This window comes from Promicromonospora vindobonensis (assembly GCF_042685865.1).
Classification (GTDB): domain Bacteria; phylum Actinomycetota; class Actinomycetes; order Actinomycetales; family Cellulomonadaceae; genus Promicromonospora; species Promicromonospora vindobonensis.
On the sequence record NZ_JBHUOG010000002.1, the window covers coordinates 1251726 to 1308578 of the forward strand.

Annotated in this window: 55 protein-coding genes (2 of these 55 running past the window's edge); 26 read left to right on the forward strand and 29 right to left on the reverse strand. The window is 71.0% G+C overall.

The genetic code is table 11. The features are described 5' to 3' along the window. On the reverse strand, window positions 1-1752 hold the 5' portion of the coding sequence (locus tag ACFS27_RS18835) for a hypothetical protein (protein ID WP_377185879.1). The gene continues 1005 nt to the left of window position 1, outside the view; only the first 1752 of its 2757 coding nucleotides appear in the window; it begins with the start codon at window positions 1750-1752; the stop codon falls past the left edge of the window. Window positions 1753-1872: 120 nt separating this feature from the next. Beyond that, on the reverse strand, window positions 1873-2364 hold the full coding sequence (locus ACFS27_RS18840) for a hypothetical protein (RefSeq protein ID WP_377185881.1): 492 nt from the start codon (window positions 2362-2364) through the stop codon (window positions 1873-1875). 185 nt (window positions 2365-2549) lie between these two features. Here ACFS27_RS18840 and ACFS27_RS18845 point away from each other — a divergent pair, with 185 nt between their 5' ends. The 3 genes from ACFS27_RS18845 to ACFS27_RS18855 all read left to right on the forward strand — a co-directional run bounded on the left by ACFS27_RS18845 (window position 2550) and on the right by ACFS27_RS18855 (window position 4778). Then, a complete protein-coding gene (locus ACFS27_RS18845; RefSeq protein ID WP_377185883.1) occupies window positions 2550-3746 on the forward strand; it encodes a sensor histidine kinase in 1197 nt (398 codons plus the stop codon). After that, window positions 3743-4354: a response regulator transcription factor gene (locus ACFS27_RS18850; RefSeq protein WP_377185885.1), complete on the forward strand. Its 612-nt coding sequence runs from the start codon at window positions 3743-3745 to the stop codon at window positions 4352-4354. The genes ACFS27_RS18845 and ACFS27_RS18850 overlap by 4 nt, the downstream gene beginning before the upstream one ends. Before the next feature lie 139 nt (window positions 4355-4493). After that, entirely contained in the window at window positions 4494-4778 is a 285-nt protein-coding gene (locus ACFS27_RS18855) for a hypothetical protein (protein ID WP_377185887.1), read from the forward strand. Here the strand turns inward: ACFS27_RS18855 and ACFS27_RS18860 are convergent. Further along, window positions 4742-5143 carry a YchJ family protein gene (locus tag ACFS27_RS18860; RefSeq protein WP_377185889.1) on the reverse strand — a complete coding sequence of 134 codons (402 nt, stop codon included), beginning with the start codon at window positions 5141-5143 and terminating at the stop codon, window positions 4742-4744. The two genes, ACFS27_RS18855 and ACFS27_RS18860, sit on opposite strands and share 37 nt — an antisense overlap. Before the next feature lie 52 nt (window positions 5144-5195). Next, entirely contained in the window at window positions 5196-6029 is an 834-nt protein-coding gene (locus tag ACFS27_RS18865) for a helix-turn-helix transcriptional regulator (protein ID WP_377185891.1), read from the reverse strand. Window positions 6030-6130: 101 nt separating this feature from the next. On the opposite strand from ACFS27_RS18865, the gene ACFS27_RS18870 reads away from it, so the two are divergent. Further along, the gene (locus ACFS27_RS18870) at window positions 6131-6901 is read left to right on the forward strand and encodes an SDR family oxidoreductase (protein ID WP_377185893.1); all 771 of its coding nucleotides are present in this window, start codon (window positions 6131-6133) and stop codon (window positions 6899-6901) included. A gap of 18 nt (window positions 6902-6919) precedes the next feature. Here the strand turns inward: ACFS27_RS18870 and ACFS27_RS18875 are convergent, their stop codons facing one another. The 9 genes from ACFS27_RS18875 to ACFS27_RS18915 form a co-directional block, all read right to left on the reverse strand. Next, a complete protein-coding gene (locus ACFS27_RS18875; RefSeq protein ID WP_377185895.1) occupies window positions 6920-8197 on the reverse strand; it encodes an endo-1,4-beta-xylanase in 1278 nt (425 codons plus the stop codon). A gap of 22 nt (window positions 8198-8219) precedes the next feature. Continuing rightward, on the reverse strand, window positions 8220-8447 hold the full coding sequence (locus tag ACFS27_RS18880; RefSeq protein WP_377185897.1) for a helix-turn-helix domain-containing protein: 228 nt from the start codon (window positions 8445-8447) through the stop codon (window positions 8220-8222). Next, on the reverse strand, window positions 8447-8752 hold the full coding sequence (locus tag ACFS27_RS18885; protein WP_377185899.1) for a hypothetical protein: 306 nt from the start codon (window positions 8750-8752) through the stop codon (window positions 8447-8449). Before ACFS27_RS18885 ends, ACFS27_RS18880 begins: the two co-directional genes overlap by 1 nt. A 101-nt stretch (window positions 8753-8853) precedes the next feature. Then, complete coding sequence (locus tag ACFS27_RS18890; protein ID WP_377185901.1) at window positions 8854-10908, reverse strand: ABC transporter ATP-binding protein; 2055 nt, start codon at window positions 10906-10908, stop codon at window positions 8854-8856. A gap of 73 nt (window positions 10909-10981) precedes the next feature. Further along, complete coding sequence (locus ACFS27_RS18895) at window positions 10982-12805, reverse strand: ABC transporter ATP-binding protein (protein ID WP_377185903.1); 1824 nt, start codon at window positions 12803-12805, stop codon at window positions 10982-10984. Then, window positions 12805-13620 carry a TetR/AcrR family transcriptional regulator gene (locus ACFS27_RS18900; protein ID WP_377185905.1) on the reverse strand — a complete coding sequence of 272 codons (816 nt, stop codon included), beginning with the start codon at window positions 13618-13620 and terminating at the stop codon, window positions 12805-12807. The genes ACFS27_RS18895 and ACFS27_RS18900 overlap by 1 nt, the downstream gene beginning before the upstream one ends. A gap of 159 nt (window positions 13621-13779) precedes the next feature. Next, window positions 13780-14934, reverse strand: a complete 1155-nt coding sequence (locus tag ACFS27_RS18905) for an SPFH domain-containing protein (protein WP_377185907.1) — start codon at window positions 14932-14934, stop codon at window positions 13780-13782. Window positions 14935-15051: 117 nt separating this feature from the next. Then, complete coding sequence (locus tag ACFS27_RS18910; RefSeq protein WP_377185909.1) at window positions 15052-15480, reverse strand: NfeD family protein; 429 nt, start codon at window positions 15478-15480, stop codon at window positions 15052-15054. 235 nt (window positions 15481-15715) lie between these two features. Beyond that, window positions 15716-16501, reverse strand: a complete 786-nt coding sequence (locus tag ACFS27_RS18915; RefSeq protein ID WP_377185911.1) for an ABC transporter ATP-binding protein — start codon at window positions 16499-16501, stop codon at window positions 15716-15718. A 311-nt stretch (window positions 16502-16812) separates the two neighbouring features. Between ACFS27_RS18915 and ACFS27_RS18920 the strand changes: the two genes are divergently transcribed. Further along, window positions 16813-17574 (forward strand): hypothetical protein, encoded by a 762-nt coding sequence (locus tag ACFS27_RS18920; RefSeq protein WP_377185913.1) that lies wholly within the window; start codon window positions 16813-16815, stop codon window positions 17572-17574. A gap of 98 nt (window positions 17575-17672) precedes the next feature. Further along, on the forward strand, window positions 17673-18191 hold the full coding sequence (locus ACFS27_RS18925) for a hypothetical protein (RefSeq protein ID WP_377185915.1): 519 nt from the start codon (window positions 17673-17675) through the stop codon (window positions 18189-18191). 29 nt (window positions 18192-18220) lie between these two features. Here ACFS27_RS18925 and ACFS27_RS18930 read toward each other — a convergent pair whose 3' ends face one another. Genes ACFS27_RS18930 through glgA form a run of 5 tightly spaced genes read right to left on the reverse strand, consistent with a single transcriptional unit; the run spans window position 18221 to window position 23074 of the window. Beyond that, complete coding sequence (locus tag ACFS27_RS18930) at window positions 18221-18877, reverse strand: response regulator (protein ID WP_377185917.1); 657 nt, start codon at window positions 18875-18877, stop codon at window positions 18221-18223. Further along, window positions 18874-20166, reverse strand: coding sequence for a sensor histidine kinase (locus tag ACFS27_RS18935; RefSeq protein ID WP_377185919.1), 1293 nt, complete (start codon window positions 20164-20166; stop codon window positions 18874-18876). Before ACFS27_RS18935 ends, ACFS27_RS18930 begins: the two co-directional genes overlap by 4 nt. A gap of 10 nt (window positions 20167-20176) precedes the next feature. Next, complete coding sequence (locus ACFS27_RS18940; protein ID WP_377185921.1) at window positions 20177-20923, reverse strand: hypothetical protein; 747 nt, start codon at window positions 20921-20923, stop codon at window positions 20177-20179. Beyond that, window positions 20913-21743, reverse strand: a complete 831-nt coding sequence (locus ACFS27_RS18945; RefSeq protein ID WP_377185923.1) for an ATP-binding cassette domain-containing protein — start codon at window positions 21741-21743, stop codon at window positions 20913-20915. Before ACFS27_RS18945 ends, ACFS27_RS18940 begins: the two co-directional genes overlap by 11 nt. A gap of 56 nt (window positions 21744-21799) precedes the next feature. Then, entirely contained in the window at window positions 21800-23074 is a 1275-nt protein-coding gene (gene glgA, locus ACFS27_RS18950) for a glycogen synthase (protein ID WP_377191088.1), read from the reverse strand. A 123-nt stretch (window positions 23075-23197) separates the two neighbouring features. Here glgA and ACFS27_RS18955 point away from each other — a divergent pair, with 123 nt between their 5' ends. The 3 genes from ACFS27_RS18955 to ACFS27_RS18965 all read left to right on the forward strand — a co-directional run bounded on the left by ACFS27_RS18955 (window position 23198) and on the right by ACFS27_RS18965 (window position 26233). After that, window positions 23198-24439: a glucose-1-phosphate adenylyltransferase gene (locus tag ACFS27_RS18955; protein ID WP_377185925.1), complete on the forward strand. Its 1242-nt coding sequence runs from the start codon at window positions 23198-23200 to the stop codon at window positions 24437-24439. A gap of 127 nt (window positions 24440-24566) precedes the next feature. Continuing rightward, window positions 24567-25187, forward strand: a complete 621-nt coding sequence (gene serB, locus ACFS27_RS18960) for a phosphoserine phosphatase SerB (protein ID WP_377185927.1) — start codon at window positions 24567-24569, stop codon at window positions 25185-25187. A gap of 143 nt (window positions 25188-25330) precedes the next feature. Next, window positions 25331-26233 carry a hypothetical protein gene (locus ACFS27_RS18965; RefSeq protein ID WP_377185929.1) on the forward strand — a complete coding sequence of 301 codons (903 nt, stop codon included), beginning with the start codon at window positions 25331-25333 and terminating at the stop codon, window positions 26231-26233. 83 nt (window positions 26234-26316) lie between these two features. Here the strand turns inward: ACFS27_RS18965 and ACFS27_RS18970 are convergent, their stop codons facing one another. The 3 genes from ACFS27_RS18970 to fabG form a co-directional block, all read right to left on the reverse strand. Then, window positions 26317-26856: a SixA phosphatase family protein gene (locus ACFS27_RS18970; RefSeq protein WP_377185931.1), complete on the reverse strand. Its 540-nt coding sequence runs from the start codon at window positions 26854-26856 to the stop codon at window positions 26317-26319. Window positions 26857-26873: 17 nt separating this feature from the next. Next, window positions 26874-27644, reverse strand: a complete 771-nt coding sequence (fabI, locus tag ACFS27_RS18975) for an enoyl-ACP reductase FabI (RefSeq protein WP_377185933.1) — start codon at window positions 27642-27644, stop codon at window positions 26874-26876. Between the two features lie 160 nt (window positions 27645-27804). Continuing rightward, window positions 27805-28542, reverse strand: coding sequence for a 3-oxoacyl-ACP reductase FabG (gene fabG / locus ACFS27_RS18980; protein ID WP_377185935.1), 738 nt, complete (start codon window positions 28540-28542; stop codon window positions 27805-27807). Between the two features lie 290 nt (window positions 28543-28832). Here fabG and ACFS27_RS18985 point away from each other — a divergent pair, with 290 nt between their 5' ends. Genes ACFS27_RS18985 through ACFS27_RS18995 form a run of 3 tightly spaced genes read left to right on the forward strand, consistent with a single transcriptional unit; the run spans window position 28833 to window position 30431 of the window. Continuing rightward, window positions 28833-29201, forward strand: coding sequence for a DUF3099 domain-containing protein (locus ACFS27_RS18985; protein ID WP_377185937.1), 369 nt, complete (start codon window positions 28833-28835; stop codon window positions 29199-29201). 10 nt (window positions 29202-29211) lie between these two features. Further along, complete coding sequence (locus ACFS27_RS18990; RefSeq protein ID WP_377185939.1) at window positions 29212-29463, forward strand: hypothetical protein; 252 nt, start codon at window positions 29212-29214, stop codon at window positions 29461-29463. Beyond that, complete coding sequence (locus tag ACFS27_RS18995; RefSeq protein WP_377185941.1) at window positions 29460-30431, forward strand: SURF1 family cytochrome oxidase biogenesis protein; 972 nt, start codon at window positions 29460-29462, stop codon at window positions 30429-30431. The genes ACFS27_RS18990 and ACFS27_RS18995 overlap by 4 nt, the downstream gene beginning before the upstream one ends. Before the next feature lie 187 nt (window positions 30432-30618). On the opposite strand, the gene ACFS27_RS19000 is transcribed toward ACFS27_RS18995, so the two are convergent. Beyond that, window positions 30619-32217, reverse strand: a complete 1599-nt coding sequence (locus tag ACFS27_RS19000) for an ABC-F family ATP-binding cassette domain-containing protein (protein WP_377185943.1) — start codon at window positions 32215-32217, stop codon at window positions 30619-30621. Between the two features lie 254 nt (window positions 32218-32471). Between ACFS27_RS19000 and ACFS27_RS19005 the strand changes: the two genes are divergently transcribed. The 7 genes from ACFS27_RS19005 (at window position 32472) to ACFS27_RS19035 (ending at window position 43124) form a co-directional block, all read left to right on the forward strand. After that, complete coding sequence (locus ACFS27_RS19005) at window positions 32472-34823, forward strand: family 43 glycosylhydrolase (RefSeq protein ID WP_377185945.1); 2352 nt, start codon at window positions 32472-32474, stop codon at window positions 34821-34823. Window positions 34824-34927: 104 nt separating this feature from the next. Continuing rightward, window positions 34928-36121: an MFS transporter gene (locus tag ACFS27_RS19010; RefSeq protein WP_377185947.1), complete on the forward strand. Its 1194-nt coding sequence runs from the start codon at window positions 34928-34930 to the stop codon at window positions 36119-36121. 170 nt (window positions 36122-36291) lie between these two features. Further along, on the forward strand, window positions 36292-36993 hold the full coding sequence (locus tag ACFS27_RS19015) for a hypothetical protein (RefSeq protein WP_377185949.1): 702 nt from the start codon (window positions 36292-36294) through the stop codon (window positions 36991-36993). Window positions 36994-37043: 50 nt separating this feature from the next. Continuing rightward, window positions 37044-37934, forward strand: coding sequence for a KPN_02809 family neutral zinc metallopeptidase (gene ypfJ, locus ACFS27_RS19020; RefSeq protein WP_253871583.1), 891 nt, complete (start codon window positions 37044-37046; stop codon window positions 37932-37934). 168 nt (window positions 37935-38102) lie between these two features. Then, on the forward strand, window positions 38103-39422 hold the full coding sequence (gene thrS / locus ACFS27_RS19025) for a threonine--tRNA ligase (RefSeq protein WP_377185951.1): 1320 nt from the start codon (window positions 38103-38105) through the stop codon (window positions 39420-39422). Between the two features lie 256 nt (window positions 39423-39678). Next, a complete protein-coding gene (locus ACFS27_RS19030) occupies window positions 39679-40515 on the forward strand; it encodes an ABC transporter ATP-binding protein (protein ID WP_377185953.1) in 837 nt (278 codons plus the stop codon). Next, window positions 40515-43124, forward strand: coding sequence for an FtsX-like permease family protein (locus ACFS27_RS19035; protein ID WP_377185955.1), 2610 nt, complete (start codon window positions 40515-40517; stop codon window positions 43122-43124). The genes ACFS27_RS19030 and ACFS27_RS19035 overlap by 1 nt, the downstream gene beginning before the upstream one ends. Before the next feature lie 109 nt (window positions 43125-43233). Here the strand turns inward: ACFS27_RS19035 and ACFS27_RS19040 are convergent, their stop codons facing one another. Continuing rightward, the gene (locus ACFS27_RS19040) at window positions 43234-44628 is read right to left on the reverse strand and encodes a serine hydrolase domain-containing protein (RefSeq protein ID WP_377185957.1); all 1395 of its coding nucleotides are present in this window, start codon (window positions 44626-44628) and stop codon (window positions 43234-43236) included. A 22-nt stretch (window positions 44629-44650) separates the two neighbouring features. Next, complete coding sequence (locus ACFS27_RS19045) at window positions 44651-45304, reverse strand: DedA family protein (protein ID WP_377185959.1); 654 nt, start codon at window positions 45302-45304, stop codon at window positions 44651-44653. A gap of 130 nt (window positions 45305-45434) precedes the next feature. Here ACFS27_RS19045 and ACFS27_RS19050 point away from each other — a divergent pair, with 130 nt between their 5' ends. Beyond that, on the forward strand, window positions 45435-46583 hold the full coding sequence (locus ACFS27_RS19050; RefSeq protein WP_377185961.1) for a sensor histidine kinase: 1149 nt from the start codon (window positions 45435-45437) through the stop codon (window positions 46581-46583). After that, window positions 46583-47212, forward strand: coding sequence for a response regulator (locus tag ACFS27_RS19055; RefSeq protein WP_449302010.1), 630 nt, complete (start codon window positions 46583-46585; stop codon window positions 47210-47212). The genes ACFS27_RS19050 and ACFS27_RS19055 overlap by 1 nt, the downstream gene beginning before the upstream one ends. 106 nt (window positions 47213-47318) lie before the next feature. On the opposite strand, the gene ACFS27_RS19060 is transcribed toward ACFS27_RS19055, so the two are convergent. Continuing rightward, entirely contained in the window at window positions 47319-47495 is a 177-nt protein-coding gene (locus ACFS27_RS19060; protein WP_377185965.1) for a hypothetical protein, read from the reverse strand. 2 nt (window positions 47496-47497) lie between these two features. Continuing rightward, window positions 47498-48046, reverse strand: coding sequence for a hypothetical protein (locus ACFS27_RS19065; protein WP_377185967.1), 549 nt, complete (start codon window positions 48044-48046; stop codon window positions 47498-47500). Window positions 48047-48141: 95 nt separating this feature from the next. On the opposite strand from ACFS27_RS19065, the gene ACFS27_RS19070 reads away from it, so the two are divergent. Both ACFS27_RS19070 and ACFS27_RS19075 read left to right on the forward strand, forming a co-directional pair. Further along, window positions 48142-48477 (forward strand): hypothetical protein, encoded by a 336-nt coding sequence (locus ACFS27_RS19070; protein WP_377185969.1) that lies wholly within the window; start codon window positions 48142-48144, stop codon window positions 48475-48477. Window positions 48478-48729: 252 nt separating this feature from the next. Then, window positions 48730-49029: a hypothetical protein gene (locus ACFS27_RS19075; RefSeq protein ID WP_377185971.1), complete on the forward strand. Its 300-nt coding sequence runs from the start codon at window positions 48730-48732 to the stop codon at window positions 49027-49029. On the opposite strand, the gene ACFS27_RS19080 is transcribed toward ACFS27_RS19075, so the two are convergent. Further along, window positions 48953-49177, reverse strand: coding sequence for an ADP-ribosylglycohydrolase family protein (locus tag ACFS27_RS19080; RefSeq protein WP_377185973.1), 225 nt, complete (start codon window positions 49175-49177; stop codon window positions 48953-48955). The two genes, ACFS27_RS19075 and ACFS27_RS19080, sit on opposite strands and share 77 nt — an antisense overlap. Before the next feature lie 211 nt (window positions 49178-49388). Continuing rightward, the gene (locus ACFS27_RS19085; RefSeq protein ID WP_377185975.1) at window positions 49389-51545 is read right to left on the reverse strand and encodes a GmrSD restriction endonuclease domain-containing protein; all 2157 of its coding nucleotides are present in this window, start codon (window positions 51543-51545) and stop codon (window positions 49389-49391) included. A 324-nt stretch (window positions 51546-51869) separates the two neighbouring features. Here ACFS27_RS19085 and ACFS27_RS19090 point away from each other — a divergent pair, with 324 nt between their 5' ends. Then, window positions 51870-53036 carry a TRAFAC clade GTPase domain-containing protein gene (locus ACFS27_RS19090; protein WP_377185977.1) on the forward strand — a complete coding sequence of 389 codons (1167 nt, stop codon included), beginning with the start codon at window positions 51870-51872 and terminating at the stop codon, window positions 53034-53036. Between the two features lie 149 nt (window positions 53037-53185). Beyond that, window positions 53186-53437: a hypothetical protein gene (locus ACFS27_RS19095; protein WP_377185979.1), complete on the forward strand. Its 252-nt coding sequence runs from the start codon at window positions 53186-53188 to the stop codon at window positions 53435-53437. A gap of 349 nt (window positions 53438-53786) precedes the next feature. On the opposite strand, the gene ACFS27_RS19100 is transcribed toward ACFS27_RS19095, so the two are convergent. Further along, window positions 53787-54074 carry a DUF1330 domain-containing protein gene (locus ACFS27_RS19100; RefSeq protein ID WP_377185981.1) on the reverse strand — a complete coding sequence of 96 codons (288 nt, stop codon included), beginning with the start codon at window positions 54072-54074 and terminating at the stop codon, window positions 53787-53789. 343 nt (window positions 54075-54417) lie between these two features. On the opposite strand from ACFS27_RS19100, the gene ACFS27_RS19105 reads away from it, so the two are divergent. Then, window positions 54418-56853: the 5' portion of a tetratricopeptide repeat protein gene (locus ACFS27_RS19105; RefSeq protein WP_377185983.1), read on the forward strand. Its footprint extends 468 nt past the window's final position; only the first 2436 of its 2904 coding nucleotides appear in the window; it begins with the start codon at window positions 54418-54420; the stop codon falls past the right edge of the window.

A 56853-nucleotide genomic window follows, 5' to 3' on the forward strand; every position in this document is an offset into this window, starting at 1 on the left:
CGGCTCGGGGGCGTCCGCCACGGCGCGCCAGGCCGGCACCGCCGGGCCGTACGGCGGCCCGAAGGTGCGTGGCGCGGCGGGGATCCACAGCCTCCGGGAGCGGATCACGTCCATGACGTAGGGCCCGGCCATCGCCACGCCCAGCAGCACCACGAAGACCAGCGCGATCACCACGGACGCCGTGCCGAACTCGGTGTAGACGGGCGGCACGCGCACGAGGTCGGGGTCTGGCACGCCCGGCGCGATGCCGACCAGGCCGTTCCCGAGCGGCGTCGGCGTGACGTCCTCCCCGCTGCGCAGGAACCACTGCACGCCGAGCACGAGCAGGCTCGAGTACACCGCGGCCGCCGCGGCGGACACCAGCAGGAACACGCCCGGCCCTGCGCCGTTCCAGCCCTCGTGGGCCCGGCGCCGCAGCAGCATCGCCGCCAGCACCACCACGGCGGGGCTCAGGACGGCGAGCACCGCCACCGCGACGAGCAGGAGCCGCAGCGGGGCGGCCGGCTCGGTCACCAGCACCACGGCGAGACAGACGGTGGCGACGACGGGCACAGCGGTCCAGGCCGCGACGGCGCGGGTGCTGCGCGCCGTGCGCCAGGCCAGGCCGGTCGCCGCGATGCCGAACAGGCCCACGCCGAGCAGCGCGGGCACGAGGTCGAGGCCGATCAGCGCAGGCATGTCCTGCGGCGGCGGCCCGGCAAGGCAGGCGTAGCAGGCGAGCAGCCAGACGAGCAGGCCGGCCGCGAACACGCCGAGGCCGGCGCGGGCCTTCCAGCGGGGAGCGACGGCCTGGACGCCGTCGTCGTCGGTGCGCAGGGCGACGAACGCGCACGCGCTGACGATCACGACCAGCCCGGCCACGGGGAGGCCCGGCATGGGGAGGCCGGGGTCGGCGTGGCGGGTCCAGGTGAGGAACTGCCCGGTCAGGCCGAGGGCGGCACCCAGGTGCGCCCACAGCAGGCCCGACCCGGACCGCTCCGACCAGAAGCCGGCCCGGTGCAGCGGCGGGCCCGACGGCGCCACCGTGCGCCCGGCGCGCATCACCGAGAACTTGGACTCGAACCGGACCTGGCCGCTGTGCGCCACCGCCACCAGGACGGCGACCAGCAGTACCGGCGCGAGGGACAGGAGGGCCAGCCGGTCCCCGACGTCCATCCGCGCGAGGCCGTACAGCATCTCGGGGATGCGCGCGCAGACGGGGACCACGGAGTCGGGACCTGCCGTGGCCAGGCCCATGCAGCGCGTGCCGATCACGGACAGCGAGACCGTCGCCACCGCCGACACGAACAGGAGCGTGAGACCCAGCGCGAACACCCGCGTCAGGGCGGCGGTCGCCTCTGGACGCAGGCTGCCCGACGCCGGCCGGTGGGCGGCCGGCTCCGGTGCAGGGACGCGGCGGGCCCAGTACGCGGCGTTCGCCAGGCCGAACGGCACCATCGCCGCCCACAGGAGGCGCACCGCGAACGTGCCGACGACGCCGAGCAGCCCGCCGAACGGGAGGCCGCCGACCCGCGCCATCGCCCCCCACGAGTACGCCTCGCGGCGCACGTCCGGCCGGATCGCGTGGACGTGCCCTGGCGGTAGGGCCTTGTCGCGTGCCTCGACGTGCGGTCTCGGGGTCCAGAAGCTGCCCAGTCCGTCGCCGTCGGACCGGGTCACCTCGCCGCGTGCCAGGTCGAGGGTGCCGTGCGGCGGGGTGTTCGCGATGCCGTGGATCCGCAGCTCGAGAATGCTGGGCTGGGCGCTGTCCATAGCGCCCAAAAGTAGAGCGAAGCAGGGGCGACACGCGCGCCGCCACGCGCGGGCCGGGCACATCCTGGGTGAATCCCTGACGCGGCAGCGGCGAGCGGGGCCCGACGGCCCCGCTCGTCGTCATCGACCGTGGGTGTGCTCCGTGTACTCCGCCCTGCGCAGGAGCATCGCTCCCGCCATCGCGGGCACCATCAGGACGTGCCCCCAGAGCATCATGTCGTCCGCGGTCACCGCGCCGAGCCAGAAGAGCACCAGCAGCACCGCGAAGGGTGCCGCCATGGCCGCGTTCATCTCCCAGACCGGCGCCCAGCCGTGCCGCCGGACCCGCATCCACGCGGTCATGGCGATCACCATGTCCAGGACCATCACCATCGCGGCGACGTCGGACCGTCCGAGCACCGCCTCGATGCCGAACGCCGCTCCCGACCAGTCCCACACCGGCGCCAGCAGCATCATGCCGAGCACCATCACGACGACCATCTCGGCCAGATGGGCGAGGAACCGCAACACTCTCCGCCTCCGCGTCGCCGGCCGGAACGGGTGGGCCCCTGGGTGGGCCGCCGGGTGGCCCGCTGGGTGGCCCGCTGTCGCGCCTGCCGTCGTCTCCGTCATGTCCCCGTCTCCTTCGTCCGGGCGGCGTTCCTCGCCGCGCTGGACTCCACGCTGTCCGACGGCGGCAGCGGTCAGTAGTGCCGGACCACACCCGAGCGCGAGCACATGTCACCACCCCGCATGACAGATGTCATCAAGGCCTCCAGGACCGCCCGGACCGGCGTCGGCGCTGGCAGGATGACGTCATGAGCACCGCACGAGCCGTCGCCGACGACGGCGGCAGCGGCCTCGCGAGCTTCCGCCGCAACGTCTGGTGGGGCCTCGCAGGCACCGTGGCCTGCGTGCTGGGCTTCGCCGTCGGCGACTGGGTGCTGGACCCCGCTGAGCCCGCTGGGCTGCGCGCCCTCACGGGCCTTGCGACGGCGACCACCATCGTGGCCTGCGGTGTCCTGCTGGGCCGCCTGATCCGCGACGAGGCGCCGTCGGCCGGCTGGCTGGTGACCGCCTGCTGCGCGGCCGCCGTCGCCGCGACGGTGCCGCTCGCCCTCGGTGACTTCGGGGTCTGGTCGCTCGCGCCCGCCGCCACCATCTCGGTGCTGGTCATGTTCCTGCCCGTCCGCCGGGCGTGGGCGGTGCTGGGCACCGCGCTGGTCGTCCTGCCTGCGGTGGGCCTGAGCACGGCACTGGCTACCGGAGAGCCCGACGTGGGGCACGCGGTGTGGATGCCCGCCCTGATGGTCCTGGCGTTCGGCCCCGCCATGCTCGGCATGCTCCGCGGCTGGCAGGTCGCGGCCCGCCTCGACGACGCGCGGCGGCTCGCCGGACAGCTCGCCGTGGCGGACGAGCGCCTCCGGTTCGCCGCCGACCTGCACGACATCCAGGGGCACCACCTCCAGGTGATCGCGCTGAAGAGCGAGCTCGCGGCGCGGCTGGCGGAGGCAGACCCCGCGCGAGCGGCCGAGCAGATGCGCGAGGTCCAGCAGCTCGCAGGGGACGCGCTGCGCGAGACCAGGGCCCTGGTGCAGGGCTACCGCCGCACAACCCTGGACGCGGAGATCGCCAACGCGTCCAAGGTCCTCGCCGCTGCGGGCGTCGAGGTCCGGGCCGACGTCGACGCCGACCGCGCGGCGTCCCTCCCCGAGGGGCCGCGCGCCCTGCTCGGCCTGGTGGTACGCGAGGCGACCACCAACCTGCTGCGGCACAGCCGTGCCACCCGCGCGGCGATAGTCCTGCTGCCCGACGGCGCAGGCGCCCGCCTCACGATCGACAACGACGGCGCCCGTCCGGCCCCGCCCGACGACGGTCGAGGTGGCGGGCCCGCCGCAGCCGACGACGGCACCGGGCTCGCGTCCCTCGCGGAGCGGCTCGACGCCGTCGGCGGGCGCCTGTCCTGGGACACGGACGACGACCGGTTCGTCGTCACGGCTACGGTGACCGGATGATCCGCCTGCTGCTGGCCGACGACGAGGAGCTGCTGCGCGGAGCCCTCTGCTCCCTGCTCGACCTCGAGGACGACCTGCGGGTCGTGGCCCAGGCCGCCACCACGACCGACGCCGTGCGCCTCGCCGGCCAGCACCGGCCCGACGTCGCGGTGCTCGACCTGGAGATGCCGCCGACCGACGGGCTGCACGCGGCCGCGCAGATCCTGGAGCGGACCGACGGTACGCCGCCCCGCATCATCATCGTCACGCGGCACGCCAGGCCCGCCGTCCTCCGCCGGGCCCTCGTCGCAGGGGTCAGCGGGTTCGTCCCCAAGTCGACGCCCGCTGCACGCCTGGCCCAGATCGTGCGCGACGTCGCCGTCGGGCACCGGTACGTCGACCCGGAGATCGCCGCGTCGGCGCTCACGGAGAACGAGTGCCCGCTGACGGACCGCGAGCTGGAGGTGCTGCGCGCGGCCCGTGCGGGCGCCCCCGTGTCGGACATCGCGGCCGACGTGCACCTCGCACCGGGGACGGTGCGCAACTACCTGTCGTCCGCGATGGCAAAGCTCGGGGTCGCCACCCGCCACGCGGCGGCGCACCGGGCCTGGGAAGAGGGCTGGATCTGATGAAGGTCGACCACTACGACGGCTTCGCCGACAGCTATGCGGCGGAGAACGCCTCGAGCCTGCTCAACACGTACTACGACAAGCCGGCCATGGTCCGGCTCGCCGGCGACGTGAGCGGGCGACGCATCCTCGACGCCGGGTGCGGGACCGGCCCGCTGCCGGCGGCAGGCTCATCCTCTCGGTCAACCACCCCACTGTCCGGAGGATCACCGATCCGGACGAGGACTACTTCGCCACCACGCAGTTCTCGGACGAGTTCGAGCTCGCCGGCGAACGAGCGGTGCTGACCTTCTGGCACCGGCCCCTGCACGCGATGTTCGACGCGTTCGCCGCCGCGGGGCGGTGCGGCAGGGGGCCGTGCGACAAGAACCGGCACAGAACGCCGGCTCAGTTGTCGAGCGCCTCACGGTCGCCGTCGACGTAGTACCAGCGGCCGTTCTCGCGGACGAAGCGGCTGGTCTCGTGCAGGCTGCCGCGCACGCCGGTGGCCGGGTAGCGGTAGAAGGCGGTGAACTCGACGACGCCGACGGTGTCGAACGGCCCGCCCCGCTCCGTGCGGTGGATGTCCAGGCGGCGCCACTGCTCGTCACCGGACTCGACCGCGGGCGGCCGGGTCTGCGGGGCCCACGTCGCGAGCAGGTAGCCGGCGTCCCCCGTCGCGAACGCGGAGTACCGCGAGCGCATCAGCGCCTCGGCGGTCGGGGCGGTCTCGGCACCGGAGTGGTAGCGCCCGCAGCAGGCGCCGTAGGTGTCGCCGGAGAGGCAGGGGCAGCGTTCGTCGTCGTGCACGGGACGATCCTCGCACCCGACCGGAGCCGCGGGCGCCCCTTCCGTCGCCGGGCTACGCGAACGTCTCGTGCCCGAGCACGGCCAGCAGGCGGATCTTCTCCTCCGCTTCTGACCCCGGCGCCGGGGTCAGCACCACCAGCGCCTGCGACTGGTCCTCGGTGAACAGCGCCTGGCAGTCCACGTCGATGCGGCCGAGCTCCGGGTGGACCAGCGTCTTGTGGTCCTCGAACCGGCGGGACACCTCGTGCAGCTCCCACACCCGGACGAACTCAGGGCTCTCGCGCAGCAGGACGCGGAGGATCTCGTCGGCGGCCGAGCCGGGTCCCGCCGCCGCGTGCGCGGCGCGCAGGGAGGCAACCTGGCTGCGGCCCTGTCGTTCGTGGTCCTCGGGCGGGTACACGGCGCGTGACCCCGGTTCCATGAACCACCGGTACACCGAGCTGCGGCCCGGGCCGGTGGCGGGCGGCACGCCGAAGATCGCCTCGGCCTGCCGGTTCTGCACCAGCACCTCCCCCAGGCTCGACAGGATGAGCGCGGGCGAGTCCTCGAGCCGGTCCAGCACGCGCAGCAGCGCGGGGGCCACGTGGGAGTCGAGCGGCGTGCGTCGGGGCACGCCGTGCCCGGCGAGCCGGAACAGGTAGTCGCGTTCCTCGACGGTCAGGCGCAGGGAACGCGAGAGCGCGGCGAGCATCTGCTCTGACGGCTGCGGCCCACGCTGCTGCTCGAGCCGCGCGTAGTAGTCCACGGACATCCCGGTCAGGGCCGCGACCTCCTCGCGGCGCAGCCCCGGTGCCCGACGGCGCGGCCCGGGCACCAGGCCGACGTCGGCGGGGCGCAGGCCTTCTCGGCGTCTGCGGAGGAAGTCGGCGAGGGCTGCGCGGTTCATACGCCCATGGTGCGCCGTGCCCGCGGTGGGTACCAGGGACCGCCGGTCCCTGGTTCACCGGGTCTCTCCCGCGGTCGGCGCCGGGGCCGCACGGTGGAGACATGAACATCACCGGTAACACCATCTTCATCCCGGGCGGCAACCGTGGCATCGGCCTGGCCCTCGCGATTCGCCTCCAGGCCAGGGGCAACACAGTGATCGTCGGCGGCAGGGACACCGAGGCGCTCGACGCCGTCGCCGTCGACCACGGCTTCGCCACCGTCCGCATCGACACCACGGACCCCGAGTCGGTCCGGGCGGCCTCCGCCGAGGTGATCGAGCGGTTCCCCGACGTCAACGTGCTGGTCCCGATGGCAGGGATCATGCGCGCCGAGGACTGGCGCACCCCTGGCTTCCTCCAGGATGCCGAGGCCACCGTGGTCACGAACGTGCTGGGCCCGATCCGGCTGATCGCCGCGTTCACCGAGCACCTGCAGGCCCGGCCGGCTGCGACGATCCTCACCGTCTCGTCCGGCCTCGCGCACACGCCGCTGCGCCCGACGCCGACCTACAACGCGACGAAGGCCGCCGTCCACATGCTGTCCGAGACGATCCGCCTGCAGTTCGCGGGCACGAGCGTGGCCGTCACCGAGCTGGTACCGCCGTCCGTGCAGACCGAGCTCATGCCCGGCCAGGACACGAACGAGCACGCCATGCCGCTGGACGAGTTCGCCGACGAGGCGCTGTCGCTCCTCGAGTCCCAGCCGGACGCCCACGAGATCCAGGTCGAGCGGGTCAAGTTCCTGCGCTACGGCGAGGCCCGCGGCGACTACGACCAGGTCGTGGCGGCGATCAACGCGACAGACCCCCACGCGGCAACCCCCGCAACCTGAGCCCTGCTTCGTTGTGAGCTAGGCCGGTGTCAGGGTGGCCGTCAGGCTGGTCGCACCCGCAGCAGGCAGGTTCACCTCGGCGGCGGCGCCGTCGGCCGTGTCGATCCGGTAGTCGCCGAGGAACCCGGCGAACCGGACGCGGCCGGCGGCGTCGGTGCGCAGCGTCGTGGGCGGCAGCCACCACTCGCCCTTGACGAGCTCCTGGAGCCGGTCGAACGCGGGCTTGCGGGAGCCGTCCGCCCGCAGCAGGCCACCGGGCGCGCCCAGCCACATCCCGCGGTCCGACAGGCCCCAGTAGGTCATGGCCTCCACGCTCGGATGGGACACCAGCGTCCGGTAGTGCCGCTCGACCTCGTCGGCCTGGCGTTCCTCCCCCTCCGGCGTGGACGGCCACGACTCGACCTGCCAGTCGTTGAGGTCCTCGATGTGCGCCGGCATCACGTCGCCCGACATCAGCGTCGTCTCCGTGAAGTGGATCGGGATGTTGTACCGCGAGAACCGGTCCAGGACGGCGAGGGTCTTCTCCTCGCCCCAGTAGCCCTGGTGCATGTGGCTCTGCAGGCCGAGCCGGTCGATCGGGATCCCCGCCTCCAGCACCGCCTCGACGAGGCACTCGTACGCCGTCGACATGTCGAAGTCGTTGAGCAGCAGCGTCGCGCCCGGGTTCTCGGCACGGGCCTCCTCGAACGCCATCCGGATCATCTCGACGCGGCCCTTGCGGCGCGCCAGCGGTGTGACCGCGTTCTCCTCCGCGGTGAACACGGGCATGATCACCACCTCGTTGATCGCGTCCCACGTGTCGATCACGCCGCGGAACGCCGCGACGTCGCGCCGGATGCGCTCGCGCTGCAGCCGCTCGACCTCGGCGTCGGGCAGCCCACGGAGCCAGCCCGGCTGCACCGTGTGCCACACCAGCGGGTGCCCCTTGACCACGGTGCCGCGCTCCGCGAACCAGCGTGCCGCGGCGAGCAGGCGCTCCGTCTGCGGCGCCCCGCGCTCCGGCTCGAACGTGCCCCAGTAGAACGGCAGGGTGGTCTGGTTGAAGACGTCGAACCAGGCGTCGGAGAGGCGGCCGTCGTACTCCGGGTCCTGCGAGGCGCCGTTCGCGAGGTCCACCAGGTCGAACCCGATGCAGCCGAACAGGAACGCGTGCCGCGTCTGCCGCACGACGACGGCCCGGTCGGCCAGCAGGGTGCCGTCCGGTCCGCGCAGGGTCACCGTCGCGTCGGCGCGCCGGTGCGCCAGGCTCGGGTCGGGCGTGCGTCCTTCGGTGGGCGCGGTGAAGAGAGAGGTCACGCGCCGACCCTAGCGGCGCGGCTCACGGTCGTGGGGTCACCACCAGCAGGTCACCCACCTCGCACTCCAGCACGTCGCAGATCGCCGTGAGCGTGGAGAAGCGCACCGCCTTGGCCCGGTCGTTCTTGAGCACCGACAGGTTCACGACCGTGACGCCGACCAGCTCGGCCAGCCTGGCCAGCGTCATGCCGCGCTCCTCGAGCAGCTCGTCGAGGCGGCAGTGCACGCGGCCGTCGTCCTCGGTCGGCATCAGACGAGGCCCTCGGTGTCCTGCTGCAGGCGGGCGCCGCGCTGGAACGCATAGCCGACGGTGGCGAGCAGCAACCCCGCCATGGCCATGACCAGGTTGATCTCCAGTGTCATCCCCGGACCGGAGCCGACGCCGACGCGCGCCAGCGCACTGGTCGCCGCAGTGCCCTGGAGCGACGGGATCGCCACGGAGCCCAGCGCGAGCGCGGCCGCCGCGACGTTGATGGCGCGCAGGCTCACCGAGGCGAAGAAGTCGCCGCGCCGGAACGAGCCGCCAAGGACGGTGAAGCACACGGCGACCGTCATCAGCGTGATCGTCGGTTGCTCTGAGTAGACATCGTCCACTCAGAGCAACCCACCCCGCAGACTCAGGGTCGCCCCGTGAGCTCACGCCGCCGAGCCGCCGGTCACGGCGCCGCAGTCTCCTCCACGATCGGGGCCGCGAACTGGCTCGCGTAGAGGCGCGCGTACGCGCCGTCGGCCGCGAGCAGCTCGTCGTGCGAGCCCTGCTCCACGATGTCGCCGTGCTCCATCACGAGGATCACGTCGGCATCGCGGATCGTGGACAGCCGGTGCGCGATGACGAACGAGGTCCGGTCCTTGCGCAGTCGGTTCATGGCCTCCTGGACGAGCACCTCGGTGCGGGTGTCGACGGACGAGGTCGCCTCGTCGAGCACCAGGATCGCCGGGTCGGCGAGGAAGGCCCGCGCGAGCGTGAGCAGCTGCTTCTCGCCCGCGCTGACGCTGGAGCCCTCCTCGTCCACGACTGTGTCGTAGCCGTCCGGGAGGGTCCGCACGAACGGGTCCACGTGGGTGGCCCGGGTCGCGGCGAGGAATTCCTCCTCGTCCACCTCGGCACCATCGGGCACCCCGTACCGGAGGTTCTCCTCGATGGTGCCCTTGAAGAGCCAGGTGTCCTGCAGCACCATCCCGACCGACGAGCGCAGGTCGTCACGCGACATGTCGCGCGTGTCGACGCCGTCGAGCGTGATGCGCCCGCCGTCGACCTCGTAGAACCGCATGAGTAGGTTCACGAGCGTCGTCTTGCCAGCACCCGTCGGGCCGACGATGGCGATGGTCTGCCCCGGCTCCGCGACCAGGTTCAGCCCGGTGATGAGCTGCTGATCCGGCGTGTACGAGAACGCGACGTCCTCGAACGCGACCCGCCCGCGCACCGGCTCGACCTTCTGCGACTCGGCCGGGTCAGCGGACTGCTCCGGCGCGTCCAGGAGGTCGAACACCCGCTCGGCGGAGGCCACGCCGGACTGCAGCAGGTTCATCATCGAGGCGACCTGGGTGAGCGGCTGCGTGAACTGGCGCGAGTACTGGATGAACGCCTGCACGTCACCCAGCGACAGCGTGCCGGACGCCACGCGGAGCCCGCCGATCACCGCGACGAGCACGTAGTTCAGGTTCCCGAGGAACCCCATCGCGGGCTGGATGGTGCCCGAGATGAACTGCGCCTTGAAGCTCGACGAGTACAGCGCGCCGTTCTCCTTGGCGAACACCTCGGCGGTCGACTCCTGGTGCCCGTAGACCTTCACGAGCGCGTGGCCGGTGAACGACTCCTCGATGTGCGCGTTGAGCCGTCCGGTGGCCGCCCACTGCTCCACGAACTGCGGCTGGCTGCGCTTGGCGATCTGCATCGTCACGATCACGGACAGCGGCACGGTCACGAGCGCCACGAGCGCGAGGAGCGGCGAGATCCAGAACATCATGCCGAGCACACCCACGACGGTGAGCACTGCCGTCACGAGCTGCGCGAGGGTCTGGGTGGTCGTCTGCGCCACGTTGTCGATGTCGTTGGTGACCCGCGACAGGATCTCGCCGCGCTGCTTGGCATCCACGTAGGACAGCGGGATCCGGTGCAGCTTCGACTCGACGTCGTCGCGCAGGTTCCGCATGGTCCGCTGCACGACGCCGGTGGTGATGCGCGCCTGCAGCCAGCCGAACAGGAAGGCCCCCACGTAGGCGGCGACCACCCAGCCGAGGGTCTGCATCAGCAGCGTGAAGTCGATGCCCTGGCCCGGCACCAGGCCCGGCATACCGGAGATCAGGTCGGCCATCTGGTCCTGGCCCTGCTCGCGCAGCCCCTCGATCGCCTGTTCCTTGCTCACGCCGGCGGGCAGCTGGGCGCCCACGAAGCCGGCGAAGATCACGTTCGTCGCGTTGCCGAGCAGCTTTGGCCCGAGCACGGTGAGCGCCACCGAGCCGATGCCCAGCGCCAGGAGCACCACGACGTTCAGCCGCTCGGGGCGCAGCGAACCGGCGAACCGGCGCAGCGAGCCCTTGAAGTCCATCGGCTTCTGCACGGGCATGCCCATGCTGCCCATCGGTCCGCCACCGCCGGGGCCACGCCCCGGGGGCGGTGCGGCGGGTGCGGTGGCCGGGCCCGTCTTGCCCTGTGGCGTGGCAGCGGCCGATGCGCCCGCCGTGCCCTGTGGCTTGTCGTCCGCGCTCATGCGGCCTCCTCCAGTGTCTTGCGGGACACCCGCACCCGGTCGGCCCGCACGATCGGGGCTCCGCCATCGTCGATCATGCGGCCTCCTCCAGGCTCATCTGGGACGTCACGATCTCCTGGTACGTCGGGTTGTCGGCCAGCAGCTCGGTGTGCGTGCCACGGCCGACGATGCGGCCGTGGTCCAGCACCAGGATCTGCTCGGCGTCGCGGATGGTCGCCACCCGCTGCGCCACGATGATCGTCGTAGCGGAGCGGGTCCGCGGCCGCAAGGCAGCTCGCAGTCGCGCGTCGGTTGCGTAGTCGAGAGCGGAGAAGCTGTCGTCGAACAGGTAGATCCGCGGCCTGCGGATCACTGCCCGCGCGATGGCGAGCCGCTGCCGCTGCCCGCCGGAGAACGTGGAACCGCCCTGCGCGACCACCGACTCCAGACCGTCCGGCAGCGCCTCGACGAAGTCGCGCGCCTGCGCCACCTCGAGCGCCGCCCACATCTCCTCCTCGGAGGCGTCGGGCTTGCCGTACCGGAGGTTGTCCGCGATGGTGCCGGTGAACAGGAAGGCCTTCTGCGGCACCAGGCCCATCACAGAGCCCAGGTCCCGCTGCAGGACGTCGCGCACGTCGATGCCGTCGATCCGCACGGAGCCCCCCGTCGCGTCGAACAGCCGCGGCACCAGGTTGAGCAGCGTCGACTTGCCGGAGCCCGTCGAGCCGATGATCGCCGTGACCTGGCCGGGCTCCGCTGCGAACGTCAGCTCGTGCAGCACCGGCGCCTCGGCGCCCGGGTAGCGGAACTCGACGTCCTCGAAGGTGACGCGCCCGCGTGGGCCGTCGCTGGACGGGTCCGCGTCGTCCGCCTCGTGCGCTCCGCCGGTCGAGCCGGTCGAGCCGGTCGAGCCGGTCGAGCCGGTCGAGAGCCCTGGCAGGCCCACGGGGGCCACCGGGTCGACGACCGAGGACTCGGTCTCCAGGACCTCCCCGATGCGCTCCGCCGCGACCGCGGCGCGCGGGATCATCATGAAGATCATCGTGGACATCATCACGGCCATGAGGATGTACATGAGGTAGCTCAGGAACGCCGTCAGGGAGCCGATCTGCAGGCCGCCCGCCTCGATCTCGCGCGCGCCGAACCACAGCACCGCCACCGACGACATGTTCATGATCAGCATGACCACGGGGAACGTGAGCGCCATGAGCTGACCCGCGCGCAGCGACGTGTCGAACAGCTCCTCGTTCACCGTGCCGAACCGGTCCTTCTCCCGCTGCTCACGCACGAACGCGCGGACCACGCGCAGGCCGGTGATCTGCTCGCGCAGCACGGCGTTGATCGCGTCGATGCGCTTCTGCATGCGGCGGAAGTGCGGCACCATGCGCCACACGATGAGGCCCGCCGTGACACCGAGCACCGGAACGATGACCAGCAGGAGGGCGGACATCGTCACGTCCTCGGACAGCGCGAGGATGACTCCGCCGACCAGCATGATCGGCGCCATCACCATGATCGTGAACGTCATGAGCACGGTCATCTGGACCTGCTGCACGTCGTTGGTGCCGCGGGTGATCAGGGTGGGCGCGCCGAACTGCGCCATCTCCCGCGCCGAGAAGGTCTGGACGGTCCGGAACAGGTCGCGCCGCAGGTCCCGGCCAAAGGCCGTGGCGACCTGGGCACCGAAGTAGACGGCGACGACGGAGGCGACGACCTGGCCGAGCGAGACGACGAGCATCCAGCCGCCGGTGCTCCAGATGCGGCCGATGTCGCCGACCACCACGCCGTCGTCGATGATGTCTGCGTTCAGGCTGGGCAGATACAGCGCACCGAGCGTCTGCACCAGCTGCAGGACGAGCACCGCTACCACCGCCCAGCGGTACGGACCCAGATACTTCCGGGCAAGCGTGACGAGCATTAAAGAGAGTTCCCTTCGGGACTGGGGGCCGGAGAACCAGAGACTGGGGAGCCCGGTGCGGCACTACTGGAGGTTGCAGGGTCGGGTCCGGCGGAGCCAGCCTTTTTCCCGGAACCGGCAAGACCGTTCACGAGCGCGTCGGCCAGGACGTCGGCGGGCACCTCGGGCTGCAGGTGGTCGATCCGCGCGTGCGCACCGGTGATCGCCGACTCGATCAACGAGATCGCCACCTCGACCGGTACCCGGAGGCGGTGGAGGTCAGGCGTCAGGACGGCGGTGATGCCCTCGACCGTCGCCTCGTGCTGGCGGGCGCGCTGGTCCAGGAACATCCGGCGATAGCTGTGCATGCGCTCGTGCTGGTCGGCGGCCCCACCCGCGCCGGGAACCGTACCCGGCGGACCCGGCGAAACCCCAGGCACCACGGGTGGGCTCGACGGCGTGCCCTGCGAGGGCGCCATGCGGCGCAGCACCGACATCCACCGCATCACCTCGGTCATCCGGTGGCGGCTCAGCTCGATCACGAGCTCCAGCCGCCGTTCCAGCGGCAGCGCCGGGTCGATCCCGGTCAGCTCAGCGAGCGTCTCCTCGGGGCGGCCCGCGCGGGACAGGCCCTCCACGGCGACCGCACCGACGAGCGCCGTCTTGTCGCCGAACGCGCGGAACAGCGTGCCCTCCGCCACGCCCGCCGCCTCGGCGAGCTCACGGCTGGTGACGTCGACGCCACGCTCGGCGACCAGGGGCATCACCGCCGCAGCGATGGCAGCCCGCCGTTCGTCCGGGGTCATCGGCGAGGCTCGGCGCCGTCCGTTGTCCATGCCGCCGACGGTAAATGAGTGAGCACTCACTCCGCAACCGGTTTTCCGCTGAGCGAATCTCGTCGCACCGGCGGAGGGGCCCGGGCGGGCCTCCCCGGACATGCCGGAAGCCCCCCGGTGCGCACACCGAGGGGCTTCCGAAAGCTGCTGACGTAACGGTCAGCCGGCCGGCGGTGCCGGGGGCACCGGCGGGGGCGGCGTCGAGCCGCCTCCGGGCTGCTGGCCGCGCTCGGTCCGCGGGTCGAACGGCTCGCCCGACCGGGTACCGGCGCTCGTCGCGTCGGCCACGGCGGCCTCGGCCTGGCGCTGCGCCTCGGCGAGTGCCTCGCTCGGGTCCTGCAGCAGCGGCTTGTCGAGCACCGACGTCGTCGGACGCGGGCCGCTGCCCGAGTCGTCGCCACCGGTGGGGTCCGGGATGCCCGGCGTGCCCGGCGTGCCGCCGAAGCCCTTGGCGATGCTGCCCAGCGCCGCGGTGAACTCGGTGGGGATGACCCACGTCGTGTTCGAGTCGCCCTTCGCGAGCTCCGGCAGCATCTGCAGGTACTGGTAGGCCAGCAGCTTCGGGTCGGCGTTGCCGCGGTGGATGGCCTCGAAGACCTGGATGATGGCGCGCGACTCACCCTCGGCCCGGAGGATCTGCGACTGCGCGTCACCCTCGGCGGTCAGGATGGCCGACTGCTTCTCACCCTCGGCGGTCAGGATCGCCGACTGCTTGATGCCCTCTGCCGTCAGGATCGCCGCACGGCGGTCCCGCTCGGCGCGCATCTGCTGCTCCATCGCGCCCTGGATCGAGGGCGGCGGCTCGATCGACTTGAGCTCGACCCGGTTGACGCGGATGCCCCAGCGCCCGGTCGCCTCGTCGAGCACGCCACGGAGCTGGCCGTTGATCTGGTCACGGCTGGTGAGCGTCTGCTCGAGGTCCATCGAACCGATGACGTTACGCAGCGTGGTGACCGTGAGCTGCTCGATCGCCGTGATGTAGTTCGCGATCTCGTAGACCGCCGACTTGGCGTCCGTCACCTGGAAGTAGATGACGGTGTCGATCTCGACCACCAGGTTGTCGCTGGTGATCACCGGCTGGGGCGGGAACGACACGACCTGCTCACGCAGGTCGACGCCGGCGCGGACACGGTCGACGAACGGCACCAGCACGTGCAGGCCGGGGTCGAGCGTCTTCGAGTACCGACCCAGGCGCTCGACCACGAGCGCCACCGACTGGGGAACGATCCGCACCGCACGGATCACCGCGACAACACCGACGATCACGACCAGGGCAATGATCAGATAGAGCAGGACTTGCCCGAATGACTCCACGACGTCTCCTTACGCGGGCTCCTAGGCCCGCACGGACGATTCAAGCTTCTGACTGGACTTGTCTGGGTACTGCTTCACGCTGCTACTACTTCACGAGGACGCCCAGGAACCAGGCGGCTACGCCGGCTCGACGACGGCAGTAGCACCGTCGATCTGGACCACACGAACGCTAGTGCCGGCGGGCAGCAGAGGCGAGCCGGGTACGGCCCGTGCGCTCCACACCTCTCCGCTGAGCTTGATCAGCCCGGAGGCCGTGCTGACCTCCTGGACCACCGACGCCGTGCGCCCCACGTTCGCCTCCGCGTTGGTGGGCGCCTTCGGCGTGTTGTTGCGCAGGTGGCGGATCAGCGTGGGCCGCAGTGTCACGAGCAGCACCACCGATGCCACCACGAAGACGATGGCCTGCACCCACAGCGGGGCACCGGCTGCGTTCGCCACACCTGCGGCCAGCGCGCCGCCCGCGAACATGATGAAGACGAAATCCAGCGACAGGAGTTCGATCAAAGCGAATACCAGCGCGGCTCCTACCCACCACAACCAGTCCATGGGTGCTCCCTCCGAGCGTCCACTCCGGCTGGCGACCGGTCGCCGGCGGAACCTCTCCGCCAGCGGGCCCTCGCGGTGAATCTACCGCCACCTCGGACCTTTGCCCGGACTTTACCAAGGTCCACTGACACAGTGGTAGCCAAAACCGGCGTTTCACCGGGATTTCTCGGGTGTGCTCACTATTTCAACGGCGGAAGGGCCCACGCGCCTTAAATTCGCGCGTTACGGCAGCCCGTCAGCGGGCCGCGCGCGCGAGCCAGCGCCCGCCACCGTGGGCCACGATGAGGGGCAGCCCGAACGCCTCCGACAGGTTGTCCGCGGTGAGGACCTCCTCGATCGGTCCGGCGGCCTGGATGCCTGCCTTCTTCATGAGCAGCAGGTGCGTGAAGCCCGGCGGGATCTCCTCGACGTGGTGCGTCACGTGCACCAGCACCGGCGACGCGGGATCGGCGGCGAGCTCGGACAGCGCGCCGACCAGCTCCTCACGGCCGCCCAGGTCGAGCCCTGCGCCGGGCTCGTCGAGCAGCAGCAGCTCCGGGTCGGTCATCAGGGCACGGGCGATCTGCACGCGCTTGCGCTCACCCTCCGAGAGGGTGCCGTAGGTACGGTCGGCGAGGTGGTCGACGTCGAACAGCGCCAGCAGGTCCTTGGCGCGCTGCTCGTCGAGCTCGTCGTAGGTCTCGTGCCAGCGGCCGGTCACGCCGTAGGCGGCGGTCAGCACGACGTCGCGCACCGTCTCGGCCGTCGGCAGGCGCTCGGCGAGCGCCGCGCTGGAGATGCCGATCCGCGGGCGCAGCTCGAACACGTCGACCCTGCCGAGGGTCGAGTCCAGGATCGTGGCCTCGCCCGACGTCGGGTGCAGGCGCGCTGCGACAATCTGGAGGAGAGTTGTCTTGCCCGCACCGTTCGGGCCGAGCACGATCCACCGTTCTCCCTCGTTCACCTGCCAGTCCACGGAATCAAGGATGGTCGAGGTGCCGCGACGGACGGTGACGCCCGTGAGTTGGAGAACCGAGCTCATGGGCACCGACGATACCTGACAGCACGGCTCTGAACTGTGGTGTTCGTCGCCGTCGCCCTTCCCGGGCGTCCTCCAGTTTCAGGTCGCGGGCGCGGCCTGCACAGAGGTTCCTGCGTCGTCCGGGCTGGTTTCGCCCACACGGGTGTGTGGGCCGGTGCCGTCCCGTCGGCAGGCATTGACGTCGGGGCAGAATCGTAAGGTGGTGTGCCGGGCCATACTCGAACGCTGGACCGGGACACTGACAGCGCCCTGCCACGACGTGACCGACGTTCGCGGACAAGCCCTGAGGAGGAGTCATTTACAGTTCTGCGGTGGACACCGATCAGGACCTCCCCCGGAGCGTGCTGCTCGCCCTGTGGCTGCAGGGCGTAGGCGACACCTCGGACGCCGTCAAGTCCGTGGTGGGCGACGACGAGCCGCACACGGTGGAGGGGCTACCCGGCTTCGCCGACGGCACCGACCTCGACACCCTCTTCACCGCCTGGACGACGGGGCCGCGCGAGGTCTGCGCGCTCCTGCCCGCGCCCGGCGATCCCGCGGGCGTGCCCGCTGCCGCCAACCTGGAGGCCACCGACGCCGGGGAGTGCGTGGTCGTCACGACGCCCGCTGGGAGCTGGGCGGCGGTCCCGCGGGTCCAGGCGTTCGGCAGCCACATCGAGCCAGGGCACATGGTGACGTGGCGCGTGCTGGAGGTGCCCGCGTGGACGACGCTGGTGCTCGGCGCCATCGGCTCGATCGCCGACGCCGAGCGGGAGCTGCGCACGAGCCTGATGACCGCGACGGACGCCCTGGACCAGCTCGACGTCGCCCGCTGGCGGGACGACGCCGCCGATGCCATCGAGCGGATCCGGGCCGCCACCACGTCGTCGTGGCCGGTGCCGCACCTGGACGGCCGGCGCGCCCGCGTGCTCGACCTCGCCGCCCGGCTGCGCGCGATAGTGGCGCTCGGCACGGTGGACGACGGCGGCGCCGTGAACGTCTTCCAGGTCGACCAGCGCTCCACGGCGCTGCGCGAGGTGGACCGCACGGCCCGCCACGCGATGAGCGCGGCCACCTACGGCGAGGTCCGCTGACCCCCTTGGTTGTGGGCGCGATCGTTGCGCCCGAAACGGACAGATAGCCGCAACGATCGCGCTCACAACCAAGGGCCCACAACCCGGAGGAGGACGGCGTGCAGCGTGTGTGGGTCGTCGGCACCTCGGGAGCGGGCAAGACGACGCTCGCCCGCGAGTTCTCCCGGAGGCTCGGCCTGCCGCACACCGAGCTCGACGCGCTCTACTGGGGCCCGCACTGGACACCGCGCGAGGAGTTCCTGGCGGACGTCGGGTCCGCCGTCGGCCAGGACGCCTGGGTGATCGACGGGAACTACTCGGGCGTGGGCGCCGCCGACCTGGTCCGCGAGCGGGCCGACACGTTCGTCTTCGTGGACCCGTCGCGCGCCACCGTGATGCGTCGCCTCGTGGCCCGGACGATCCGCAGGACGGCGAGCCGGGTGGAGCTGTGGAACGGGAACCGCGAGCCGTGGGACGCGCTCTTCGCCCAGGACTCGGTGATCCGCTGGGCCTGGACCACGTACGCGGGCAGGCGCGTCACGTACGCGGCGGCGGAGTCGGACCCCGCGTACGCGCACCTGGCGTATCACCGCCTCCGGACCCGCGCGGACTGGGAAGCGTTCCTGTCCGCCCTCTGACCGCCGGCAGGCCGGCTGGCTGACCCCGGTCACCGGTCGCGGGCAGACCAGACCTGCCACGCGAGCTCCACCCGGTTGCGCACGCCGAGCCGGTCCATCGCGGAGCTGACGTACGCCTTCACCGTGCTCTCGCTGAGGTGCAGGTCCGCCGCGATCTCGGCGTTGGTGCGCCCCTGGGCGAGCAGGTCCGCCACGTCACGCTCCCGGGCGGTGAGGGCCGCGAGCAGGCGGGCGGCGCGTCCGGCGTCGTCCTGCCCCGCGTGGCCGCGGCGCAGGTCGCGCGCGACCTGGTGGGCGACGGCGGGCGAGAGCCACGTCTCCCCCGCTGCCGTGCCCCGCACGGCGCGCAGGAGGTCGTGCGGGTCGCCGGACTTGAGCAGGAACCCGTCCGCCCCGAGGGCGATCGCCCGGCGCACGTACCCGCTCTCGCCGAAGCTGGTCAGCACGATGACGCGCACCGGGATCTGCTCCCGGCGGATCACCTCCAGCGCGCCCAGCCCGTCGAGCACGGGCATCCGGACGTCCAGCACGACGACGTCGAGCAGCCGCGACCGGACCACCGCGAGCGCCTCCCGGCCGTCGGCAGCCTGCGCGACGACGTCGATGTCCGGGTCGGTGGCGAAGGTGCCGGTGAGTACGTCGCGCACGCGGGGGTCGTCGTCGACGACGAGAACGCGGACCCTCACCACAGCGGCTCCGCGGCGAGGTCGGTGACTCGGGTGACCGCCTGGCCGTCGGCGCAGACCTCGACGGACGCGGCAGCGAGGGGGAAGTTTCCGTCGGTGTAGGCACGGCAGGTCGAGCCGGGAGGCGGCTCGGGCGAACGGGCGAGCCGGACGGGGGCCTGCCGCTCGGGCACCAGGGCGTCCAGCTCGCCGGCCGGTAGCCCGACGGCGAAGCGGGTCAGCACCTCGGGTTCCGCGGTGGTGTCGTGGGACGCCCAGGTCCAGAACGCAAGGACCGCTGTGCACGCCACCACCACCGGCACCGCGGTCTGGCGGACCAGGGCGCGCAGCGGACGCGCGCCCGCCACCTCGACGGGTTCGACGCTCCCGAGCGGGTCGCCGACGGGCTGGGCGGGGATGCGTGCGGTGAGGACGTGCGTCTCGTCGTCGTGCCGGACGTCGAGCCGGCCCCCGAGGGCGGCCACGCGGCGGTGCAGGGCGTCGAGCCCGTGGCCGCCGTCCCGACCCGCAGGTGGACCGGCGGCGGGTCCCGCTGCGCCCGGCGCGTCCGGTGGTGGCGCGCCGGAGGTCGCCACGCGCGCCTCGACGACGTCGCCGTCCGCACCGACCGACGTCGACAGCACGACGGCGACCGTGCTGCCCGGGGCGTGCCGTGCCGCGTTGGTGAGCCCTTCGCGAACCACCGCGTGCACTGCCAGGCGCGCAGGGACCGCGACCCGCCCTGCGGGCGGCCCGGCAGCCGGCTCGGCATCCCGGTCGAGCGCCCTGTCGCTGTCGAGGTCCCCGTACCGGTCGAGGTTCCCGTGCAGCGTGACCCGCGCGCCGGCCCGCCTGGCGCGGGCGACGAGGGCCTCGATGTCGTCGGTGACCGGTTCGTCGGGTGCGGTGCCGTGCAGCAGGGCGACGGTGTCGTGCAGGCTCGCCACGGCGCGCTCGGCCTGCGCCCGCAGCTGCCCGGCGAGCTCCGCGTCCGCGCCGTCGGCCCGCAGCTCGAGCAGGCCAGCCTGCATGGCGATGAGGCTGAGCTCGTGACCCACGAGGTCGTGCACCTCATCGGCGACCCGGCGTCGCTCGGCCGCCCGCCGGGCGGCCTCCCGCTCCCGGGTGTACCGGCCGCGCAGCAGCAGGTACTGCGCAAGGAGCAGCAGGCAGCCGAACCCGGTGAGCGCCGCCACCTCCGCGAGGGCGAGCAGCAGCCCCGAGTCCGCCCACCAGGCGAGCCCCAGCACCCCGGCCTGCACCACCAGGAAAGCCGGGACCGCCCAGCGCAGCACCGGGTGCGTTCTCATCGGCCCGAGGCTAGGCATCCCGGCGGGTCACCGTCCACACGGCCAGGCCGAGGGTCACCGCGGACCAGGCGGCCAGCACCGCGAGCGCGAGCGGCCGGGAGAGGTCAGCTGTTCCGTCGACGAGAGTCGCCCCGGCCGGGCCCGGCAGCCACCGGCCGGCGGAGCCCGGCGCCGCGAGCGTGACGACCAGCAGGACGAACGCGGCCGACAGGGCACCCACCGCGCTGCGGCACAGGAAGCCCAGTCCGACGGCGATCAGGGCGGCGGCGGCGAACACCCCTGCGGCTCCGGCAGAGGCCTGGACCAGAGGGACGGGCTCGCCCGCATGGTCGCCGAGCACCAGCTCGGCAAGCTGGGCGGACACGGGGCCAAGCACCGCACCGAGCGTCGCTGCGACGGTGCCCGCCACCGCCGTCTTGGCCGCGACCACCACCGACCGGCGCGGCGTGGCCAGGAAGGCCGGTCCGATGGATCCGGCCGCATACTCGGGCGTCACCAGGTGCAGCGCGAACCCCGCCACGGCGATCTGCGCGAAGCTCACCACCGGCCCGAGGACATCCCTCACGGGCACGATGCTGCCTGGTGGCAGCTCCCCCGTCGAGACGGCGTGCACCACATCGTTGGCGAGCGTCATGGCCGTGACGAGGGCGATCACGCTAGCGGCCCCGAGCCAGAGCACGGCGGCCGGGACCGACCACGCCTTGCCCCACTCGGCGCGGACGACGGCGGACAGCTCACGGAGCAGCTCAGCGACCATGCCGCACCTCCTGCGTCGTGACACCGGACGCCAGGCGCTCGGCACCGGCCGGCGGCTCGGCACCGGCCGGCGGCTCGGCGCCGGCCAGGTACTCGGCCGAGCCCTCGACGAGGCTCAGGTACCCGGACTCGAGGGCAGACATCCCTTCCGCCAGGTGCTCCTGCGTGGCCCGCGCCGCGAGCTCTGCCGTGGGTACGTCCGCCAGCAGCCTGCCCTTGCCGAGCACCAGCACGCGGTCCGCCACGAGCTGCACCTCCGACATGAGGTGGCTGGAGATCAGTACGGTGCGCCCGTCGTCGGCCAGCCGGCGCAGCAGGCGACGGATCCACCGCACACCGTCCGTGTCCAAGCCGTTCACCGGCTCGTCGAGCAGGACCGTGCGCGGGTCGCCCAGCAGCGCGGCAGCCAGCCCCAGCCGCTGGCCCATGCCGAGCGAGAAGCCGCCTGCCCGCCGTCTGGCCGCGTCGCGCAGCCCGGTGAGCTCGAGCACCTCGTCCACGCGAGAGGCGGGGATCCGGTTGCTCCGCGCGAGCGCGAGCAGGTGCTGCCGGGCGGAGCGCTGCGGGTGCACGGCACGTCCGCCCAGGTGCGCGCCGACGACGTGCAGTGGGCGGCGCAGCGTCACGTACCGGCGGCCCGCCACGAGCGCGGTGCCCGACGTCGGGCGGTCCAGTCCCAGGACCACCCGCATCAGGGTCGACTTCCCTGCGCCGTTGGGCCCCAGCAGACCCGTGACCGTCCCGGTCGCCACCTCGCAGGTCACGTCGTGCAGCGCCGTGGTGGTGCCGTATCTCTTGGTCAGGTGCTCGATCTGGATCATGCCGGAAGCCTCGCCCGCAGGCGGGCAGGCCTGGTACCGACGAAAGTACCGACGTCTCAGGCTTGCCCGAGCACCTGCTCGTAGACCTCCATCGTGCGGTCGCCGATCGCCGCCCAGGTGAAGTGCTCCTCGGCCCGGCGGCGGCCCGCTGCACCCATCACGGCAGCGCCCTCCGGGTCGGTCGCGACGCGCGCCAGCGCGGCCGCCAGGTCGGCGACGAACCGGTCGGGTTCCAGCGGCGTGCCCGTCCCGTCGTCGGCCTGCTCGATGGGCACCAGCACGCCCGTGACGCCGTCGTCGACCACCTCCGGGATGCCGCCGGTGGCCGTACCGACCACCGGCAGGCCGACGGCCATGGCCTCGAGGTTCACGATGCCGAGCGGCTCGTACACGCTCGGGCAGACGAAGACGGTGCAGGCCGACAGGACCGCCACGAGGTCGGGCCGCGGGAGCATCTCCTCGATCCAGACGACGCCGGTGCGGGTCTCGCGCAGGCGCTCGGTGAGGGCCACCACCTCGGCCATGATCTCCGGGGTGTCCGGCACACCGGCGCACAGCACGAGCTGCACCTCCGGCGGCAGCTCGGCGGCCGCCCGCAGCAGGTACGGCAGGCCCTTCTGCCGGGTGATCCTGCCGACGAACACGACCGCAGGGCGGTCCGGGTCGATCCCGTACCTGCGCACGGTCGCCGCGGCGGCGTGCTGCCCAGCCACATCGTCCGGCGCGGGGCGCCGCCAGCCCGCCAGGTCGATGCCGTTGTGCACCACGTGCACCCGCTCCGGGTCGAGCTCGGGGTAGACGCGCAGGATGTCTGCCCGCATGCCCGCCGAGACCGCGATGACGCCTGCGGCGCCCAGGTAGGCGGTGCGCTCGGCCCACGACGAGAGCGCGTACCCGCCGCCGAGCTGCTCGGCCTTCCAGGGGCGCAGCGGCTCCAGGGAGTGCGCGGTGACCACGTGCGGCACCCCGTGCAGGAGGCCACCCAGGTGGCCGGCCATGTTGGCGTACCAGGTGTGCGAGTGGACGAGGTCGGCGCCGGCGAGGTCGTCGGCCATCAGGAGGTCCGTGCCGAGGGTGGCCAGCGCCGCGTTCGCGCCGGAGAGGGCGGCCGGCGTCACGTAGCCCGTGATGCCCGACGCCTCGGTCGCGGCGTCGCGGGGGCCGTCGAAGCAGCGCACCCGCACGTCCGCGTGCTGCGCCAGCACCCCGGCCAGCTCGGCCACGTGGACGCCCGCGCCGCCATAGACGTGCGGCGGGAACTCGCGGGTCAGCAGGTCCACGCGGAGGGCGCCGCCGGGCTGGCGGGCGGGGCCGGGAGTCTGCTCCGGCACAGGGACGGAACGGGGGGCAAAGCCGGGGGCGGCAGCGACGTCGGGCACGTGGCCAACCTAGCGTGCGCGAAGTCTCCGCGCGCCACCTGACGGACCGGCCCAAAAGGGCTTAATGTCACCCGTATGGCTTCCGCCCCCCGCGTCCTTGCGATCGTCCTCGCCGGCGGCGAGGGAAAGCGGCTGATGCCGCTCACCGCCGCCCGCGCCAAGCCCGCAGTGCCCTTCGGCGGCATCTACCGTCTGGTGGACTTCGCCCTCTCCAACATCGTCAACTCGCGGTACCTGCACGTCGTCGTGCTGACGCAGTACAAGTCACACTCCCTGGACCGGCACATCTCCAAGACGTGGCGCATGTCGCCGCTGCTCGGGAACTTCGTGGCGCCCGTGCCCGCGCAGCAGCGCGTGGGCAAGCACTGGTATCTCGGCAGCGCCGACGCGATCTACCAGTGCCTCAACATCATCGACGACGAGCGGCCCGACATCGTCGTCGTGGTCGGCGCCGACCACGTCTACCGCATGGACTTCTCCCAGATGGTGGACGCGCACATCGAGTCGGGAGCCCGCGCGTCGGTGGCCGCGATCCGGCAGCCGATCGGCATGGCCGACCAGTTCGGCGTCATCGACGTCGATCCCGGTGACCCGACGAAGATCCGCGAGTTCCTGGAGAAGCCGACCGACCCCACCGGCCTGCCCGACTCCCCCGGCGAGATCCTCGCCTCCATGGGCAACTACGTGTTCGACGCCGACGCGCTGGTCGAGGCCGTCACCAAGGACGCGGCGAACCCGGACTCCCGGCACGACATGGGCGGCGACATCATCCCCGCGTTCGTCGCGCAGGGCGAGGCCGGCGTCTACGACTTCATCCGCAACGACGTGCCCGGCTCCACCGACCGCGACCGCGGGTACTGGCGGGACGTCGGGACCATCGACTCGTACTACGACGCCCACACGGACCTCATCGCCGTGCACCCCATCTTCAACCTCTACAACTACGACTGGCCGCTGTACACGGGCTACACGGGGCTGCCGCCGGCCAAGTTCGTGCACGCGGGGCCAGGCCGGATGGGGCACGCGGCGGAGTCGATCGTCTCGCCGGGCGTGCTCATCTCGGGTGCGCAGGCCGCCGGGTCGGTGCTCTCCCCCGGCGTGCACCTGCACTCCTGGTCCAACGTGTCCAACTCCGTGCTGATGGACGACGTCCAGGTGCACCGGTACGCGCACGTGCACCGGGCGATCGTCGACAAGAACGTGGTGGTCAACGAGCGGGCCCGCATCGGCGTCGACCACGACGAGGACCGGGCGCGCGGCTTCACGGTGACGGAGAGCGGCCTGGTGGTGGTCCCGAAGGGCACCATCGTCGACTAGCCGTTTTGCTGTGAGCGTGACCGTTGCGCCTATAACGGGCAGGAAGCCGCAACGATCACGCTCACAGCAAAGAGGTTCGCGCGATACGGGACCCGGGCCAGGCAGGGAGTCCGGCACACTGGTCACCGTGAAGCGACTCATCGTGACCGACGTGGACTCGACCTTCTTCCAGCAGGAGGTCATCGAGCTCATCGCGGAGCATGCCGGCACCCGGGACGAGGTAGCCGCCGTCACCGAACGGGCGATGCGCGGCGAGCTCGACTTCGCGGCGTCGCTCCGGGAGCGGGTGGCGACCCTGGCCGGCGTGCCCGTCGCGGCGCTCGACAAGGTGCGCGCCGCGGTGGAGCTGACGCCGGGCGCCCGCGAGCTCGTCGCGGAGTGCCAGGCCCGCGGCTGGGCGTTCGGGCTCGTGTCGGGCGGGTTCGCGGAGATCGTCGAGCCCGTGGCCCAGGAGCTCGGGATCGAGCTGCTCCGCGCCAACCGCCTGGAGGTCGCCGACGGCGTGCTGACCGGTCGCACCGTGGGCCCCGTCATCGACCGCGCGGCCAAGGCCGCGACCCTGCGCGAGTGGGCGGCCGCCCTGGACATCCCGCTGGAGCACACCGTCGCGGTGGGCGACGGCGCGAACGACCTCGGCATGATCGAGATCGCCGGCGTCGGCGTGGCGTTCAACGCCAAGCCGGTGGTGCGCGAGCAGGCCCCTCACTCGATCGAGGGCCGCCTGGACAACGTCCTCACCCTCCTCTGACCCGGGCCGGCTTGGTTTGTGGGCGCGATCATTGCGCCTAAAACGGGCGGGATGCCACAACCATCCCGCTCACAACCACGAATCGGTCCAGAGGTGTGGATATCGTGGCTGTTGGTCACGGTTTGCCTGCGATCGTGGTCAGCATGCCTCGCCCCCGACGTCGGCCCGACCCGCGGTTCGGCCTCGACCCGTTCAGCGTTCCGTCCGCCCTGTCCGACGGCGCCACACGCCACGAGCTGCGCGCGGGTTGGAACGTGCCGTTCACCGGCGTCAGGATCGCGCCCTCCACATCGGCCGACCTGCTGACCCGCTGCCGAGCCCTGGCCACGGTGCTCGACGACGGCGTCATGTTCTCCCACATCACCGCCCTGCGGCTGCTCGGCGTCGACGTGCCGTGGACGATGGCCGACGACGAACGCCTGCACGTCACGACCCAAACCGCAGAGGACCGGCCGCAGCGACCCGGCGTCGTCGGACACTGGACGAGGCAGTCGTTCCTGGAGGCAGCCGAGCTCGGTGGCCTGCTCGTGACCACACCGCGTCAGACCTGGACGCACCTCGCCGTCGACCTCCTGCCCGACGAGACGGTGGTGCTCGGTGACGCGTTCATGCGTCGAGACCTGCAGCTGACGACGCCCGCGGCGCTGCGCGACATCGCGTTCCGGACCAAGAAGGTCAAGGGGATAGTGCTCGCTCGAGAACAGATTCCGCGCATGCGCGCTGGTACGGACTCTGTCATGGAGACCAGGACCCGACTCCTGATCGTCGGCGCGGGGCTGCCGATCCCCGAGGTCAACGAGGACGTGCTGGACGCCCAAGGCCACTTCATCGCCCGGGTCGACCTGCTCTACCGACGGTGGAAGATCGCCATCGAGTACGACGGGGACCTGCACCGGACCGACCGGAGGACGTGGCAGAACGACATCCGCAAGCGGCGGGCACTTCACGCACTCGGGTGGATAGTGATCGTCGTGGTCAAGGCCGACCACGACAGCCCGGCCCCGTTCCTGGACGAGCTGCGGGCGGCCATCCGCTCCCGCCGGTAGCCACCTTGGCTGTGGGCGTGACCGTTGCGCAACGGTGCCCGTTTTAGGCGCAATGATCGCGCCCACAACCAAGACAACGGGGGTCAGGCGGGGCGGGTGACCTCTGTCAGGCGGGCCGTCCTGCGGTCCCAGTCCGACCACTCGAGGTCCGCCTGCAGCACCGAGTAGGTGCCCGTCGGGACGCCGACGCGCACCTGCGCGAGAGCGCCGTCCTCCGAGCCGGGTCCGGCCAGCAGCTCGGCCGTGCCCGCCATCGCGGGCTCGTGGCCGATCACCAGCACGGTCCGCGTGGCAGGGTCGAGCTCACGCACCAGGGCGAGGACGCCGCGCGGCATCGCTCCAAGGAGGTCGTCGGTGAACGCCACCGGCGGCTCCCCCAGGTGCTTGCGCGCGAGGTCCCACGTCTGGCGGGAACGCAACGCCCCGGAGACGAGGACGGCGTCGGGCACGAGGCCGGACGCGACCAACGCCGCACCGACCTTCACTGCCTGGTCCCGGCCACGCAAGGCGAGCGGCCGCTGCTCGTCGGGAAGTTCCGACGGCGGCTCCGCCTTCGCGTGTCGCAGCAAAACCAGCCGCCGCACGGGCTCCGTTGAGGGCTCCGTACCCGACGCTCTGCCCATCAGTGCCTCCTGCCCATCTATTGACCCATGGCGTGCACGCCGCCGTCGACGTGCACGATCTCACCGGTGGTCGCCGGGAACCAGTCCGACAGCAGCGCGCACACGGCACGTGCCGCCGGCTCCGCGGTGGTCTGGTCCCAGCCAAGCGGGGCTCGGGTCGGCCAGGCGTCCTCCATCGTCGCGAAGCCCGGGATGGACTTGGCGGCGGTGGTCCGGATCGGCCCTGCCGACACGAGGTTGCAGCGGATTCCTTCGGGACCGAGGTCGCGCGCCAGGTAGCGGTTCGCGGACTCGAGACCGGCCTTGGCCACGCCCATCCAGTCGTACACGGGCCAGGCGAACTGCGCGTCGAACGTCAGGCCGACGACGGCGCCGCCGTCGGTCATGAGCTCCCTCGCCGCCACTGCGATCGACTTGTACGAGAACGTGGAGACGTGCAGCGCGGTGGCGACGTCCTCCCAGGCACCCGTGAGGAAGTTGCCGCCCATGACGGACTGCGGCGCGAACCCGATCGAGTGCACGACGCCGTCGAGCCGGTCGAAGCCCTCCGCGCGCACGGCGTCGGCCAGAGCGTCGAGGTTCTCCTGGCTGGTCGCGTCCAGCTCGACCACCGGCGCCTCGACCGGGAGCCGCTTCGCGAAGGCCTGCGTCAGCTTCATCTGCCGCCCGAAGGACGAGAGCACGACCTCCGCGCCTTCCTCCTGAGCGAGCCGGGCGGCGTGAAATGCGATCGACGAGTCCGTCAGCACGCCCGTGACGAGCAGCTTCTTACCTTCGAGGAGACCCATGTTGTCCTTCCGATCGGGCGCAGGCGTGCCGAGGCGACCCCTGCGCTGGGTGCGAGCGTAATGCGGATTGCGGCGTGGAACGAAACTCCGCGCCGTGTTCGATGTCGAGAATGTTGGATATATTCGGGCAAACCCGCTGGTAGCGGCGCCAGACTACGGCTCAGTGCCCCATCCCGAGGCCACCGTCGACAGGGATGACCGCGCCGGTGACGTAGCCCGCCGCGTCGGATGCGACGAACGACACCACGGCCGCGATCTCGTCGGGCGTGGCGAAGCGGCCGGCCGGGATCGTCTTGAGGTAGTGGCTGCGCACGTCGTCGGACAGCGCTGCGGTCATGTCCGTCTCGACGTATCCGGGCGCGACGACGTTTGCCGTGATGCCGCGCGTACCGAGCTCACGGGTGATCGAGCGCACCATGCCGACCAGGGCGGCCTTCGAGGAGGAGTAGTTGACCTGGCCGGGACCGCCGGACAGGCCGACGATCGAGCCGAGCAGCACGATGCGGCCCTTCCGCGCCCGGATCATGCCCTTGGACGCGCGACGGACGCAGCGGAACGTGCCGGTGAGGTTCACGTCGACCACCGACTCGAACTCCTCGTCGCTCATGCGCATGAGGAGCTGGTCCTTGGTCACGCCGGCGTTGGCCACGAGCACCTCGACGGGCCCCATGTCCTTCTCGATGGCGGCGAACGCCGCGTCGACGGCCGTCGAGTCGGTGACGTCCGCCACATAGGCCTCGACGCCCTTGGGCAGGTCGCCGCCGCGGTAGATCGTGGCGACGCGGTCGCCGTCCGCCACGAAGCGCTCCGCGATAGCGCGGCCGATGCCGCGAGCGGCACCCGTCACGACGACTACCCGGCCGGTCGGACCTGCGGAAATGCTCTGAGTGGCGGGCATGGTGGTCACCTGAACTCCTCGATGCTGGATGGTGCAAGTTCGCATGGAGGCCGCGCGAGGCTGGGGGCAGCGGCCGGTACCTGGGTCGATCCGGGTCCGCTGCGACGCTACCCCGCGCGTCGGCCGCGCGCCGCGCGCGCCGGGCCACAGGGATTCACCGGTCCTTGTCGGTTTCCTACAATCCGCCACGGAATCGCCCCCGAAGCTGGAGTGCGAGCGGTAGCACGAGGCTGACGAACAGCACACGAGGGACGTGCCCGCCGGGGAAACGGCGGACGTAGACTGACAGGATGAGCGAGCCGGTCCCGTCCATCACCTCGGCCCCTGAGTCGCTGGCCGTGGACCAGGCGCGCCGCACGCGCAGCTATCTCATCCAGATGTCCATCCGCGTGGTGTGCATCATCGGCGCCGTGATGGTGGACGGCTGGGTCCGGTGGGCCCTCGTGGCCGCCGCAGTGGTGCTGCCGTACTCGGCGGTGCTCATCGCGAACTCCGGCCGCGACCAGGTCACGCACGACACCTCGCCCGTGACGCCGCAGGCCGCCCCCGCGCTGACCGAGCTGCCCGAGGCCTCCTCCGACGTGCCGAACGCCCCGAACACCTCGAGCGCTCCGGGCACCTCCGGCGGCGGCCGCGTCATCGACCACGTGGACGACTGAGAGAACTTCGATGGACCTCCTCGGCCTCTCCGGCCCTGCACCCGACCCTGTGCCCGACGGCGAGCTCATCTGCAGCGCCAAGGGCTGCCGCGCCCAGGCCGCATGGGGCCTGCTGTGGAACAACCCGAAGCTGCACACGCCCGAGCGCCGCAAGGTGTGGCTCGCGTGCGACGAGCACCGCGAGCACCTCGAACACTTCCTGGCGTCGCGGTCGTTCTGGAAGCAGACGGTGGCGGTGGCGGAACTGGACCGGGTGTCGTGAGCGACGGCGCTGCGACCGGCCGTACGGGCGTCATGAGCGACGGCGTCGCGAGCACGGCGGGTGACGAGTCCCGCGGCCCGCGCACGACGCGCCAGTGGGTGATCCTCGCGGCCGCCGCCGTGGTCCTCGCCGCCCTGTGCCTGGTGGCTGGGCGCTGGCAGTGGGACCGCTCCGAGTCGCGCAACGCCGAGATCGACCTCGTCAACGCCAACTGGTCGGCGCCCGTCGTACCCGTGCAGGAGATCCTGGACGGGCCCGGCGCCGTCGTGCCGGACGACGAGGTCTGGCAGCGGGTCGAGCTCGAGGGCGAGTACGTCACCGATGCCACGGTGGTGCTGCGCAACCGGCCCGTCGCCGGGCGCAACGGCTACCACGTGCTGGTCCCGTTTGAGGCAAGGCTCCCTGGCCAGGACATCGTGATCGTCGTCGACCGCGGCACCGTGCCGCTCGGGCGGGACGCGTCGGGGCCCGGAGAGCTTCCCCCGCCGCCGTCGGGCACCGTGACGCTCGTGGTGTCGCTGCGGGCCGACGAACCTGCCTCCAGCCGCGACGCGCCCCCCGGACAGGTGCAGGCGATCTCGACCGAGCAGGTGCTCGGGGCGGGGCCGGACGGCGGCGGATGGGCCGAGGGCCGCACCGTCGGCGCGTACGGCGCCCTGCGCAGCGAGGACCCGGCGCCGGAGACCTCGCTCGCCGCCCTGCCGAAGCCCGACACCGACCCTGGGTCGCACCTGTCGTACGCGTTCCAGTGGTGCATCTTCGCGATCGGCGCGATCGGCGGCTACATCCTGCTGTGGCGCCGCGAGCGCGGGGCGCTGCGCGGCGAGTCGGTCTCGGCGGGAGACCTGCTCCTCGCCTCGGACGACCTGGCCGACGCCGACGGCGTGCGGGTGCGCAAGCCGGCCCGCGACCGCCGTCGGACCGCTGAGGACGAGGAAGACGCGCTGATCGAGGCCCAGCTGCACTGAGGCCCGTCGGTCTCGACCGCCGGGGCCCGACATGCCGGTGGGGACTACACGTCTGGGGGGTGTGTTGCCCTCCGTAGACATTGTCTACGGAGGGCAACACACCCCCCAGACGTGTAGTTACCCCGAGGCGTACGCGGGCCGGGTCAGGCTCCGTCCATGTCACCTGAGCCGGCGCTGCGCCTCTGGCTCAGGCGAGCGAGACCAGCTCCTGGTAGCTGTCGTTCCAGAGGTCCTCGTCGCCGTCGGGCAGCAGCAGCACCCGCTCGGGCTCGAGCGCCTCGACGGCGCCGTCGTCGTGCGTCACCATCACGACAGCGCCCTCGTAGGTCTTGAGCGCGCCGAGGATCTCGGCGCGGGACGCGGGGTCGAGGTTGTTGGTCGGCTCGTCGAGCAGCAGCACGTTCGCGCCGGACACCACGATCGTCGCCAGGGCCAGACGCGTCTTCTCGCCGCCGGACAGCACGTTCGTCGGCTTGTAGGCGTCGTCCCCGCTGAACAGGAACGAGCCGAGCACCGAACGGACCTGCGTGTCCGTGAGATCGGGCGCGGCGTGCCGGAGGTTCTCCACGACGGTCACGTTCATGTCGAGCGTGTCGTGCTCCTGCGCGTAGTAGCCGAGCTTGAGCCCGTGGCCGGGCTCGACCTGGCCGGTGTCGGGCGCCTCGACGCCCGCGAGGATCCGCAGCAGCGTCGTCTTGCCTGCACCGTTGAAGCCCAGGATGACGACGCGGGACCCGCGGTCGATCGCCAGGTCCACCCCGGCGAACACCTCCTGGGACCCGTACGCCTTGGACAGCCCGCTCGCGGTGAGCGGCGTGCGCCCGCAGGGCGCCGGCGTCGGGAAGCGCAGGTTGGCCACGCGGTCGGAGGCACGCTCGGCCTCCAGGCCGCCGAGCATCTTCTCGGCCCGCTTGATCATGTTCTGGGCGGCGGTCGCCTTGGTGGCCTTGGCGCGCATCTTCTCGGCCTGGGCGAGCAACGTGCCCGCCTTCTTCTCGGCGTTGGCCCGCTCCCGCCGACGACGCCGCTCGTCCATCTCGCGCTGCTCCAGGTACGCGTCCCAGCCCAGGTTGTACTGGTCGAGCTCGCCCCGGTTCGCGTCCAGGTGGAACACCTTGTTCACGGTGGCGCGCAGCAGGTCGACGTCGTGGCTGATCACGATGAACCCACCGTTGTACGCCCGGAGGTAGTCACGCAGCCACATGATCGAGTCGGCGTCGAGGTGGTTGGTGGGCTCGTCCAGCAGCAGCGTCTCGACGCCGCTGAACAGGATGCGTGCCAGCTCGATCCGACGGCGCTGGCCACCGGAGAGCGTGCCGAGCGGCTGCGCCAGGACGCGCTCGTCCAGGCCGAGGTTCGCCGTGATGATCTGCGCCTCGGACTCGGCGGAGTACCCGCCGGCGGCCAGGAAGCGCGACTCCAGCTTGGGGTAGCGCTCCATCGCCGCGTTCTGCGTCGCGGTGTCGAGAGAAGCCATCTCGCCCTCGGCCTGGCGCATCTTGGCGATGACCTTGTCGAGGCCGCGCGCGGACAGCACGCGGTCCATCGCGAGGATCTCCAGGTCACCCGTCCGCGGGTCCTGCGGCAGGTATCCGATGTCGGTACCGCGCACGATCTGCCCGCTCGTCGGCTGGGTCTCGCCCGCGAGGGTCTTGGTCAGCGTGGTCTTGCCGGCGCCGTTACGGCCGATCAGGCCGATGCGGTCGCCCGAGGCGACCCGAAAGTTCGCCTCGCTCAGCAGCACGCGCGCGCCGACGCGCAGCTCGACGCCATGGGCAGTGATCACGCAGATGGTCCTCACAGTTGGGGGGTGGTGGTTGGTCGCTCGACCCACAGCGGCGGGGGCCGGTCCAGTCTAGTGCCCATCGTCCAGGGATTACGGTGCGATGCCTCACGTCACCGGCGGCACGGGTCTGGACGGGGCCGGTCCGGCGACGGTACCTTCACCACCTGGTACTACGTTGTACCTGCTTCGTCGTCAAGGTGCGCCGGGCAACGTCATCGAGGACGTTCCCCGCCGCCCGAAGGGATGAGAAACCCATGCAGATCCGGTTTGTCGCCGTCCTCGCCTCGCTCGCGCTGGCCCTTGGCGCCAGCGCCCTGCCCGACGGCGGTGGCGGCGCACCAGCAGCGGCCGCTCCACTGCCGTCCGGCAACGGCACCCCGTCCAACGACAGCCCGTCCGGGACCGGCACCCCGTCCGGCACCACCTTCACCAACCCGATCACCGAGCCGTTCGCCGACACCTACGCCGACCCGGCGGTGATCCGCGGCAAGGACGGCTGGTGGTACCTGTACGCGACGAGCGACCCGCTCGTGTCGGGCGGGCCGTTCGGGAACATGCACGTGGCCAAGTCCCGCGACCTGGAGACGTGGGAGTACGTGGACACGATCTTCGACGAGGAGAACCGGCCGGCCTGGGCCGCGAGTGCCTCGTACTTCTGGGCGCCGGACATCCGCTACGTGGACGGTGAGTACGTCATGTACTACACGGTGACGGACACGGAGGCGAACCCCGATCCGTGGGACTACACGATCGGTGTGGCGACGGCGCCGACCCCGACGGGTCCGTGGACGGACTCCGGCGGGCCGGTGCTCGACCCGCGCCCCGCGGGAGGCAGCTCGTACCTGAACACGATCGACCCCGCGCTGTTCGCGGACGACGACGGGACCCGCTACCTGTACTTCGGCGGCTTCAACGGGGGTATCTGGGTCACGGAGCTGGACAAGACGGGGACCCGGGCCGTGGGTGAGCCGACGCGGGTGACGGTCGCCGACCGGTACGAGGGCGCGTTCGTGGTCAAGCGGGACGGCTGGTACTACCTGATGGGGTCGTCGGCCAACTGCTGCGCGGGCCCGGTGACGGGGTACAGCGTGTACACGGGGCGGTCGCGGTCGCCGCTGGGCCCGTTCACGGATCACGAGGGCGTGAGCCTGAACGAGTCCCGGGTGGGTGGCACGCAGGTCGTGGCGCAGAACGGCAACCGGTGGATCGGGGTGGGGCACCACGCGGTGCTCACGGACGTGTCCGGGCAGGACTGGATGCTGTACCACGCCATCGACAAGGACGAGGCGTGGCTGAACGAGCCCGGCGGCGTGAACCGGCGGCCCACGCTGATCGACCGGATGGACTGGATCGACGGGTGGCCGGTGGTCAACGCGGGTGCAGGTCCCAGCGAGGGCCCGCAGCCGGGTCCGGTGTCCGCGAGCGGGCTCGGCATCGTGAGCGGTGACCCGGCGTCGGGGTCCGGGCTCCGGCGCGTGTCGGGGACGCTGGCCGCCGGATCCGACGAGTCGGGTGACGCGGGCGCGATCGCGCGGCTGGTGCCGGACCGGCGGGGTGCCGCGGTGGCACAGACATCTCCGGCCCCGCGGGACGTGCGGGTCGAGGCGGACGTGCGGCTGCCCGACGCCGACGGGGCGGCCACGGTCGCCGTCGGCGGTCGGGAGCCGTCCGGGGTGTCGGTGCGGCTGGACGCCGGGGCGCGCGAGCTCGTCGTCGGGCAAGGCCGTCAGCAGCAGCGGGCTGACGTGCCGGCGAACGTGGACCTGACCTCGTGGCACGTCCTGAGCGTCGAGGCGCGCGACGGCGTGGTCGACGCGCGGCTGTCCTCGAGCGGTCTCGGCGACGTGGACGCAGAGGTGCGGTTCGAGCCGCGCCGCGAGCTGCCCCGTCGGGCGCCCGTCCGCCTGGCGGCCGACGGCGGTGAGGCGCAGCTCGACAACCTGACCGTCGTGCCGGCACACGACCCGGTGACCGAGCGCGTCGCCGAGCCGCAGGCCGGTGCCGTGACGTTCGCCGAGGAGTTCGACGGCGAGCTGGACGCGGGCTGGCGGTGGCTGCACGACCCGGCCTCCGTCGAGATCTCGGACGGTGCGCTGTCGTGGCCGCTGACCGGGCACGACCTGGTGGGGGCCACCAACGACGCGCCGGCGCTGCTGCGCGACGCGCCGGACGGTGACTACGTGGTGGAGGCCACCGTGCACCTGCCGCTGGGCCAGGACACGGTGCGCAACTACCAGCAGGCCGGCCTGCTGGTGCACGCGGGTGACGACGACTTCCTGCGGCTCGCGCCGGTGTCGATCTGGCAGACCCGCCAGGTCGAGTTCGGCAAGGAGCTCACGGCCGACGGCCGTACCTGGTTCGGCGGCCACGTCTCCGGACCGGTCGCCGACACGATGCACCTGCGCCTGTTCCACACCACGGACCCGGCCACCGGTGAGCACGAGTACCGTGCGGCGTCCTCGCGTGACGGCGAGAGCTGGCGCTTCGGCGCCACCTGGACGCTCCCCGCGGGCACGGACCCGGAGGTCGGTATCTACGCGGGCGGCGGCGCCACGCCGGCGACGACGGCCACCTTCGAAAGGTTCAGCCTCCGTACCCTCGGCTAGCCCGTGCCGGACCGTCCAGTGCTGGACATGTGCGCTGCCGGAACGTTTCGACGGCGCAGATGTCCAGCACTCGACGGGGCCGGGCGGGTGTCAGGATGAGAGGCATGGCTACCCCGCGCGCTCGGCCCACCTGGCAGCCCGGCGACGTCCGCGAGGCCGCCGGCGGCCTGTTCGCCCTGGCGCTCGCCACGTTCGTCGCCATCACGACCGAGCTGGTCCCCGTGGGCCTGCTGCCGCTGATCAGCGACGACCTCTCCGTCTCAGAGGGCGTCGCCGGCCTGCTGGTCACCGCGTACGCGTTCATGGTCGCGGTGCTCGCCCTGCCCCTGACGACGGCCACGCGCGGGCTGCCGCGCAAGACCGTGCTGCTCGCCACCCTCGCGGTGTACACCGTGAGCAACGTGATCGTCGCGCTGGCGCCCACCTTCGCTCTCGTCGCCACGGCCAGGGCCCTGGGCGGGGCGTCGCACGCCGTCTTCTTCTCCGTGAGCATCGGGTACGCGTCGCGCCTGGTGCGCGCGCACCTGGCGGGCCGCGCGCTGGCGCTGGTCACCCTCGGCGCGTCGGCGGGGTTCGTGCTCGGCGTCCCGCTGTCGACGGCGCTCGGCACCGCCATCGGCTGGCGCCCCGTCTTCCTGGTCCTGGCCGGGGCATGCGCGCTCGCCGGAGTACTGACGGCACTGGTGCTGCCGTCCGTCCCCGGTGGCGGCGCTCCCCCGGACGACGCCGCCCGCGGCGCCCGCCGCACCGCCCTCGCCAAGGTCACGACGGCGAACGCGCTCGCATACCTCGGCCACTACACCGTCTACACGTACGTGTCGGTGCTGCTCCTGGCCGCGGGCCTCGCCACGGCGGCGCTCGGCCCCGCGCTGCTGCTGATCGGTGCCCTCGGCCTCATCGGCGCGGCCTTCGCCGCCGCCCAGCTCGACGTGCGGCCCCGGCAGACCACCGTGATCACCCTGGTCGTCGTCGCCGGCGGGATCCTGGCGCTCGGGCTCGCGTTCCCCGGCACGGCCGGCACGCTCGCGGCGGCCGCCGTGTGGAGCATCGGCTTCGGCGCCGTCGCCGCCGTCTTCCAGGCTGCCGCCATCCGGACGCGGGGGGCCTCGCCCGACGTCGTCGGCGCGCTGGTCAACTCCACCGCCAACATCGGCATCGGCGGCGGTGCGGCGCTCGGGGCGCTCGTGCTCGACGGCGCCGGGTTCGCCGCCGTGCCGTACACCGGGGCGGCGATCGTCGTGGCGGCACTGGTGGTAGTGCTGGTGGCGCGCCGAGCGTTCCCGCCCGGGCGGGACTGAGGCGGGGCTGGCCAGGCCGGACCGGACCGGGCGTGTGGTCGGTAGTTGGTCACGTGATCGGTCGCCCGAGTTACCGATCATCTGACGGACTACCGACTACTCGGGCTCGGGGGCTCAGCACTTCACCCCCAGAACGCGCGGACGCGCCATCTCGGACGTACCGTCCGCTCATGGGCACCGACTCCCCGAGCGTTCCCGTCACCCTCGCCGACGCACTGCCGAATCTCCGAACGGGCCGCCTGGCCCGGGGAGACGATCTGACCAACAACCGGCCGGCGAAGCACCTGATCGCCCGCCGCCGTGCCTACCGGCGGCAGCACCTCGGCTCCCTGGTGCGCGGGCGACTACGCGGGCAGTACGACCCGAAGCACCGCGCGCTGAGCCGCCGCATCGCCGGGGTGCGGGCCGTCGCGGGCGAGCTCTGGGAGCTCGTGGCCCAGCGACCCATCTGGCGGGTCATCCAGTCGATCCAAGTTCCTTCGTCGAGCTCGGGGCAGCTCCGCTCGCCGGGCACCGCGCAGCACAGCGGCGCCCTGGAGCTCGACCAGCTCGTGATCGGGCCCTCCGGCGTCTACATCATCGAGACCGTGTACCGGCCCGTCCAGGACGTCACCGCCGAGCACGCCCGGAACGCCGCGCGCCGCACCCAGGAGATCCTGGGCCGGGCGACGCGGGTGCCGGTGAGCGTGCAGGCGCTGATCGTCTTCGTCCGGACGGACCAGCCGCGGGTCGAGGGCCCGCGCGACGGCGTCGAGGTGCTCACGGCGGACGAGCTGGTGCCGTGGCTCGAGAGCCGGCGGGCGATGCTCACCGACCGCGAGCTGGAGATCGTGCACCTCGCGGCCCGCGACCGGCGAACCTGGGCCGGCTGAGCGGCGCCGCCCCCCGGGTACGGACGCCTTCATCGAGGTAGCGTTGCCGCGTGACGTTCAGCGAGGGCGGGCAGTTCGAGGGCGGCCGGGTCCGCAAGGGCGGCGGACGCCGTGGCGCGGTCGTCGCGGGCGGCGGAGGCGGCGTGGCGATCATCGTCGCGCTGGTGTACATGCTGGTGACCGGCAACAGCCCGACCGACATCCTCGGCGGGACCAGCGCCGACGCCGGGAGCACGGGCGAGCAGGGATACGTCGGCGAGTGCACTGCGGAGCAGGCCAACGCCGACGCGGAGTGCCGGCTCAGCGGGGTTGTGGACTCGCTGGACGTGTACTGGGCCGCGACCCTCCCCGAGCAGGGCGGGGTCGAGTACGCGATGCCCGAGGTAGTCAGCTTCACCGAGGCGGTCGACACCGGCTGCGGGTCGGCGACGTCGGCCACCGGACCGTTCTACTGCCCGGCCGACACGACCGTGTACGAAGACCTCGCGTTCTACGACCAGCTGTCCAGCCAGTTCGGCGCGGAGGGCGGGCCGCTGGCGGAGATGTACGTGACGGCGCACGAGTTCGGGCACCACATCGAGAACCAGCTCGGGCTGTTCGAGCAGGCCGACCGGTCGGGCACGGGTCCGGAGTCCGACTCCGTGCGCATCGAGCTCATGGCCGACTGCCTCGCCGGGATGTGGGCAGGCAACGCCGCGACCACCGAGGACCCGGACACCGGCGTCACGTTCCTCGAACCCATCACCGAGGACGAGCTCAACCAGGCACTGTCCGCCGCCGCTGCCGTGGGCGACGACAACATCCAGCGCCGGTCCGGCGGCGATGTGAACCCCGAGGCGTTCTCGCACGGCTCCAGCGAGCAGCGCGTCAAGTGGTTCTCGACCGGCTACAACGGCGGCACCATCCAGGACTGCAACGCGCTGGACGCGTCCACCCTCTGACATTACGGTTGTGGGTATGCACCTCAGCGCACGCACGACGACGCCGGTTCCCTCCGGCGCGCGCTGACCCTGCATCTCGCAGCAACCAGGCCCCCGGAGCATGCTCCCGGGGCCTTTGTCGTGCACGACGGCGGATCGGGGCAGCTCCCTCATCGAAGGAGCACCACCATGAACGTCACCGCCAGCCTTGATCACCGCGAGCTCGGCCGCGACATGCGGATCTTCAGCTCGAGCCCGCTGGTCGGTCCCGGCCTGCCGCTGTGGCTGCCCGCCGGTGCGGCCGTGCGGTACGAGCTCGAGCAGTACGCACGTGAGGTCGCGCTGCGCACCGGGTGTGAGCCCGTGTACTCGCCGGTGCTCGGCAAGCGCTCGCTTTTCGAGCGGTCGGGGCACTGGGCCAAGTTCGCGGACGACATGTTCCCACCCATGTACATCGGCGACCCGCACGAGGAGCCCGGCGACGCCGACCCGCTCGTGCTGCGCCCCGCCAACTGCCCGCACCACGCGCAGATCTACGCGTCCGAGCCGCGGTCCTACCGCGACCTGCCCGTGCGCTACTCGGAGCTCGCCCCGATGTTCCGCGCGGAGCGGTCCGGGGTGCTGTCGGGGCTGAGCCGCGTGCGGCAGATCAACCTGGACGACGCGCACGTCTTCTGCCGCCCCGACCAGGTGGGGGCGGAGGTCCGCATCGCCCTGGACGCGGTCCTCGAGGTGCTCGACACCCTGGGGATCGAGGTGTCCTACCTGCGGCTGTCTGGCCGGGACGACTCGGCCAGGTGGCTGGGTTCGCCCGAGCAGTGGGCCTCGGCGGAGGAGGCGCTGGCCGCGGCGCTGGACGCGGTGCTCCGTGCGGCTCCGGCCGGGGTGCCCTGGCGCGCGGTGCCGGGCGAGGCCGCGTTCTACGGGCCGAAGATCGACGTCCAGGTACTCGACGTGCGCGGCCACGAGGAGACCCTCGCGACCGTGCAGCTCGACTTCAACCAGCCGGAGCGGTTCGACCTGACCTACGTCGCGGCGTCCGGCGAACGGGAGCGGGTGGTCATGATCCACCGCGGCACCGTCGGGGCGATGGAGCGGATGGTCGCGTTCCTCCTGGAGCGGCACGACGGGCGGCTGCCGTTCTGGCTGGCGCCGGTGCAGGTCTGCCTGCTCCCGGTAGCCGACCGTTCGCCGGACGCCGCGGACGACGCAGTCGCCCCGGGTGATGCAGCCGACCGGCTGGCCGCAGACCTGCGCTCCCGCGGCGTCCGCGTCCGCGTGGAACGGGACGGATCGCTGGGCAACCGGATCCGCCTGGCCCGACGTCGGCGCGACGCGCTGCTCGGCGTGCTCGGGCCGCGCGAGGTCGAGGCGGGCGTACTCGCCGTGACCGACCCGGCGTCGGGCGCGAAGGTCTCCGTGCCGCTCGCGGAGCTGGGCGAGAGGTTGGCCGAGGCGGCGAGAAATCGAGCGCCCCAGGTTGCCGTTGAGCGCCCACAGGCCCGGTGATGTCTGGAAGATTCGTGCTCCGTTCGTCGTGTACCCGCTCCTCCTCGCTGCAGAGCAGCGTCGTGACCTGCACCGTTGCCGATCAGACTCGTACGACCTGGGTATGACATGTCGGGCAAATGATCAGGCTCAGGCCTGACGCCCCGACCCCCTCGAATCCGTAGGTTCGTGCCTGCTGGCCCGTCGCCCTCCGCGGCGGGCCAGCAGGGCCCAGCCTGAACGGCTCTCAGCCGTCATCAATTCGAGGAGCAATTTCGTGGACACCACCGTGTACGTCCCGGCGGGCCAGTCGGCCTCTGTGCCGGGCAGTGCCGCCCACGCCGTACGGGCCCGGAGCCTGACGAAGACCTATGGCAAGGGTGAGGCCACCGTGCAGGCCTTGGACGGTGTCGATGTCGACTTCGAGCAGGGCCGGTTCACGGCCATCATGGGTCCGTCAGGTTCGGGCAAGTCGACCCTGATGCACCTGTTGGCGGGTCTGGATTCTGCGACCAGCGGTCAGGCGTTCCTGGGTGACACGGAGATCACCGGGTTGAACGACAAGGCGTTGACCCGGTTGCGGCGTGATCGGGTCGGGTTCGTGTTCCAGCAGTTCAACCTGTTGCCGATGTTCACGGCCGAGCAGAACATCACGTTGCCGGTCGAGCTTGCTGGTGGCACGGTCGACAAGGCCTGGTTCGACACCCTGGTCGAGACCCTGGGAATCAAAGGCCGCCTCACCCACCGTCCGGGTGAGCTCTCTGGTGGGCAGCAGCAGCGTGTGGCGATCGCGCGTGCGTTGATCGCGCAGCCTGATGTGGTGTTCGCGGACGAGCCGACCGGGAACCTGGACTCGCGTTCGGGTGCTGAGGTTCTGTCGTTCTTGCGTCGCTCGGTGCGTGAGCTGGGTCGCACGATCATCATGGTGACGCATGACCCGTCTGCTGCTGCGTATGCGGATCGTGCGGTCCTGATTGCCGATGGTCGGATCGCGGGCGACATCAGCGACCCGACGTCTGAGTCCGCCATGGCCGGCCTCGACGCCCTGCGCACCCTCGACCCCGCCGTCGCCACGGGTCCCGCCACCGGCACGACCACCGGGGCCGGTGCCTGATGGCCACCTCCATGCCCACCGCGCGCTTCACCCTCGGGCAGATGCGCCGCAGCACCGGGCGCCTCGCGTCAGCAGGCATCGCCATCCTGATCAGCACGGTGTTCGTCACCGTGACGCTGCTCGCCGGCGGCATCATCGAGGAGACGGCCAGCGACGTCGTGGCGGCGAGCTACGCGGATTCCGACGTCATCGTGTCCGCCGACGAGGAGTCGGAGAGCTCGTTCTCCACCGGTGACGTCGAGGCGGTCGCTGCCGTCGACGGCGTCGGGACCGTCCAGCCTCTCATCACCTGGTCGGGCACCCTGCGCAACGGCGGCAAGGGTGGCTACCAGCTGTTCGCCCCGGTCCCGACGGACCCGCGGCTCTCATCGCTCGAGCTGAGCGACGGCGCCTGGCCGGCCGCCGCCGACGAGGTGGCGCTGACACCCCAGGTCGCCGAGCGGCTCGAGGTGGGCATCGGCGACGAGCTGAGGATCTCCCGCACCCTGTACCCGGAGGGCTGGGCCGAGAGCGAGGCAGAGAACCCGGCAGCCGAGCTCGGCGAGCCGGAGGAGGTCTTCGAGTCACTGACCGTGACCGGCCTCGCCGACGACCCCTACGGCGTCTACACGGCCTCCGGCGGGGCCGCCGCGATCCCGTCCGCCACACTCAGCGCCTGGAACGCCGCCGAGGCCTACCCGTCGGACGTCACCGATCTGCTCGTCGCGCTCGACAGCCCGCTCTCCGACAACAGCGTCCCTGCGGCACTGAGCACTGCGATCCAGGACGTCGTCGGCGGGGACGGCGCTCAGGCGTCCGTCAGGACCACCGAGGCGGTGGCGACGGAGAAAACCTCTGGACTGACCGGAGGCGAAAATCTCCTCTTCCTCGTGTTCGTCATGGCGTTCGCCGCCATCGCGCTGATGATCGCCGCCATGGTCATCACCAACACGTTCCAGGTGCTCATCGCCCAGCGGACCAGGACGCTCGCCCTCCTGCGTTGCATCGGCGCGGGGACCGACCAGGTCTACCGCAGCGTCCTGCTGGAGGCTGCGATCCTCGGCGTCGTCGCCTCCGCGCTGGGCACCCTGATCGGCGCGCTGCTCACCCAGGCCGCGCTGATGGTGGCGCCCAACTTCGACCTCGGTGTCCCGATCCCGGAGACGATCACGCTGACCCCCCAGTCGATCGTGCTGCCGCTCGCCGTCGGCACGGTCGTGACGTTCCTGGCGGCGCTCGCTCCGGCCCGCTCCGCGACCCGCGTCGCGCCGCTCGCCGCGCTGCGGCCGTCCGACGCCCCGACGCTCAGCGCCCGTACCGGCCGCGCCCGCCTCGTGATCTCGGTCCTCTGCGTTCTTGGCGGCATCGCACTGCTCGGCCTCGGCACCTCCCTCGGGAATGCAGGTTCCCTGGAGGTCGGTATGGTCGCGGCCGTCGGCGGCGTCGCCTTCACGTTCTTCGGCGTCGTGCTGAGCGCGGTCCTCTGGCTGCCGCGCGTCGCGGCCGGCCTGGGCGCCCTCGTGACCCGCTCCGGCCCGGCCCCACGCCTCGCGGTCGCCAACACGCTGCGCAACCCGCGCCGCACGGCGGCGACCTCCACGGCACTGCTCATCGGCGTCACCCTCGTCACCATGATGTCCACCGGCGCCGCGAGCGCCCGTGCGACCTCGGAACGCAGCCTCGACGAGACCTTCCCGTACGACCTCAGCGTGTCCGTCACCGTGCCCGAGCACGTCGAGGACATGCGCGACGCCGTCGCCGAGGCGTCCGGCGTCTCGGCCGCCACGGCCGTCACCCACGCGTCGGCCGCCATCGGCGACACGGAGGACATGCAGCTCAGGGCCGCCGACCCCGACGGGCTGGTCGCCGTGGTGAACGTGCCGGACCAGGCGGAGGAGCTCGCGGAGGGCTCGATCCTGCTGTCCCAGGGCACGGCGGACTCTCTGTCCCTCGGCGCGGGCGACAGCACCCCCGTCTCGGGCCCGAGCGGCACGGTCGATCTGACGGTCGTCATCACGGGCTCCATGGCACTCGACCAGACCGTCACGCCCGAGGACCTCGCCCGCGTCACCGACACCCATACCGGGACCGATATCTGGGGCCACATCTCGGGCGGCGACGCAGAGGTGGTGCTCGGGGACATCCAGGAGATCGCCACGCAGGTCGACATCGACGCCATGGTCGTGGGCCCGGCCGCGCAGGCCGCGTCGTTCCGGCAGATCGTGGACGTCGTCCTCGGCATCATGGTGGGGCTGCTCGCCGTCGCCGTGGTGATCGCCCTGGTCGGCGTGACGAACACGCTGTCCCTCTCGGTGATCGAGCGGACCAAGGAGTCCGCGACCCTGCGGGCCATCGGCATGAGCAAGGAGCAGCTGCGCGGCATGCTCGCCGTGGAGGGCGTCCTCATCGCGGGCGTCGGTGCGCTCGTCGGCATCGTGCTCGGCCTCGGGTTCGGCTGGTCCGGGTCGGCCACCGCCCTGCAGATGATGGGCTCCGTGCAGTTTGCCGTCCCGTGGACGGAGCTCGCACTGACCCTCGGTGTCGCCCTCATCGCCGGCCTCCTCGCGTCGGTACTCCCGGCTCGGGCCGCGGCCCGCACCTCGCCGGTGGCGGCGCTCGGGGCGGAGTGACGGTGGGCCGTCGCTGAGGCGGCGCCGGGAAAGTCACGTGAGCGGGCTGCGCCGCGGAGAGCAGGTCTGCTCTCCGCGGCGCAGCCCGCTCACGCTGTGTCTACGCGGCTCAGCGGCTCGGTCGGGCTGCCGCCCGCGCCCGGAACTCGTCGATCGGCCACGACGTCAGGGCGTTGACCCGGACGGAGGTGACCGCGCCGTCGGCGTCCCGCTCCACCTGGACCGGCTCCCCGACCGTCCCGAAGCCAGGGACGGACTCCTGCGCGAGGGCGCCGTCCGAGGCGACGAGGCGCACCGCGACCTCGTCGGGCCGGGCGAAGCGCGGGTTGATCGAGTGCAGGATCCCGCCGAGGTCCACGACGTCGGCCACGCCCCACAGGTTGGCGAATCTCCCCACGGGGGCGTTGTCCGGGATCTCGCCCGCCTCCTCGTCCGCGGCCGCGAGCGCCAGGTTGATCAGGTGGATGACGCCGGTAGCGATCTGGTCGGCGATCCCGTCGACGGAGTTGGTGAGGGCGGACACGACGAGGCCGTCGGCCGGGTCGATCCAGGTGCGCGTGATGTGCCCGGGGTAGCCGCCGGAGTGCCCGACGACCTCGCGGTCGCCGATCTTCCCGAGGGACATGCCGACGCCGTACCGGCCGCGCTCGGCTCCCCTGACCACGACGCGGGACTCCTCGCGCTGCAGGAGGCGCTTGCTCTTGTCGCTGAGCAGCGTGGTGTCGCCGAACACGTGCGTGGCGCCGTAGCGGACCATCTCGAGCGCGGTGGAGTACCAGCCGGTGGCTGCGGCCATGGCGCGGGTGTCGACGTGCGGGACGACGCGGCGCGTGTCGCCGTGCGTGATCCGGCCGGTGTGGCCTGCGGCGTACTCAGCGGCACGGGCGGGGTCCAGCTCGGTGCCGGTCCGCTTCAGTCCCAGCGGTTCGACGACGGCGGCGCGCGCCATCTCGTCGTACGTCTTGCCTGTGACCTGCTCGATGATGATGCCGAGCAGGCTGTAGCCGATGTTCGTGTACTTGAAGTGCTCGTTCGGCTCGAACACGACGCCCTCGGCGCGCACGCACTCCAGCACCTGCTCGCGGTCGAGGAAGGGCCGCTTGTGCTGCCAGAAGTCGCCGTCGGACGAGTCGCGGATGATGCCGGCCTGGTGGCCGAGCAGCTCCCGGACGGTGACGCCGGCTGCGGCCGACCCGTCGAGCTCGGGGACGAGCTCGCCCACGGCGTCGTCCAGGCGCAGCTTGCCGTGCTCGACGAGCCGCATCACGATGACGGCGGTGAACGTCTTGGAGTGGGAGGCGACGCGGAACAGGTGGTCGCTGGTGAGGTCCTCCCCCGTCTCGAGGTTCGCCTTGCCCCAGGCCAGGTCGACGAAGACGGTGCCGCGGCGGCCGACGGCCAGCTGCAGGCCGGGCATGCCGTGGTAGTCGGCCTGGAACGCGGCCCAGCTGGCCAGGTACGGGGCGATCGAGCGGAGGATCTTTGCGGTGCGGTCGTCAGTCACAGCAGCATCATGCACCCCGTGATCAGCGCTTCCGTACGTGCCGGGGGGTGTCCTGGTCCTGGCGGCCCCGCAGGGTCTTGACCAGCCACCACACGACCAGCAGCACGACGACCACGATGACGACCTTCTGGAACACCCCGACGCTCTCCTCGACGACGTGCCACTGGTCGCCCAGCAGGTAGCCCGCGCCGACCAGCAGGGTGTTCCAGACGCCGGAGCCGAGCGTCGTGAACGCGAGGAAGCGCCAGATCGGCATGCGCTCCACGCCGGCGGGGATGGAGATGAGGCTGCGCACGATCGGGATGAGCCGGCCGATGAGCACCGCCCAGTCCCCGTGCCGGTTGAACCAGCTCTCCGCCTTGTCCACGTCCTCGAGCGCCACCAGGGGCATCCGGTCCACGATGGCGCGCAGCCGGTCGCGGCCCAGCCACGCCCCCAGCCCGTACAGGAGGACCGCGCCGACGACGGACCCCGCCGTCGTCCAGATCAGGACCTGCCAGAGGATCAGGGAGCCCTGCGAGGCCGTGAACCCGGCCAGCGGCAGGATGACCTCGCTGGGCAGGGGCGGGAACAGGTTCTCGAGGGCGATCGCAACGCCTGCGCCCGGTGCGCCGAGGGTCTCCATCAGTCCGATGGCCCAGTCGGCGACGGTCGTGGCGAAGCTGTATGTCGTCATGGGATCTACGCTATTCGGCTTCGGGTGGCAGGCGAACTGTGCCTATCCGTCCGGTCTCGCCGGGTACTCCGCAGGTCGGGGTGTGGTTTTCCGCAGTCCGCGCGGCCGACGTCGTCCCTATCCTGGCGAGGTGGACCCCTCCCCCGCCGTCTGGCGCAGCACCCCTGCCCGCATGCTGTGGGGCGCTGCGCTCGGCGCGGTCACGTGGCCGGTGGACCTGGTGGGTGCGGTGGTGGCGCTGGTGCGGCGGGGCGCGCCGCTCGGGGTGGGGTCGCTGGTCGCGTGGCACCGGCGTCGTACGGTGCGTTTTCTCGGCTGGGCCGACCCCGGGGGCGTGCTCACCTCTCCCCGGGCCGCCCGGTATCTCGGGGCGCGGGTGGGCGTCGGCCTGGTGGGCACGCTGGTGCTCGGGCTGCTGTGGTACGGGCTGTTCGGCGTGGTGGTGAGCCTGGCGTCGTGGCTGTTCGACGTGCGGCTCACCGTGGACGCGTCGTTCCAGGGCGACGGGCTGGCGACGTCGGACGTGCTGGTGCTCGTGCCGATCGGAGCGGTGCTGCTGTACCTGGACCTGATGGGGCTGATCGGCGTGGGGCTGCTGGACCGGTCGGCGGCCGCGCGGTGGCTGGCGCCGAGCCGGAGCGAGCGGCTGGAGGCGCAGGTCGAGTCGCTGACGGTGAGCCGGGCCGAGCTGTTGGCCGCACTGGATGCGGAGCGAGGGCGGATCGAGCGGGACCTGCACGACGGGGTGCAGCAGCGGGCCGTGGCACTCGGGCTGCTGGTGAACCGGGCACGGCGTGCTGTTGGTCCCGGGTCTGCTGGGGCTCTGTTGCTGGAGCAGGCTGGGTTGGAGGCGGAGCGGCTGGTGACAGACCTGCGGGAGGTCGCGTGGCGGGTGCGGCCCACCGCGCTGGACACGCACGGGCTGGCGCCGGTGCTGGCGGAGCTGGTGTCTCGGGCGGGGGTGCCGACGGAGCTGGAGTGGGACTCGCCTGGGCGACTGCCGGCCGGCGTGGAGACGACGGTGTACTACGTGGTGGCAGAGGCGCTGACCAATGTGGCGAAGCATTCGGCGGCTGGGGCGGCTGGGGTTGTGGTGTCAGTTGTTGACGAGACGGTTCGCGTGGTGATCAGCGACGACGGCGTCGGCGGGGCTGTGGTCTCGCCCGGACACGGGCTGGCTGGGCTGGCCGGGCGGGTGGCCGCAGCGGGCGGGTCTCTTCTCGTGGCCAGTCCGGTCGGCGGGCCGACCCGGATCGAGGTGACCCTGCCGTGCGCGTGATGCTGGCCGAGGATTCCGCCCTGCTCCGCGAGGGCATCCGCAGCCTCCTGACGGACGAGGGGCACGACGTCGTCGCCGCCTACGGCTCCGCTGACGGCCTGATGGCGCGGCTGGCGGCCGAGCGGCCCGACGTCGTCGTACTGGATGTACGCATGCCGCCCACCCATACCGACGAGGGCGTGCGGGCCGCGGTGCAGATCCGGGACCGGTGGCCCGAGGTGGGGATCCTCGTGCTGTCGCAGTACGTGGAGCGGGAGTTCACGCAGGTGCTGCTCGGGGACGACGCGCGCGCCGTCGGGTACCTGCTCAAGGACCGGGTGATGGGGGTGGACGACTTTCTCGACGCGCTGGAGCGGGTGCGCGTCGGGGGGCTGGTGCTGGATCCGGATGTGGTGCGGCAGCTGTTTCGGGACACGTCGCATGCGCTCGGGGTGCTGACGGAGCGGGAGCGGGAGGTGCTCTCGTTGATGGCCGAGGGACGGACCAATGCGGGGATCGCTGCGGCATTGTTCGTGTCTACGTCGGCGGTGGAGAAGCACTCGAATGCGATCTTCGACAAGCTGGGGTTGGTTGCGGAGGGTGGGTATAGCCGGCGGGTGCTGGCTGTGTTGCGGTGGTTGGAGTCGTAGTTCTGGGCCGGATCTCGACCCGTGCACCCGGAGGAAGTGATACCGGACGGACCATGTTGCCCTCCGTAGACACCGTCTACTCTCGGCAACACGATCCGCTCGCAGATCACGCCAGGCAGAACGCCGTTGCGGTGGCGGCCGCGAACGAGATGCCGCTGTACCCCGCGATCACCACGACTGGGGTGACCGGATGTGGCGTCGGACAAGCCGCGTCGAGGATCTTCTTGACCGCCTTGGCTTCCGCTCGGGCCTCGAACACGTGCTTGGTCGCCGTCCGGCCCACTCCTACCGCATGCTCGCCGACCCAGACTTTCTTGCCCTGGTGGAACTTCGCGTTGATCGAGAAGCCTCGCGGAACTTTGCACGGGCCGTCTCGCGGGCTCCGTCACCCGCCTTGTTCAAAGAGAGATCGCGGCCGCGGTCGGCTGGTGACAGTTCTACCGCAGGTTCCGGCGAGGCGGGTCTCGACAACGGAATCGGTGCGAGAGTCTCAGGCACGATCGGCGTCCTGGCTGGAGCTGACACTGGCGCCTTCGCCGTTCGTATCGACTCCGCTGCGGCCGCTTCGTTGCGGGCCGCGGCGCGTGCCTTCTTCTCCCGCCGCTTCTCCTGACGGGCGTGCCAAGCAAGCGCCGCGGACTCGATGGTCGCGAGGTGCTCGGCAGCCCGCGGGTGTTGAGAATCCTCCGGAACCGCCACCTTGGCTCCGATGTCCCAGTAGCCGATCTGCTCGCCGTCGACCTTCACGTATAGGACCGGTGGTCTCTTACCGTAGGCATTCGAGAACCTGGTGGTGATCGTCGGCCCGGCGTCGAGGTCCTGGTCATCGGCCATGACTGGAAACTAGCGGGGGCGACCCCGCGACGACCTATCACTGTGGTGGGGCGACAAGCGGCCGAATGTCAGATGCTCCGCCTACGCTGCCGACCATGACGACGGAGATCGAGTTTCCTGGCCTGGTCTGGGTGAAGGACCCGGTGAACGCGACCACTGGCGTCCTCACCGGCGAGCGCCCGCGGCGGCGGCACCATGAGGACTGTTGGCATTGGTACCGCGACGAGCAGGGTGGCCTCCTCGGCCCGCCGCCGTACCCAGCGAGCGACGAGCAGATGCGGGAGCTGCCTCACTGCAAGACCTGTGCCGCCGACTTCACCGAGCGCACAACGAGCACGAGCGCGGGGTCCGCAGCCAGCAGCCGCACGAGCAACTGCGAGACGTGCGGGATGACGCGGTCGTCATCGGGGTCTTGCTACTGCGACGACTGATCCGTCACGAGGCCATCGTCGTACGTGGACAGCGCCTGGGTGACTCTGCAAATGAGGTCGTCGCCGCTGTCGCAGCTTGCATGTAGACGGAACTGGAACCCTCATAGTCACCACGGACCACGTAGGAAGGGGCGTGTGAAGCCTGACTGCAGGACATCTTTGGTTTCCTCGACGAGGAGTGCCGTACGCGGTATAGCGACTCATTCGCCCGTCCGAATTCGCACTCACCCACGACTCTAGAAGGAGACGCACGTGATCTTGGCCGTCGACGTGGAGCCAACCTCCGGCACGAGCCGCTTTCGCCTGATGATCCGCGATGGCGACCAGTTGATCGGCGAATACGAACGCACCGGGGAGAAGGACATTGAGCGGAAGAAGGCAGAGCTCGCGGCGACCGCCGACTACCTTGTAGAGCTGTTCCACAAGCATGGGCCGTTCGTGGTTCGATGGGACGGCGCTCAGCGCATCAAGGCCGTCAAGGACGAGTTCGGCAACAAGATCGGCGAGATCTCGAAAGAGCACTGGCGCAAGCCGTCCTGGCAGAACGGCTAGGGTGCAGATCGCCACCGGTAGCGGCGACGCGAGCGATGCACACAGCCATCTGCGTGTCGTCGGAGTATTCCCCCGGCGCGTACGGCCCCAGACCGCCGCGCTTCATCTGTGGGTCACCGGTGAAGCGGGGTGCGACCTCGTAGGGCACGCCGAGGGCGTCCCCGGCGGCCTGAGCGACCAGGACGCCGCGGGCGCGATCGATCTGTGCGGGTGAGAGATCGGGGTGTTCATCAGGGCTCCGGAAACCACTCGTCCACCGTCACAGTCGTGACGTAGGTCGGGACGTTCTCGACCGTCGTCACCATCACGCCGTCGGGAAATCGCCAATCATTGACCTCCCGTTGTGCCAAGGGTCTTTCCTACCGAGCGATCGACTCCTCGGCCTCGGGCAGGTCCCCTACGCCGTCACTCGGCGCAGGCTTCTCACCCCGATACGCAGCGCGCACGTCCGCCAGGTTGCGTCCGTCCTCCAGGCGCCAGAACGCCCAGCCGTTCGTGACCCCGCCCTTGACGTGCTTGCCCGCCGCAGACGGGCTGGTGAAGACCGACCCGCCGACGTCGAGCGCCCCGCTCGGTGTGACCCTCGCGGTGGCGTCACCCCACGTCCCGGGCCGAGCCTTGAGGACCGTTCCCGCCGGGAGCAGTCCTGCGGTGACGAGGTCGTTCACCTCGACCCAGGTTTGCACACTCGTCCTGGAGTCGCTGATCTCGCCCGTGTGTCCGGCTGGCACTGGCCAGGCACGCAGCACGATGTCGATGAGATCGGCCGTCCGCTCGTCGATACGCGTCTCGTCCCAGCCGCCCGCGGAGACTTCGCGGAGCCGCTGGTTCAGCTTGAGCACGTCATGCTGGGCGAGCTTCGCGTACTTGCCGTTCGGACCGAGCCAGCTCCCGTTCGACACCGCAGAGTTAAGCTTTGCGGTCAGTAGCGTGAGGTTACCCAGCCGGTGCACGTGCGCGGCCCGTTCAGCACGGGACACCTCGTCGTGGACGGGCCAGTGGGCCTCCCATTTCTGCGGCAGCAGGTGCTCTATCGGGTATCCCCTGCGGTCCACCTGGTGGGCGTGGTACTCGCTCCGCAGATAGTCCTCGACCGCCTCCAGCACCATCCGAAGACGCGACCGCGGATACCGCCGGTAGGCCGGCACGGTGGACAGGTAGCCCCGTATCTCGGCGTCTCCAGGCCAGTAGGAGCTAGCGACGGTCTGTCCCCGCAAGAAGTGCTCGACAGTCGCAGCCAGGTCCTCCGCGCTTGCGGCACGCGCCGTCCGGAGGACGTTCGCGACGACGGACCCGAGATTGCTGGTGGTCAGGCGGAGCAGACTGCGCCGCACGACCCAGCTCTCGACAAGCCCGATCACGCGATCGATCACAGGCTGAGGCAAGCCGCGCCCAGGCTCGTGCAGCCACAGCAGCACGGGCTTGAGCAGCTCGATCCCGTTCGCCTGCATCCGGTAGACGTTCATCTCGGTGACCGTCAGGTTTCGGTCGGGGTCCGCGGCCGACGTCGTCCATGCCTCGTACTGCTCGGCCTGTACCTTGATGGCCCGCAGGAGATCGATCATCTTCTGTTTCGACTCGTGCTCGACGAAGTGCTTGAACCGCGTGAACGTCGACTTGGTGGGGATCTCCTCGGCCGCCCGCGCGACGAGCCACTGGTTGAGAAAGAGCGCACCACGGGTATAGGTCACTCGCCCGACAGCCAGCTCCGCCTCCCAGAACTTCGACTCGAACGGCCAGTCCTCCGCGTACACCTTGGCGGTGTCAGCGCCGTCCGTCTCCAGCTTCTGGAACACGAAGTTCTTGATCAGGTCAGCCGCCGTCAAGGGCGTGCCACGCGCATTCAGAGTCTCGAAGATTTCCTGCGAGTTTTCGTTCACCTGGAGGTCGATCACCACGATCTGCAAGCCCTGCTGCAGCACGTGCGCCAGAGCCTGCGCCCGTAGGGCGAACTCCCGGTCATTCCCAGGACCGAGCCACACCTGCACCTCGCCGGTGAAGTACCGGTGCGCTCCTACGAGCCGCGACGTCGGATGGGACAGCCGCTCATAGTCGATCGGAGGGTCTGATCGCATCACTTCCTCGAAGGCGGCCCGGTCCCGATTGGTGTGCCTGATCTTCAGGCGATCAGCCTCGTCCTGGACGAAGCTCGCCGAGTTGTGGGTCAACGTCTCCATCTGCGACGCCAGGTTGTCCTGGCCTGCTTCCTCGAATACGGCGGCAGTGGCGTCCATCAGGAGCTGGAGCGTCGTCAGACGCTGCTGACCGTCAATCACGTTCCTGGCCGGCACAGAGCCCACCGACCGGTCTTGAACCTGCAGCACGACAGCTCCCAGGAAGTGCGCCGCAGTGCGGAACGGGTCGCTCATCCGCAGTTCGGCCATCCGCCGCACGTCCGCCCACAACGGAGCCCACTGTTCCGTCTCGTCCCACACGTACGGACGCTGGAACAGCGGCACGACCAGATGGTGCGGCAGGTTGAAGATCTCCATCGGCGTGCGGATGTTCGTGTCCACGCGGGCACGCTCCCTCGGATCGGCTACGGCGATCCTGCCCACGGACGTGGCACACCGCAATCATCTCCACGGACTTCATCCCCTGCGCCGCGGCCAGAGGGTGCGCGCACGACGCGATACGGCATCTCGTCGAGGGCCGTTATCCGGCCCAACAGTTCAACAGAGAACTTGTCGCCCCTACGTCCTGGGCTTGAGCCGGCCGGAACGACCGCCGGCGTCGTGTCACCCTGCCCATCACCTAGCTGCTGAAACACCCATCGCCGCCCGGGTGATATTGGCGAGTTCCCAGTTCCGACAGCACAGCCCAGGGGTAGCGTCACCGCCATGGCAGCGACTCGGGTGCGGGAACAGCACATCGCAGTGTTCGGTGGTTCCGGCAGCGGCAAGACCGTCCTCGTCTCGTCGTTCTACGGCGCGGCGCAGGAGCAGACATTCGTGAACGAGAGCCTGTTCCATGTCATCGCTGATGACACCGGCCAGGGAAACCGATTGCGGCAGAACTACCTAGGCATGAAGAACCAGGCGAAGGTGCCCGAAGGTACCCGCTTCGCAGCGACGCCCTACTCCTTCACGATCAAGCTCAAGGACCAGGGCGACGCCAAGGCCGCCAGAGCGCGGGCTTTTGATGCGCTGCGCCTCGTCTGGCACGACTACCCGGGCGAGTGGTTCGAGGAGGAGCCCAGCGGAGAGACGGAGGAGGAGCGTCGTCTAACCACGTTCCGGTCGCTGCTGCGATCGGACGTCGCCCTCGTCCTGGTCGACGGGCAGAAGCTCCTCGACCACGCAGGTGAGGAGGAGAAGTACCTCAAGTCGCTGTTCTGGGGTCTGCGTGACGGGATCCTGCGTCTCAGGGACGACCTCCTCGATGAGGGCGAACCACTGGTCGAGTTCCCACGCATATGGATCATCGCGCTGTCCAAGGCCGACCGTCTCCCGGACCTCGATGTGCGCGCGTTCCAGGACCTCGTCGTCGAGAAGGCCGCCGGCGACGTCGCCGCGCTGCACGACGTGATCAAGGGCATGGTGCAGGTCCCCGATGCGCTGTCGATGGGCGAGGACTTCATGCTGCTCTCGTCTGCCAAGTTCGAACCGAACAAGATCGAGGTGACCGAGCGGGTCGGCCTCGACCTCCTCCTGCCGGTCGCTTCCCTGTTGCCCCTGGAGCGCCTCGTTCAGTGGTCCGAGAGGTTCGACATCCCGCGTAAGTGGCTGGACCGGCTCGCAGACAACGCCGACGCGCTGGCGGCCGCCCTCGCCGGGGTGGGTGCTGTGACCGCCCTCCTGAACAAGGTGCCCAAGGTCGGTCCGGCGCTGGGCAAGGTCGCCCTCCCCGCGCTCGCCGGGGCGATCAAGCTCGGCGTGCCGAAGATCAAAGAGGCCAACACCGAGGCTCGGGCGAACAAGGACCACCTGACGACTGTTCTGACCCAGTTCCGGCTCGACCTCGATCAGGGTGTCAAGGACGGGCTCCTCGTGAAGAGCTACCGGTGAACCTCATCTGGGCTACACGCGGAAGGTCCTGGGGATTCCGGTTCCTCCTGGACGGTGGACTAACCGACCCGCTCCCTGTCTACGACGACGCATTTGGGGGAACCGAGGGTGAGCCGACGATATGCCGGCGCGTCCGCACACACGTGACCTTGCGTTTCCCCGACCCCGAGGGTCGCTCCGACGAGGCGGGGCGCGTCATTCCCCACGACATCGTGGCCCTGCCGCCGCTGGCAGACGACATCCGCTCCGTCGATGACGGTCAACGAATCGTCTGGCCACTGATCGCCGACATCTTCGCCCGCCTGTGGGACCGCGATCGGCCACCGTCGGCTACCGACATCAGGAGAGCCATCGGTGAGAATCCGCCAGGCCTCGACACCGACGAAGGGTTCCGGGCTTGACCACACCACCTCCCTCACGCCGCTCCTATAGCCATGACTTCGCCGGAGGCCCTGGACCATCTTCTGTCAGAGACGAACCTCAGAAGCAGGAAGACGGAACGTACGACTTCAAGGTCATCTTCGGCACCGACCTCTGCCGACACCTCGCGGCGAACCCGTTCGCGCTCGAGGTCGAGGCCCCCCGCAGGCGCCCCTGAAGCTACGCGCTACCGAGCAGGCTCAGCTTGCCCAAGTGGTGTTCGAGTTCGCCGCGTCGCAGACGCGCACCCAAGCGACTGGACGTTGACCGCCGAGCGATCAAAGCGACCGTCGCAGGAGCCATTGCCTCGGACCGAAACGGCCAAACGCCTCAGGTGCCTTCCACGAGGACGACGCGAAAGGTTGCTCCGTTGAAACGGTGCTTCGCCGCAGCTTGGTAGGCAGGGCTGTCGTACCACGTGCGCGCCGCGGCCGCGGTGGGGAACTCCAGCACCACGGCTCCCTCCGGCGCCGGGCCTTCAAGCACCTGCTGCGGACCGTAGGCAGCGAGGATCTTCGCTGGATGCCCCTCGAACGTCTTTCCGACTTTCTCCAGATACTCGTCAAGCTCGGACTGGTCGTGCGTGCTCTCTTTGAAGAACATGATGTATGCACTCATGACGAAGCCCCTTTGAACGAAGATCCCACGCAGCATGTGTGCAGGAACGGCTGGCCAACGGACCGTTTCATTCCTACGGGCCATGAGCATAACGCCTGGTCACCGGGGAACTCAGGGCATCAACCTGCGCCGTCGACCACTCACACCGCGCCAAGGGCGACACGATCCAGAGGTTCGCACTCGGTGCTGTCTGACGTCAGGCACCGGGAACGGATCTGACACGGTAGGGCAGCCACGCAGTCCCGCCCAACACCCAGCTCTGCCGTGATGAACCATGCCCGCCGTTCCACTCGCGAAATCACTTACCTTCCCGAATTGTCCGGTTGCTCGTACCCTCGTGAGGGTGACGGAGGCGGGCTTCGGGGGTTACAGGGGCAAGAGCGCGCGGCGGCTGTGGGTATACGGCATCGCATCCACGCTCGCCGTCATCGTGGGCATCGCCGCGGCGGTCCTGCCGGAGTCGGTGCCGACCTGGGTGCGGCAGACGATGGTCGCGGGCGCGGTCGTCGGCGGCGTCCTTGGCGCGACGCTTCTGGAACGCTGGTTCACTCTGCACGACCGGCACCAGGAAGCGGCCGACAGACAGGCGCGCGACCGCCTCGCCTCGCAGCAGCTCGGCGTGCGACCGCCGGGGGACGACGATGCGCCGGGCCGGCTGCTCTCGCCTGTTCGAGACGGTGACGAGCAGATAGTCCGGTTCGTCGGCCGCGACGACGTGCTCCAGCAGCTCGTCGACTGGTGCATCGACGACTACGACCCCGGCAGACGCTCCCTGCGGGTACGGCTGGTGACCGGGGCCGGCGGCGTCGGCAAGACACGCCTGGCGCACGAGCTGCAGCGAGCCATGCGGACGCAGCACGGCTGGGAGTGCCGCAACCTACGCACCGGTGTCGAGGCAGAGGCCATGCAGGTGCTGCGCCGCGGCCACCGCGAGGCACCGGTCCTGTTCATCGTCGACTACGCGGAGAACAGGAGTGAAGGTGTCGCCGAGCTCCTGCGTCAGGCGAACAACGATCCCGGTGCCGTACGCGTCCTTCTTCTCGCACGGCGAGGTGGTCTGTGGTGGTCGGACCTGTGCCAGCAGTCCGATGTCGGAGCGGTCGTCGGCAGATATGACCCGATCGAGCTCTCTGCTCGGGTCGTCCCGCACGACGCGGAGGACGGGCACCTCGCAGAGCAGCAGAGAATCGTCGACGTCGCGGTCCAGGACTTCGGCGCCTTCCTCGGCAAGCGCCCTGCGCAGCTGACGCTGCCCGACGTCGTGCCCGCTGCGCGAATGCTCGATCTGCTCTCCATCGCACTTGTTCATGTGCTTCGAGTCGAAGCACATGCGCCCGACGTCACGACCAGCCCACGGCGCACCCAACCAGACGTGTCGATGCACGCAGTGTTCGATGAGCTGCTCCGGCACGAGGCACGAAGCTGGACGCGATCGGCGGACGAAGCCGGTATCCCCAGCGACGGCCAGACACTGCGAATCCTGGTGGCGGCGGCGTGTCTCCTCGGCGCGGAGAGCCAGGACGAAGCCGAGTCGCTGGTCCACCGCGTCGCTCGGCTGTGTCCGCCCGGTACCCATCTGGACCCCCGGGCGGCCGCACGCTGGTTGCGTGAGCAGTACCCGCCGAGCATCGGCCTCCCGGACAGCTCGGACGACCTGGTCCTCGTTGGCGATCCTGGCTGGATCGGAAGCCTGCATCCGGACCGCCTCGCCGAGCACCTCGTCGTGTCGATGCTGACGGCCACCGACGTCAGCGACACGACACGTGCCCTGGTGAGCGCCGAACGGCGCGATGTCCTGCTGAGCGGCCTGAGCGAACGCCAGGCAGTACGGGCGATGATCGTCCTGACGCGCGCTGCCTCCGATCCGTCACGAAGCCAGGACGACAGGCCGGCGAACGGCTCCAGTTCACACGGCCAGGATTATCAGTCCACGAACGAGTCCGATCCGGATCGTCTCGATCCACGCAGGGGTGACGACGTCGCGCGGCTTGCTCTGGAGCTCGTGCATGGCATCGACGTGAAGTGGCGCACCATCAGCGCCGTCCACGAGCTGCTCCCTTGGCCCGATCCACCGAGCGCGCTGCACGAGGTAGGCCACGACGTCGCTGTACTGCTTGTCCGCGCGGTCAACAGCGACCGGCTCTTCGAGCGCACTGCCAGGACCGCCCACGCACAGCATGTGCTCGGCAACTGGACCTTCACCCTTGGCTACTACGACAGGTCCCTCGCCGCACGGGAAGAAGCGACCCGCCTGTACCGGAAGCTCGCCCGGTGGCGCCCGCGCCGCTACTGGTCGGGCCTGACCAGGTCTCTGGACAACCTGGGTGACTCGTACGCCGTCCTCGGGCGCAACGACGAGGCACTCGACGCTCGTCACGAAGCAGCAGGAACCTGGCGCCAGCACGCACAGGTCGACGCCGTCCGTCTTCTCCCGGACCTCGCGAAGTCGTTGCACAACCTCGGAGTCACCTACCGAGACCTCGGCCATCCGCGCGAGGCGCTCGTCACGCACAGGGAGGCTCTGGCCGCCCGACGACGTCTTGCCGGGCAGCACGACGGCCACCGGGCCTCGCTCGCCCGGTCGCTCAGCTCCATCGGGCGCTGCCACACCGACCTCGGCGACACCGAGCAGGCACGCTCCGACTACCACGAGGCGCTGGAACACTGGCGGCAGCTGGACATGCAGACTCCGACTCGCTACGAGCCGGATCTCGCACTGGCCCTTGGAGATCTCGGGGCGACGTACGGCCAGCTCGACCTCCCCGAGGCAGCGCTCGCC

Coding starts and splice junctions, on each gene's coding strand:
- ACFS27_RS18910 (WP_377185909.1), bottom strand. CDS start 15,480: ATGGACTGGTTGTGGTGGGTAGGAGCCGCGCTGGTATTCGCTTTGATC.
- ACFS27_RS18865 (WP_377185891.1), bottom strand. CDS start 6,029: ATGAACCGCGCAGCCCTCGCCGACTTCCTCCGCAGACGCCGAGAAGGC.
- ACFS27_RS19055 (WP_449302010.1), top strand. CDS start 46,583: ATGCTGGCCGAGGATTCCGCCCTGCTCCGCGAGGGCATCCGCAGCCTC.
- ACFS27_RS19045 (WP_377185959.1), bottom strand. CDS start 45,304: ATGACGACATACAGCTTCGCCACGACCGTCGCCGACTGGGCCATCGGA.
- ACFS27_RS18895 (WP_377185903.1), bottom strand. CDS start 12,805: ATGCTCGTCACGCTTGCCCGGAAGTATCTGGGTCCGTACCGCTGGGCG.
- ACFS27_RS18900 (WP_377185905.1), bottom strand. CDS start 13,620: ATGGACAACGGACGGCGCCGAGCCTCGCCGATGACCCCGGACGAACGG.
- ACFS27_RS18845 (WP_377185883.1), top strand. CDS start 2,550: ATGAGCACCGCACGAGCCGTCGCCGACGACGGCGGCAGCGGCCTCGCG.
- ACFS27_RS18850 (WP_377185885.1), top strand. CDS start 3,743: ATGATCCGCCTGCTGCTGGCCGACGACGAGGAGCTGCTGCGCGGAGCC.
- ACFS27_RS18990 (WP_377185939.1), top strand. CDS start 29,212: ATGGACCTCCTCGGCCTCTCCGGCCCTGCACCCGACCCTGTGCCCGAC.
- ACFS27_RS18935 (WP_377185919.1), bottom strand. CDS start 20,166: ATGAGAACGCACCCGGTGCTGCGCTGGGCGGTCCCGGCTTTCCTGGTG.
- fabG (WP_377185935.1), bottom strand. CDS start 28,542: ATGCCCGCCACTCAGAGCATTTCCGCAGGTCCGACCGGCCGGGTAGTC.
- ACFS27_RS18885 (WP_377185899.1), bottom strand. CDS start 8,752: ATGACGGTCGCCGTGTGCTTCACCGTCCTTGGCGGCTCGTTCCGGCGC.
- fabI (WP_377185933.1), bottom strand. CDS start 27,644: ATGGGTCTCCTCGAAGGTAAGAAGCTGCTCGTCACGGGCGTGCTGACG.
- ACFS27_RS18915 (WP_377185911.1), bottom strand. CDS start 16,501: ATGAGCTCGGTTCTCCAACTCACGGGCGTCACCGTCCGTCGCGGCACC.
- ACFS27_RS19065 (WP_377185967.1), bottom strand. CDS start 48,046: ATGGCCGATGACCAGGACCTCGACGCCGGGCCGACGATCACCACCAGG.
- ACFS27_RS18955 (WP_377185925.1), top strand. CDS start 23,198: ATGGCTTCCGCCCCCCGCGTCCTTGCGATCGTCCTCGCCGGCGGCGAG.
- ACFS27_RS18940 (WP_377185921.1), bottom strand. CDS start 20,923: ATGGTCGCTGAGCTGCTCCGTGAGCTGTCCGCCGTCGTCCGCGCCGAG.
- ACFS27_RS18840 (WP_377185881.1), bottom strand. CDS start 2,364: ATGACGGAGACGACGGCAGGCGCGACAGCGGGCCACCCAGCGGGCCAC.
- thrS (WP_377185951.1), top strand. CDS start 38,103: ATGAACGTCACCGCCAGCCTTGATCACCGCGAGCTCGGCCGCGACATG.
- ACFS27_RS19070 (WP_377185969.1), top strand. CDS start 48,142: ATGACGACGGAGATCGAGTTTCCTGGCCTGGTCTGGGTGAAGGACCCG.
- ACFS27_RS18890 (WP_377185901.1), bottom strand. CDS start 10,908: ATGAGCGCGGACGACAAGCCACAGGGCACGGCGGGCGCATCGGCCGCT.
- ACFS27_RS18985 (WP_377185937.1), top strand. CDS start 28,833: ATGAGCGAGCCGGTCCCGTCCATCACCTCGGCCCCTGAGTCGCTGGCC.
- ACFS27_RS18870 (WP_377185893.1), top strand. CDS start 6,131: ATGAACATCACCGGTAACACCATCTTCATCCCGGGCGGCAACCGTGGC.
- ACFS27_RS19010 (WP_377185947.1), top strand. CDS start 34,928: ATGGCTACCCCGCGCGCTCGGCCCACCTGGCAGCCCGGCGACGTCCGC.
- ACFS27_RS19100 (WP_377185981.1), bottom strand. CDS start 54,074: ATGAGTGCATACATCATGTTCTTCAAAGAGAGCACGCACGACCAGTCC.
- ACFS27_RS18970 (WP_377185931.1), bottom strand. CDS start 26,856: ATGGGCAGAGCGTCGGGTACGGAGCCCTCAACGGAGCCCGTGCGGCGG.
- ACFS27_RS18945 (WP_377185923.1), bottom strand. CDS start 21,743: ATGATCCAGATCGAGCACCTGACCAAGAGATACGGCACCACCACGGCG.
- ACFS27_RS19005 (WP_377185945.1), top strand. CDS start 32,472: ATGCAGATCCGGTTTGTCGCCGTCCTCGCCTCGCTCGCGCTGGCCCTT.
- ACFS27_RS18880 (WP_377185897.1), bottom strand. CDS start 8,447: ATGCCGACCGAGGACGACGGCCGCGTGCACTGCCGCCTCGACGAGCTG.
- ACFS27_RS19035 (WP_377185955.1), top strand. CDS start 40,515: ATGGCCACCTCCATGCCCACCGCGCGCTTCACCCTCGGGCAGATGCGC.
- ACFS27_RS19090 (WP_377185977.1), top strand. CDS start 51,870: ATGGCAGCGACTCGGGTGCGGGAACAGCACATCGCAGTGTTCGGTGGT.
- ACFS27_RS19015 (WP_377185949.1), top strand. CDS start 36,292: ATGGGCACCGACTCCCCGAGCGTTCCCGTCACCCTCGCCGACGCACTG.
- ACFS27_RS18965 (WP_377185929.1), top strand. CDS start 25,331: ATGCCTCGCCCCCGACGTCGGCCCGACCCGCGGTTCGGCCTCGACCCG.